Origin of the sequence: Streptomyces sp. TSRI0107, from assembly GCF_001905845.1 — a bacterium.
Taxonomy (GTDB): Bacteria; Actinomycetota; Actinomycetes; order Streptomycetales; family Streptomycetaceae; genus Streptomyces.
Genome location: NZ_LIVZ01000012.1, coordinates 56973 through 112929, shown reverse-complemented (window position 1 = coordinate 112929; position 55957 = coordinate 56973). Strand labels below are relative to the sequence as shown.

Genomic DNA, 55957 nt, shown 5'->3' with positions numbered 1-55957 from the left:
CGTGACCTGAACACCTTCTACTCGGCTCTGCTCGGCGGCCGGCTGACCTCCGCGGCGCGGCTGGCCGAGATGACGAAGTGGGCGAAGGTCGGCGACTCGCAGGCGTACGGGCTGGGGCTGCGGCGGCGGGACCTGTCGTGCGGGGTGTCGGTGTACGGGCACACCGGAGCGGTGCAGGGCTACTACACGTACGCGTTCACCACCGAGGACGGCAGCCGCAGCCTCACCGCGCTCGCCAACACCTCCAACAACGGCACCGTCCTCAACACCATGCTGGGGACCCTGGAGTCGGCGTTCTGCGGCACGAAGGGGAAGGCGCGCGGCGGGTCCGGCGAGTCCGTGGAGCGGTACGAGGACGTCGCCCCGCAGGTCGCCGTCGGGGAGCCCGCCGGAAGCTGAGTGGCACTGCCGGGCGCGGGAACCTTCCGTGTCCCGGCGGTCGTTGTCCGGTCCGAGAACCCTTTGACAGCAGGGCGGCGCCATGAGCGAGTTGGTCCCCGGTGGCAATCTGCCCCTGCCGGGCGGCCCGCTGACCCTGCGGGTGCCCGGGCCGTTCGACGTCTCCGCGCTGATCACCGACGACGGCGGCAGGGTCGGCGGCGACGGCGACTTCGTCTTCTACAACCAGCCGTCGGCGCCGGGCGCCCGGCTGCGCGGCGACACGCTCACCCTGGACCCGCCGCGGCTGCGCGCCGGAGCGACCCGGGTCACCGTCGTCGTCAGCCCCGCCGAGCCGGGCACCGACCTGGGCCGCCTGCCCGCCCCGGCCCTGCGGGTCACGGACACCGGCGGCCGTCAGCTGGCCCGTTTCACCCCGGCGCGTCCGGACCGGGAGACGGTGCTGCTGCTCGCCGAGGTCTACCGGCGCGGGCCGGGCTGGAAGCTGCGCGCCCTCGGGCAGGGGTACGCGGACGGGCTCGCCGGGCTGGTCCGTGACTTCGGGGTGGACGTGGTCGACGACGCGCCGCCCGCGCGAGTGCCGGCGGCGGTCGTCCCTCCCCGGCCGGCCGCCGAGCCGGACGACGACGGTTTCCTCGGCCTGGTCAACTCCGCCCGTGCGCGGGCTGGTTCCCCGCCGGTCGCCCTGGACGGCCGGCTGGCCGGCGCGGCCCGCGAGCACGCGGCGGCGATGGCGGCGGCCGGACGGCTCGGGACGGAGGGCCGGGACGGCGTCTCCCTCTACCGGCGCGTCACGGCCGCCGGATACGTGTATGTCACGGTCGGCGAGCACCTGGTCTCCGGGCCCCGCACGCCCGCCGACTTCGTCGCGTACTGCCTGCGCAACGACGGCCCCCGCCGCACCCTCCACGACCCCGCGTTCAGCCACGCCGCCGTCGGTTCGGCGCGCGGCGGCCGGTCGGGCGACGTCTACTGGACGGCGCTGTGGGCGCGCCCGCTCACCCCCGGCGATCTGGCGCGGACCACCGCCGAGGTCGTCGGCCTCACCAACCGGGAGCGCGCCCGTGCCGGCCTGCGCCCCCTGGCCGGGGACCCCGCGCTGACCGCGGCGGCGCAGGCGCACAGCGCGGACATGGTGGCCCGGGACTTCTACTCCCACACCTCGCCCGACGGCAGCCGCCCCTGGGACCGGGCCGCCGCGGCCGGCGCCGACCGGCGTTCGATCGGCGAGAACATCGCCTGCGGCCAGCGCTCCCCCGCCGAGGTGGTGACCGGCTGGATGAACAGCCCCGGGCACCGCGCCAACATCCTCAGGCGCGAATTCACGCACATCGGCGTCGGCTTCGCGGGCGGCGGGCGCTCGGGGACGTACTGGACGCAGGTGTTCGGTGGCTGAGGTGGCTGAGGTGGCCGAAGGCGCTGGACCCCGACGAGCAGGCTTGGCGGAGGGTCCTCCTCCGGCCCAGGATGCCCGCATGAAGGGTGACCTCTTTTCCAGCGAGCACATGGTGCGGCCCGCCTCCGGGCCGGGCATGACCGTCGAGAACGCCAAGTGCGTCCGGTACACCGTCGACGGCGAGATGCTGGCCCGTCAGGGCGCGATGATCGCCTACCGCGGCGACCTCGCCTTCGAACGCAAGGGCCAGGGGGTCGGCGGCATGCTCAAGCGCGCGGTCACCGGCGAGGGACTGCCGCTGATGACGGTGCGCGGGCGGGGCGAGGCGTGGTTCGCGCACGAGGCGCAGAACTGTTTCGTCGTCGAGGTCGGCCCCGGTGACGAGTTCACCGTGAACGGCCGCAACGTCCTGTGCTTCGACGCCACCCTCGCCTACCGCATCGCCACCGTGAAGGGCGCGGGCATCGCGGGCGGCGGCCTGTTCAACAGCGTCTTCACCGGCCAGGGCCGGCTGGGGCTGGTCTGCGAGGGCAATCCCCTGGTGATCCCCGTGACGCCCCGGCTTCCCGTCCACGTCGACACCGACGCGGTCGTCGGCTGGACCGCGGGCCTCGCGACCTCCCTGCACCGGTCCCAGACCATCGGTTCGATGCTGCGCGGCGGTTCCGGGGAGGCGGTCCAGCTGAAGCTGGAGGGTGAGGGCCACGTGGTGGTGCGGCCCAGTGAGGCGACCGCCGGCCGGCCGCAGCAGCACTGAGCGGGGCGTCCCCGGCGGGATCGTGTTGACCACCGGCCTCCCGGCGGGTGAGGGTCGACGCGGCGCGGATCACCGGACCGCCGCGCCGGAAGGATGAGTGAGTTCCTTGATCGGCATCTCGGACATCGAAGCCGCCGCCGGGCGGATCGCCGGCCATGTCGTCCGTACCCCCACCGTGTCGAGCCCCGGTCTGTCGGCGCTGCTCGGCGTCCCGGTCACCACCAAGCTGGAACTCCTCCAGCGCACCGGTTCGTTCAAGGCCCGCGGGGCGACGGCGAGGCTGCTGTCGCTGAGCGAGGCCGAGCGGGCGGCCGGGGTGGTCGCGGTCAGCGGCGGCAACCACGGCATCGCGCTCGCGGTCATGGCCGCCGCCCTGGACGTGAAGGCGACGGTCGTCATGCCGCGCTCGGCGCCCGCGCGGTCGGTCGACATCGCCCGGGAGGCCGGTGCGTCGGTGCGGCTGACCGACGGGATGGCCGAGGCGTTCCGCCTCGTTGAGGTGCTGCGCGACGAGGGGCTGACCCTTGTGCACCCGTTCGACGATCCGTTGGTCATCGCCGGACAGGGAACCGTGGGTTTGGAGTTCGCCGAGGACGCGGGCGAGCTGACCGACGTGCTGGTCAGCATCGGCGGGGGCGGGCTGATCGCCGGAGTGGCGGCGGCGCTGCGCGCCCGTCGCCCGGCGGTGCGGATCTGGGGCGTGGAGACCGAGGGCGCCGAGGCGATGTCCGCGGCGCTCGCGGCCGGCGGTCCGGTGCCCGTGGAGCTGTCGTCGATCGTGTCCACGCTCAGCGCCCCGTCGGTGTCCCCGCTGACGTACGAGCATGTGTCCGCGCTGGTCGACGAGGTGCTGGTGGTGCCCGACCGGGAGGCCGTGCGGGGCTGCCAGGAGCTCGCCGAGCACGCCAAGCTGTGGACGGAGCCGGCCGCCGGCTGTCTGCTGCCCGCGGCCCGGCGAGTCCTGGAGCGGGTCGGGGACGAGGCGCGGCTCGGGCTGGTGGTGTGCGGGGGCAACGCGCCGACCGGTGACCCGCGGTCCTGGGCGGAGCGGTTCGGACTGAGCTGACGTGCCCGGCACCGGCCGGCACTGACGCAACGTCAAAAATAGCCCGGAGCGCGGAATACGCGCCCGCGTGTTGAACGCCCGCCGTCGCGGCCCTCGTACCACTGGGAAAGGGTGAGAACCGGGCGGTCAGCGAGGGATGACATGGGCGAGGCGTACGTCGGCGCACACGAGGCGGTCGCGGGGAGATACCGGCTCCTCGACGTCGTCCACCGTGAGACGAACCGCGTCTGCTGGTACGGGGAGGACGTCGAGGCCGGGCGTCCCTGCCTGGTGACGGAGATCCGGCTGCCGGAGGGCGCGGGCGAGGAGGGCACGCGGCGGCTCGTCGGCCGGGTGGTGCGCACCTCCGAGACGGTCGAGCGGCTGTGCCCCGGCCAGGTGGCCCCGGTGCTCGACGCGGTCGTGGAGGCGGGCGTGCTGTGGACCGTCACCGACTGGGTCGGAGGCACCCCGCTCGGCGAACTCCTCACCGAGCGCGGCCCCGTGCACTACGTGCGGGCGGCGCGGATCGGGCTGGAGCTGCTGGACGTCCTGGAGGCGGCGCACGGCGCGGGCATCACGCACGGCGAGCTGAGCCCCGGCCAGGTCGTCGTGCCGGAGCGGGGCCCGGTCGTGGTCGCCGGTTTCGGCCTGGCCGGGACGACCCTCGCGCCACGGCTGACGGCACCGTCGTACGCCTCCCCCGAGCAGGCCCGGGACGAGCGGATCGGCCCGGCGGCGGACCTGTGGGCGCTGGGCGCCATCCTGTACACCCTGGTGGAGGGACGCCCCCCGTTCCGTGACCGGGACCGGCCGGAGGTGACCCTGCGGGGCGTGGACCGGCTGCCGCTGCGCACCCCGATGCGGGCCGGGCCGCTCGGCCGGGTGGTTCAGGGGCTGCTGCGCAAGGACTCCCGGGAGCGGCTGACGCGCCCGGTGGTCCGCGAGGCGCTCACCCGGGTACTGCACGAGGACACCGCCGACGCCCGGCCGGCCGCGCCGCCGCCCCGGCTGCGCCGCGCCTACACCGCCGTCTGCCATGCGGCGCCGGGCTGGAGCGGCCGTGCCCTGGCCGTCGGGACCGCGCTCGCGGTGGTCACCATCGCCGTGGCCGTCCTCGCCACGACGAGCCTGCCGGCGGGCGGCGACTCCACCGCCGCCTCGGACGCCCCCTCCCGGTCCCCCGCGCCGGGCGGTCCCGCCACCGGCGCCGACGGTTCCCCGGACACCGGCCCGACCGCGACGGAACCGGGCCGGACCGCGCCGGCACCGCCCGATCCGACGCGCACGTCCACGCCGGACCCCTCCGGCCTCCCCCGCGGCTTCCGCACGTACACGTCCCCGGAAGGTTTCTCCGTCGCCCTCCCCGAGGGCTGGCGTCCGCTGCGCACCACCCGCGACTCCGGTCTGGCGTACCGCGTCATCCTCGGCGCGGAGGGCGACGAGCGGGAGCTCGCGGTGACCTACAGCGAGCGGCTGGGGCCGGACCCGGTCGCCGTGTGGCGGGACGACGTGGAGCCGGGGCTGCGGGACGCGGGCGGATACCGCCGGCTCGGGGAGATCCGGGCCACCACGTACCAGGGCCGCGCGGCCGCCGACATGGAGTGGGTCACCGCCGTCGACGGAACGCAGTCGCGCACCCTCGGGCGGGGTTTCCTGCTCGGCGGCGGCCAGGGCTACTCGCTGCGCTGGACGACCCCGGCCGCCGTCTTCGACGAGCCCGCGAACCGGCGGGCCCTGGACACCGTCCTGCGTACCTTCCGGGCGCCGTCAGGCTGACCGCGGGCGCGGGGCGCGCCGGTTGCGCAGCGGGCCGGAGTGCAGCGGCTGGGTGTGCCAGCGGGCCGTGAAGGCGCGGTCCGGGAGGGAACAGGTGATCAGCAGGTGGTGCGGGGTCTCCGTGAACACCACGTCCAGCGTCAGCGTCCCGGCGTCCGTCCAGCCGCCGCTCACCGCGGCGGGGACGGGCTCGTCGACGGCGGTCCAGCCGTCCGGGCCGTGGAGGGGCAGCACGAGGTCGTGCCCGTCCTCGGTGAGGGTAGCCGTCCAGCCGTCCGGGCCGTCGCCGACCGCGACCGCCGACAGTCCCGGCTGGTCCGCGCAGACACCGCCGGCCGGGACGAACGGGGCGGCGGCCCAGTCGTCGGCCCGCCCGGGAGGGGCGGCCCGGCCCGGGACCGGGGGCAGCGCCAGCCCGGCCAGCCGCTCGCGCAGGGCGGCCTCGGCGTCCTCGCGACCGGTCAGCGGTCCGGGGTGGAGGGCGGGCAGCAGATGCTCCCAGACCAGGTTCAGCAGCTCCTGCATCCGCTCGGTCGCGGCGGTCGTCACGATCACCGTGTCGTGCTCGGGCAGGACCAGGCAGAACTGGCCGTACGCGCCGTCGCCGCGGTAGCCGTGCCGGGACATCCAGAACTGCAGTCCGTAGCCCTGGTCCCAGTCCTCGCGCTCGGTGTCGCCCATGCCGCCGGCGGTCGGGATGTGGGCGCGGGCGGCGTCGGCGACCCAGCCCTCGGGCAGCAGCCGCTCGCCCTGCCAGACGCCGTCGCGCAGATACAGCTCGCCGAGCCGGGCGACGGCGTCGGTCGTGGCGTGCAGTCCGCTGAAACCGATCTCGCGACCGGTGCGGTCGCGCGCCCAGGACACCTCCCCGATGCCGAGCGGGTCCAGCAGCCGCGGCCGCAGGTAGTCGGTGAGCGACTGTCCGGTGACGCGCTGGACGATCGCCGCGAGGGTGTAGGTGGTGGGCTGGTTGTAGGCGAAGACGGTGCCGGGGTCGCGGTCCGGGGGCAGCAGCAGGAAGCCGCGTACCAGGTCGGCGCGGTCGAGGGCGCGGGCCGCGTCGAGGGTCTCGGCGAGATGGCCGCTGGACATCGTCGCCACGTGCCGGACCAGCATCGCCCGGCTGCGCGGGTCGGTGACGTCGGCGTCGGACTCCGGGAAGTACGAGATCACCGGAGCGTCGAGGTCGAGCAGTCCCTCGGCGGTGGCGAACGCGGCGGCCGTCCCCGTGAAGCTCTTGCTCAGCGAGTACAGCAGCTGGGGGCGGTCCGGGGTGTACGGCGCCCACCAGCCGGCGGTCACGACATGTCCGTGCCGCAGGATCATCAGGCTGTGCGGCTCGATCTCGGGGGCGGCGTCCAGCGCGTCGAGGAGGGCGAGGACACCGGAGGCGTCCACGCCCTGGGCGGCGGGCGGGCTGCTGGGGAGGGGTCGCACCTTCATACGGTCATCCTGCCCCGGTGATCACCCGGGTAGCGAGGGGTTTCACGCAGGTCGCAGGGGCGCCGTTTTCACCGCTCCGAGCCGGGGACTCGCCCGTTATGGCGCAAATCGGATACACGATGATGACCGAGCAGGCCGGCCCTCGTGACCTCGTCGACCATGTGGCACGGGCCGAGGAGGTCGGCTTCGACTTCTCGGTGACCTCGGACCACTACTTCCCGTGGCTGCGCGCGCAGGGCCACTCCCCGTACGCGTGGAGCGTGCTGGGCGCGGCGGCGCAGGCGACCTCCCGCATCCCGCTCATGACGTACGTGACCTGCCCGACCTTCCGCTACCACCCGGCGGTGGTGGCGCAGAAGGCGGCGACGATGCAGCTGCTGTCGGAGGGCCGGTTCCGGCTCGGTCTGGGGTCGGGCGAGAACCTCAACGAGCATGTGGTGGGCGGCGGCTGGCCTCCGGTGGAGGTGCGGCACGAGATGCTGGAGGAGGCCGTCGAGATCATCCGGGCACTGTTCGAGGGCGGGCACGTCAGCCGTCGCGGCACCCACTTCGACGTGGAGTCGGCCCGGCTGTGGGATCTGCCGGACGAGCCGCCGCCGATCGGCATCGCCGTCTCCGGCGACCGCTCCTGCGAGCTGGCCGGCCGCCTGGCCGACCTGGTCATCGCCACCGAGCCCAAGCCGGGACTGCTGGAGGCCTTCGACCGGCACGGCGGCACGGGCAAGCCGCGCGTGGGCCAGCTGCCGGTCTGCTACGACACCGACCGGGACGCGGCCATCAAGCGGGCGCACGCCCAGTTCCGCTGGTTCGGCAACGGCTGGAAGGTCAACTCCGAGCTGCCGCACCCCGACTCCTTCGAGTCGGCGACGCAGTTCGTCACGCCGGACGACGTGGCCGCGTCGATCCCGTGCGGCGACGACCCGGACGCCTTCGTCGAGGCCGTACGGCCTTACGCGGAGGCCGGTTTCACCGAGATCGCGCTGGTGCAGATCGGCGGGGAGTCGCAGCCCGAGTTCCTGGACTGGTCGGGGAAGACGCTGCTGCCGGCGCTGCACGACGCGCTGGACTGAGCGGGCCGGGGGTGCGGATAGGATTCCGGTTTGTCGTTTTCGCAGTCCGCGCCCCGCCCAGGAGAGTCACCGTTGAGCCCAGCGATCGCCCCGGTCGAGTCCCCCACCGTGTCCGCCGACGGGTCCGAGCTCGTCGCGCGGGACGCGCGTGAGTTCGGCGCCTACGCGCGTACCGGCGGATGGGCCTTCGGGCTGAAGGTGGCGCGCAGCGTGCGGCCCGGCGGGCAGGCCGCGGAGGGCACGCCGAAGGTGTCCGCGAAGGAGTTCGCGGAGCTGGCCGGCTGCTCCCCGGAACGGGTCATGCGCTACTACCGGGCCTGGGACCGGGCCGCCGACGACGGCCTCGTGCCGCACTTCGAGGCGCTCACGCCGGGCCAGGAGGTCGAGCTGCCGGACGCCGACGTGTGGCTGAGCTACTACGTCGCCCGTTCCAGCGCCGCCTCCGAGCGCGGCACCGCCATCGCCGAGGCCGCCGAGGCCGAGGGCATCCGCCCGACCAAGGCGCTCGAGGTCGCCGAGAACCCCACCGCGCTGCGCGCCGCGATCCTCGCCGACCCGTCCACCGCCCGGGCGGCCCGCCGGGCCCTGCTCGACCGGGTGCGGGAGGACCCCGAGCTCCAGGCGGAGCTGGCCCGGGACGTGGTCCGCACCGACGACCTGAAGAAGGCCGTGGCCACCGAGAGCCGGTCGGCCGACCGCATCGGCTACGTCCGGCAGATCGCCGAGTCCGGAGTGATCCGCACCCCGGCCGGGCAGACCGTCGACGCGCCCGCCGAGCTGCGCCGGGAGGCCGAGCGGCATCTGTCGCTGATCGACGAGCTGGAGGAGGACGAGGACGCCGGCGAGTGGGCCACCGAGGCCTACGACACCCTGCGGTCCCTCGTCGTCGAGACCGTGGAGGCCGACCCCGAGCTGCGCGTGCGGGAGCGGCGGACGAAGTTCTACAGCAGTCTGCAGAAGGCCACGAAGGCGTTCGAGGAACTGACCTTCGACGACGCCCGGGACTTCTACGAGGACGACATGGTCCAGCGGCTGGAGGAACTGCAGCGGGCCATCGGCGGCTGCCTCACGGCGCTGCGCGGGGCGCGGGAGAATCACCCGGAGAGCTGAGCATCTTGTGCGGAACGGGGGTACTGGAAGGCTTTACGTCCGTTCTCCCCGGAGGCCTTCTGGTGAACAGCTTCGTGCACAGGACCCTGGTCATGCAGCTCCAGGCCGGCACCTCGGACCGTTTCCCGGTTCTCGCCCACCTGAGGTACGACGCCGAGGACCCGTTCGCCGTGACCATGGTGTTCAGCCACGACGGCCGGGTGCTCGCCCGGTGGCGGCTGGACCGCGAGATGCTGGCCGACGGGCTGTGCCGGCCGGTCGGGGTGGGTGACGTCCGGATGCGTCCGGCGTCGACGGACCGCTGGGAGGAGCTGCGGCTGGACTTCTTCGGCGACCCCCGGGCCGACGGCGGGCACCATCACGCGACGGTGTTCGCCTGGGCCCCGGCGGTCGCGGCCTTCCTGCGTGACAGTCACGCCGTGGTGGCGCCCGGCCGGGAGCGGATCCGGGTGGACGACTTCCTGGCCGAGGTCATCGCCGAGGGCTGAGCGGCGGCTCCCCGCGGCTGGTGTACCGGTGCCGGGTCCACAGGGGTATCCCGAACCAGCACAGCAGGTACCACAGCAGGACACCGGTGACCAGCCACGGGACGAAGTCGTCGTGGGTCGCCACCCGCAGTATCAGCAGCAGCGAGGCGGTCGTGGTGGCCAGCAGCAGGATCAGGCCGACGATGGTCATCCGGGAGGCCCAGCTGACCGCCTGCGGCTTGATCCGCCGGCCGGAGACCAGCCGGTGCAGGGAGACCGGTCCGATCAGGGCGCCGGTCGCGGCGGCCCCGAGGACGACCGTGACGATGTAGATGGTGCGGTCGGTGTCGGGCAGTTCGCGGTACACCGGGGTGAAGACGACGGTGAGCAGGAAACCGAACAGGATCTGGACGCCCATCTGGGCCACGCGCACTTCCTGGATGAGCTCGACCCACATCCGGTCGGCTCTCTCCTCCTCCGTCTCGTTGCGCCCTCTGGCCCTCTTCGCGCTGTCTTCGCCGGCCGTCACGACTCCGCCTCCCCTTGGGAACGATCCACTGTCCTTCCCCTCCGGGTTCCCCCTCGGCGGCAGAAGTGTCCCCGCCGAGGGGTTTCGGTGCGGCGACGGCTGCCGGCGTCCTACCAGCGGCCCTCGACCTGGTCCTTGATCCGCCGGTCGTACAGGTCCCGGATCGCGTCGAGGGTGGCGTCGGGGAGCGGCGGCAGGTGTGCGGCGGCCGTGTTGGCGCGGGCCTGCTCCGGCGAGCGGGCGCCGGGGATCACCGTGGTCACGCCGGGCTGCTGGGCGATCCAGCGCAGGGCGAGCTGGGCGGGGGTGTATCCCTCGGGGGCGAGCGCGGCGAACTCGGCGGCGGCCTCGACGCCGGTGGCGAAGTCGACGCCGGAGAAGGTCTCCCCCTGGTCGAAGGACTCGCCGTGCCGGTTGTAGGTGCGGTGGTCGTTCTCGGGGAAGACCGTGTCCTTGGTGTACTTGCCGGACAGCAGGCCGGAGGCGAGCGGCACCCGGGCGATGACGCCCACGCCGGCCTCGCGCGCGGCCGGGAGGACCTGGCGCAGCGGTTTCATGCGGAACGGGTTGAGGATGATCTGCACACTGGCCACGCCGGGCCGGGCGATCGCGGTCAGTGCCTCCTCGCAGGTCTCCACGCTGACGCCGTAGGCCGCGACGCGCTCCTCCGCCACGAGGGTGTCCAGGGCGTCGAACACCTCGTCCGAGGAGTAGACGGGGGTCGGCGGGCAGTGCAGCTGCACCAGGTCGATCCGGTCGACGCCGAGGTTGCGCCGGGACCGGTCGTTCCAGGCGCGGAAGTTGTCGAGTACGTAGTTCTCGGGGATCTGGTCGACGCGGCGGCCCATCTTGGTCGCGACGAGGACGTGCAGATCGGGACGGCCGCTCAGGAACGCGGCGATGGTCTGTTCGCTGCGGCCGTCGCCGTACACGTCGGCGGTGTCGAAGAAGGTCACCCCCGACTCGGCCGCAGCCTCCAGCACCGTGAGGGCTTCCTTGTCGTCGACGTCGCCCCAGTCGGCGCCGAGCTGCCAGGTCCCCAGGCCGATGACGGACGCCCGCTGACCCCATCTGTCGAATACACGCTCTTCCATGGCGTCAGTCTGTCACCCGCCCGTCCCTGCCCGGAGCCGACGCCTCCGGTCCCGGTTCCGCGGTTCTGTCACCCACACGTGTGATGCGTGGCGAGCGGTCACCGGGCGCCGGGCGAGCGGCCCCTAGCGTGAGCGCGTGACCGATCCCTGGAGCCGGCGCGGCTTCCTGCGCACCACGGCCGCACTGGCCGCCGCCCCCGCCCTGGCCGTCGCCGATCCGGCGGCCGCCGCCGAGGAGTTGCCGGGTTTCCCGGCGGAAGTGCCCCTGTACCGCACCGGATACCGCAACTGGACGGGCGAGATCACCGCCACGGGGCTGTGGGCGTGCGCCCCGGCCCGGGCGGAGCAGGTGGCCGAGGTCGTCAACTGGGCCTGGCGCGCGGGCCGGCGGGTCCGCGCCCGGGGTGCCTCGCACGGCTGGTCGCCGCTGACGATCCCGGAGGGGACGCCTCCCGACGCCCCCGTCCTGCTCGTCGACACCGCTCCGCACCTCACCGGCCTGGCCCTGGAGTCTCCTTCCTCGGTCCGCGCCGGGACGGGCGTCACGCTGGAGGCGCTGCTCACGTTCCTGGAGGAGCACGGGCTCGGCCTCACCGCGGCCCCGGCGCCCGGGGTGCTGACCCTCGGCGGAGCCCTCGCGATCGACGCGCACGGCACCGCCGTACCGGCCGACGGCGAGGCGCGCCGTGACGGGCACACCTTCGGCTCGCTCAGCAACCTCGTGCTGTCGCTGACGGCGGTCGTGTGGGACGAGGCCGGCGGGGCGTACCGGCTGCGTACGTTCCGGCGGGACGAGGCGGACTGCGCGGCGCTCCTCGCCCACCTGGGCCGCGGCTTCGTCACCGAGGTGGTGCTGCGGGTCGGCGCCGACACCCGGCTGCGCTGTGTCAGCCGGACGGACATCCCGGCCGGGGAGCTGTTCGCGGCGCCCGGCCGGGGCGGGCGGACGCTGGCGAGCTTCCTGGACCGGTCGGGGCGGGCGGAGGCGATCTGGTTCGCCTTCACCGAGCATCCGTGGCTGAAGGTGTGGAGCGTGGCGCCGACCCGCCCGGCCGGGTCGCGGGAGGTTACCGGGCCGTACAACTACCCGTTCTCCGACAGCCTTCCGACGCCGGTGGCCGATCTAGTGGGGCGGCTGGTCGCGGGGGCGGCCTGGTATCTGGCGCCGGCGCTCGGCGTAGCCCAGTACGAGGCGGCCGTGCTGGGGCTGGCGGCGACCGGGTCGGCGGACATCTGGGGGCCGTCGAAGAACACGCTGCTGTATCTGCGGCCCACCACCCTGCGGGTGCACACCGACGGCTACGCGGTCGTCACCGAGCGGGCCCGGGTGCAGGAGGTCGTCGCCGGGTTCACGGCGTACTACCGCGGGCTGCTGACGGCGTACGCCGCCCGCGGCCGCTTCCCGGTCAACGGCTCGGTGGAGATCCGGGTGACCGGTCTGGACGATCCGGCCGACGCCGGCGTGGACGGCGCCCGCGCCCCGCTGCTGTCGGCGCTGCGGCCGGTGGCGGGGCGGCCCGAGTGGGACACGGCGGTGTGGCTGAACGTGCTGACCCTGCCGGGAACCCCGTCCGCGGAGGAGTTCCTGCGGGAGCTGGAGCGGTACGTGCTGGGCACGTACGACGGCGGCGGCACCGGGCTGGCCCGGGTGGAGTGGTCCAAGGGCTGGGGCTACACCGGGCGGGCCGCGTGGAGCGATCCGGAGGTCGTGGAGCGGGCCGTGCCCGCCTCGTTCGGGGACGGGGCGTGGACGCGGGCGGCCGGGATCCTCGACCGGCTCGACCCGCACCACGTGTTCGGCAACGCCTTCCTCGACCGGCTGCTGCCCTGAGGGCTCAGCCGCGCGAGGCCGGCGCGCGGGCGACCTTGCCGTCCGGCGGCTACGCCGTTTCACGCCACTTTCCCGGCGTGAGCCAGGCCACGGGTGGCGCGCGCCCGCGCGAAAGATCACGGATCACCCGGCGGCCACGGCAAGGAATTACCCGTTCCGGGGTCACGCGGGGCACTCTCACGGCAAGATCATCTTTGTTCAATACTGCACGACATGTAGGCAATTGTCCGGATCGGAGCCAACCCCTCTCGGCGGATTTCTCCCGCTTGTGACCGGGCCGATAGGCATACGGGGTCGTCAACCACACGCACCCCGGAGGTCCGTATGCCGGAACTCAGCCGTCGCCGCGCGCTCACCGCCGCGGCCGCCCTCACCGCCGCCGCCGGCGGCGCCACGGCGCTCGGCGCCGCACCCCAGGCGATCGCCGCCGACCACGGCGACCACGGCGCCCCGCAGTCCTTCGACGAGGTCTACAAGGGCCGCCGGATACAGGGCAGGCCGGCCGGCGGGGGCCATCAGCACCACGGCGGCGGCTACGCCGTGTTCATCGACGGGGTGGAACTGCACGTGATGCGCAACGCCGACGGCAGCTGGATCAGCGTCGTCAGCCACTACGACCCGGTGCCCACCCCGCGGGCCGCCGCACGCGCCGCGGTCGACGAGCTCCAGGGCGCCCGCCTGCTGCCGTTCCCCGCCAACTGAACCACCCCGCAAGCCCTTTGGAGCACGCAAGATGACCGTCCGGAAGAACCAGGCGACGCTGACCGCCGACGAGAAGCGGCGCTTCGTCGCCGCCGTCCTGGAGCTCAAGCGCAGCGGCCGCTACGACGACTTCGTCACCACGCACAACCAGTTCATAGTCTCCGACACCGACAACGGCGAGCGCACCGGCCACCGTTCGCCGTCCTTCCTGCCCTGGCACCGCAGATACCTGCTGGAGTTCGAACGGGCCCTGCAGTCCGTGGACGCCTCCGTGGCGCTGCCGTACTGGGACTGGTCCACCGACCGCACCGTGCGGGCCTCGCTGTGGGCGCCGGACTTCCTCGGCGGCACCGGGCGCAGCACGGACGGCCGGGTGATGGACGGGCCGTTCGCCGCGTCCGCCGGCAACTGGTCGATCAACGTCCGCGTCGACGGACGGACCTACCTGCGGCGTTCGCTCGCCACCTCGGTGCGGGAACTGCCGACCCGGGCCGAGGTGGAGTCGGTGCTGGCCATCCCGACGTACGACATGGCGCCCTGGAACAGCGGCTCGGACGGCTTCCGCAACCACCTGGAAGGGTGGCGCGGCGTCAACCTGCACAACCGGGTGCACGTCTGGGTCGGCGGGCAGATGGCCACCGGGATGTCCCCCAACGACCCGGTGTTCTGGCTGCACCACGCCTACGTCGACAAGCTGTGGGCCGAGTGGCAGCGACGCCACCCGGACTCCGGCTACCTGCCCGCCGCGGGCACGCCGAACGTGGTCGACCTCGGCGAGAAGATGAAGCCGTGGAACGACACCGCCCCCGCCGACCTGCTCGACCACACCGCCCACTACACCTTCGACACCGACTGAGGGCATCGCCGCCGAGGTCACGGGTACTCGCGCCGGACCTGTCCGACGAACGACGAAGGAGTGATGCGCGCATGTCGCAGGTCGAGGAATCCATCGAGGTCGCCGTCCCCGTGCACACCGCCTACAACCAGTGGACCCAGTTCGAGACCTTCCCCGAGTTCATGAGCGGGGTGGAGCGCATCGAGCAGCGCACCGACACGCTCACCCACTGGGTGACCAAGGTCGACGGGGTCCGGCGGGAGTTCGACGCGGAGATCACCGAGCAGCTCCCGGACGAGCGGGTCGCCTGGACGACCGTCGCCGGGGACGCCCGGCAGGCCGGCGTGGTGACCTTCCACCGCCTCGACGACGACCACACCAAGGTGATGCTGCAGATGGAGTTCCATCCGGACGGCGTCGCCGAGACCGTCGGTGACAAGCTGGGCTTCGTGAAGCGGCAGACCAAGGGCGACCTGGAGCGCTTCAAGCGGTTCATCGAGGAGCGCGGCCAGGAGAGCGGCGGCTGGCGCGGCGTGGTGTGAGCGTGCCGCGCCTCACCCGGCGGCCGCGGTGCGGCACTCCGGGTGGCCCCAGCCCTGCGCGTTCTTCGCGATGGGCTCACCGGCCGCGTAGGAACGGCCGCACAGGCAGCGGCCGGGGAACTTCGCCTTGATCGTGCGCGAGGAGCCGCCGCTCTTCTTCCGGGCCGCCGGGGAGCGGCGGCCCGGCGCCTTGGCGGGCGGGGCGTCCGGGGCCGACGGCGGCTCCGGGGAGCCCAGGCCGCTGCCGGCCGGCTGCTGGACGGAGGCGGCCTGGCTGGCGGCGCGGTCGGCGAAGTCGTTGAGCGGGTCGCCGTCGACCTGGTGGGCGGGGACGTAGCGGAACTCGACCGAGCGGCCGTCCAGCAGTTCGTCGATCCGGACGACCAGGTCCTGGTTGGCGACCGGCTTCCCGGCGGAGGTCTTCCAGCCGTTGCGCTTCCAGCCGGGCAGCCAGGTGGTGACGGCCTTCATCGCGTACTGCGAGTCCATCCGGATCTCCAGCGGCACGGCCGGGTCGGTGGCCGCCAGCAGCCGCTCCAGGGCGGTCAGCTCCGCGACGTTGTTGGTGGCCCGGCCCAGCGGGCCCGCCTCCCATCGGTCCGGCGTCTCCGTCTCGTCGGCGACGACCCAGGCCCAGCCGGCCGGTCCGGGGTTTCCCTTCGAAGCCCCGTCGCACGCGGCCACCACTCGTTCACGCATGTGCCCGATGATGCCATGGACGGGCCGGGACGCCGGTCCCGGGAGTCCTCAGGAGACGTCGGTGAGCTCCGGCATGTCGCCCTCGGTGGTCTGGGTGTCGATCACCGAGAAGTTCGCGCCCTGCGGGTCGGTGAGCGCGGCGAACCGCCCGAAGGGGCTGCTCATCGGCCCGAACCGGAGGACGGCGCCGAGCTTGGTGGCCTTGGCGACGGCCTCGTCGCAGTCGGCGACGCTGAAGTAGACGTTGATGTACGGCGGCACCTCGGGCGGGAAGTCGTCGGTCATCCGCATCCGGCCCAGCACCGGGGCGTCGCCCACGTTGAAGATCCGGAAGTCGACGCCGTCGTCCTCCATCTGCCGGGCCGTGTACGGGAACACCGCCGGGAAGAACGCGTCGGACTTCTCCGGCTCGCGGGTGAAGACCTCCGCCCAGCAGAACGCGCCCGGCTGGTCCATGGGCGCCTGGAAGCCCTCGTGGCTGCCGGCCTGCCACACGCCGAAGACCACGCCTGAGGGGTCACGGGCCAGGCACATGGTGCCGTAGTCGCCCACGGTCATCGGCTCCATCAGCAGCTCGCCGCCGTTGTCGCGGATCTTGGCGGCGGTCGCGGCGGCGTCGGGAGAGGCGAGATACAGACACCACTGCGACTGCTCGTCCTGCCCCTCCTGCCCCGGCGTCGGCGGGACGATCGCGGCGACCGCCTTGCCGTCGCGGTAGGCCTCCGTATAGTTGCCGTGCTCCGACGACGACTCGCCGAAGGTCCAGCCGAGGACCTCGCCGTAGAAGCTCTTGGCCCCTTCGAGGTCGGTGAACATCGCGTCGGCCCAGCAGGGGTGGCCCTCAGGTTTCACGGCCATGATCGCGGCCCTCTTCCGGTTCTCGGTGGATGGTCCGGTCTTTCACGCTAGCCATCAGGGGGCGGCCCCGCGCGCCGGACACACCCGTGAGCCCCAGGGGGCTGCCGTGCGCCGTGTGCGCCCAGGGCACGAGCCGTACACACGCCTCGCGCCACACCTCCCGAGAAGCAGGCCGCCTCAACCGGGGGTTTGCGCCTCCGGGGTGCGCAAGCCGACCCCTTCACGCCGTACCCGTCACCGGCGGCCGCTGTTTGGCTTGATCCCGCGCACGACCGCGTGCCACCTCCGGCCGTTCCGCTCACGCCTGTGCATCCCAGGAGGGAATGTGTCCACGCCCGACAGCGCCACCGGTCCCGCCACCGACGAGCCCGTCCCCGAACCCACCAGCCTCAGCACCCTGGCCGCCCGCCAGCTCACGACGACCACCAAGTCCGAACCGCAGATGCAGGCCATCACCTCGCGGTGGCTGCTGAAGACGCTGCCGTGGGTGGACGTCAAGGGCGGCGCCTACCGGGTCAACCGGCGTCTGCAGCTGCGCCTCGGCCGGGGGCGGGTGCAGTTCGAGCAGAACGGCGCCGACGACGTCCGGGTCATCCCGGAGACGCTGACCGAACTGCCGGTCCTGCGCGGCTACTCCGACACCGAGGTCCTCAGGGGGATCGCCACCCGCTTCCAGGTGCGCGAGGTCCGGGCCGGCGAGGTCCTGTTCGAGGCCGGGCAGCCGGTCACCGAGGCCTATCTCGTCGCGCACGGCCGGTTCACCCGCTACACGACCGGCAAGTACGGCGGGGAGGAGGTCATCGACGTCGTCACCGACGGCGAGGGGCTGGGCGACGAGGCCGTCGGCCGGGACGACCCGCTCTGGCTCAGCTCGGTGCGCGCCGACACCGCGGGCACCGTGCTCGCGCTGCCCTGGGACACCCTGGAGGAGTTCGCGGACCGCGCCCCCTCCCTCGCCGCGCATCTGTCGGCCTACGCCGAGCGGCAGAGCAGGCCGATGAACCGCAAGGGCGAGGCCGACGTCCCGGTGCAGGCCGGCCACGTCGGCGAACCCGTGCTGCCGGGCGGCTTCGTCGACTACGAACTCACCCCGCGCGAGTACGAGTTGTCGCTCACCCAGACCGTGCTGCGGGTGCACACCCGGGTCGCCGACCTCTACAACGACCCGATGAACCAGACCGAGCAGCAGCTGCGGCTCACCATCGAGGAGATCCGCGAACGCCAGGAGTGGGAACTGGTCAACAACCGGGAGTTCGGACTGCTGCACAGCGCCGACTACGGGCAGCGGATCAGCACCTTCTCCGGGCCGCCGACCCCGGACGACATGGACGAGCTGCTGTCGATGCGCCGCAAGACCCGCCTGTTCCTCGCCCACCCCAAGGCGATCGCTGCGTTCTTCCGGCAGTGCAACCGGCGCGGTCTGGTGCCCGGCACGGTGAACGTCGACGGGCACGAGGTGCCCGCCTGGCGGGGTGTGCCGATCTTCCCGTGCGGCAAGATCCCGGTCAGTGAGCGGCACACCAGCAGCATCATCGCGCTGCGCACCGGCGAGGCCGACCAGGGCGTGATCGGGCTGTACCAGACGGGCATCCCGGAGGAGTACCAGCCCGGTCTGAACGTGCGGTTCATGGGCATCGACAGCACCGCGATCATGAGCTACCTGGTGACCGCCTACTACTCGCTCGCCATCCTGGTGCCCGACGCCGCGGGCATCCTGGAGAACGTGCAGATCGGGCGGATGCCGGAATGAGCGGATCGCCGCCCGTGACCGGCCCCTCCCCGTTCCGGCCGCCCGGCCCGCCCAGCCTGGCCGCGACCCTGCGGGCCCGGCGGACCGGGGCGATCCCGGGACTGCGCCACCGGCCCGCCGTGCCCGCCGACCCCGAGAAGGCGGCGGAGGTGGACCGCAGGCTGGAGGCCTGGGCCCGGGAGCTGGAGCTGTTCCCGCCGGAGTGGACGGGGGACTTCACCGGGTTCCAGTTCGGGCGGGCGGTGGCGCTCCAGCATCCCGGGGCGCTCGACCTGGACCGCCTCACCGCGGCCGGGAAGCTGCTGCTCGCCGAGAACATCGTGGACGACTGCTACTGCGAGGACCGGGGCGGCTCCCCGCGCGGCCTCGGCGGGCGGCTGGTGCTGGCCCAGTCGGCGCTCGACCCGTATCACGGCACCCCGGAGCTGGAGGCGCGGTGGCGGCACGGCATGGAGGCCGACGGTTCGCTCCGCTCGTACCACTGGGCCCTGAAGGACTACGCCGCGTTCGCCACGCCCAGCCAGGTGTCCCGGTTCGTGCACGACGTCGCCCGGCTGCACCTCGGCTATCTCGGGGAGGCCGCCTGGGCGGAGACCCGGTATGTGCCGCGAGTGTGGGAGTACCTGGTGATGCGGCAGTTCAACAACTTCCGTCCCTGTCTGTCGATCGTGGACGCCGTGGACGGCTACGAACTGCCCGAGGCGCTGTACGCCCGCCCCGAGGTCCAGCGGGTGACCGCGCTCGCCTGCAACGCCACCACCCTCGTCAACGACCTGTACTCCTTCACCAAGGAGCTGGCCAACGACCCGGACCATCTGAACCTGCCGCAGGTCATCGCCCGCAACGAGCGGTGCGGGCTGAAGGCCGCCTATCTGGAGGCGGTCGAGATCCACAACCGGATCATGGACGCCTTCGAGGAGGAGTCCGCCGCGCTCTCCGCCGGCAACCCGCTGCTGGCCCGCTATCTGGCCGGGCTCGCGGCCTGGGTGTCCGGCAACCACGAGTGGCACGCCACCAACACCCACCGCTACCACCTGCCCGACTACTGGTAACACCCGCACGACCGCGCCCTGAGGAGTCACCGTTGACCATCGCGCCCCACACCCGCACCACGACGGCGGTGCCGACCCAGTCCACGTACCAGAACCGCGTCGCGGAGTACTGGAACGCCGAGGAGAACCCGGTCAACCTGGAACTCGGCAAGATCGACGACCTCTACCACCATCACTACGGCGTCGGCCAGGCCGACCGCTCGGTGCTCGACGAGCCCGACCCGGACCGGCGCCGTGCCCGGGTGACGGCCGAACTGCACCGGCTGGAGCACGCCCAGGCCGAACTCCTCGCCGCCCATCTCGGCCCCCTCTCCCCCACCGACCGGGTCTTCGACGCCGGCTGCGGGCGCGGCGGTGGCAGCGTGGTCGCGCATCTGCGGTACGGCTGCCACGCCGACGGCGTCACCATCTCAGCCAAGCAGGCCGAGTTCGCCGGCGCGCAGGCCCGCAAGCGGGGCATCGACGACAAGGTGCGCTACCACCACCGCAACATGCTCGACACCGGCTTCCCGTCGGGCGCGTTCGCGGCCTCGTGGAACAACGAGTCCACGATGTACGTCGAGCTGGACCTGCTGTTCGCCGAGCACGCCCGGCTGCTGCGCCGCGGCGGCCGCTACGTGGTGATCACCGGCTGCTACAACGACACCTACGGCCAGGCCTCGCGGGAGGTGTCGCTGATCAACGCGCACTACATCTGCGACATCCATCCGCGCTCGGCGTACTTCCGCGCCCTCGCCCGCAACCGGCTCGTCCCCGTGCACGTCGAGGACCTCACCGAGGCCGCCATCCCGTACTGGGAGCTGCGCAAGGAGGCCGACCATCTGGTCACCGGCATCGAGGACACCTTCCTGACCGCCTACCGCAACGGCAGTTTCCAGTACCTGCTGATCGCGGCCGACCGCGTCTGACGCGGGTCTTCCCCCCGCCGCCGGGCTGTGCTTGCCTGGTGAGCTCTGTCGGTGGCGGGGCGGGAGCGGCCTGATGCGCGGACGGTGGGTGGCGGGGTGGACGCTGGCCGGTGCGATGCTGCTCGGCGGGTGCGGCGACCCGACCGGGGACCCGACCGGGGACCCGCCGCGACCGCCGGCGGCACCGGTCGCGCCCGGGACGTCCGTCACCCCCGAGGCGTCGGCCCCCACCCGGCAGCAGGCGCCCGCCGCCCCCGCGCGGCCACCGGTCGTGCTGTATCTCGGCGACTCCCTGGCGATGGAGAACCAGCGGGTCCTCGGCCGGGAGCTGCGCCGGGACCTGCGGGCCGACTACACCAGCGCCCCGTACTCGGGCACCACCCTGTGCGACTACCTGGAGGGCACCGGCGAGCGGTCCCTGGTGCCGGACGCCGACAAGGCGGCGGCGCTGGTCCGGTCGGTGCGGCCGGACGTCGTGGTGCTGCAGTTCTGGGGGAACGCCTGGGGTTACACGCCGTGCATGGACGGGATCACCTACGGCGCCGCCCCGCAGCGCTATCTGGAGCGGTACACCGCCGACGCCCGGCGGCTGGCGGGGCAGATCACGGGCGCCGGGGGCCAGTCGCCGCCGGCGATCGTGTGGGTGCTCCAGGGCCCGGATCCGATCACCCCGGAGCGGGTGCGGAAGGTGAACGCCGTCTACGAGGAGCTGGCGGCCGCCTCGGGCGAGCCGGTGGCCGACGCGGGCCGGGCGGTGAGCCCCGCCTCCGGCCGCTACACCTGGGCCCGGTTCCTGCCGTGCACCGCCTGGGAGCGGGCGCACTCCGGCTACTGCACCGAGCCGGGCCGCGACCGGACCGCCCTGCACCGGGACGACGACCACCTGCACTTCTGTCTCGCCCCGACGACGTCCACCCCGAAGCCGTGCCCGGTCCGCTCCCCGGGTGTGCTGCGCATCGCCCGGGAGATCACCAGGGTGGTCGGCGCGGCGGCCCGGGGCGGCGGCTGAGGCGTCACTCGCCCGCGTACGCCCGGTCCAGGGCGGCGATGTCGAGCTTGCCCATCGCCATCATCGTCTTGGTGACGCGGGCCGCCTTCTCGGGGTCCGGGTCGCCGATCATCGCGGTGAGCCGCTCCGGGACGACCTGCCAGGACACGCCGTACCTGTCCTTGAGCCAGCCGCACGGGCCGGGCTCGCCGCCGTCCTCGGTCAGCTTGGTCCAGTAGTGGTCGACCTCCTCCTGGTCGGCGCAGAGGATCTGGAAGGAGATCGCCTCGTTGAACTTGAACTCGGGTCCGCCGTTGAGCGCGACGAACTTCTGGCCGTTGGCGGTGAACTCGACGGTCAGCACGGTCCCGGCGGGGCGGAAGCCGCCCTCCGGGTACCGGGTGACCTCGCCGACGCCGGAGTTCTTGAAGACCGAGACGTAGAAATGGGCGGCTTCCTCGGCCTGGCCGTCGAACCAGAGACACGTGGTGAATCCGTCGGTGGTCATGGGCACCTCCTGGGTAGGGAACGCGGTCAGGAGTGTCGACCGGCGTCCGCCGGGAAACTCATCGGTCCGGCCGGGACGAAATCCGTACGGCCGTGCCACCGCACGCGTCTAGCATCCCGGGCATGATCACGTCCTCGCCTGCCGATGCCCCGCGCCCCTTCCGTCTCGCCGTCCCGGACGGCGACCTCGCCGACCTCCACGACCGCCTCGACCGCACCCGCTGGCCGGACCAGCTGCCCGGGGTGGGCTGGGCGTACGGCGTGCCGGCGGACTATCTGCGGGAGCTGGTCCGGTACTGGCGGCACGAGTACGACTGGCGGGCCGCCGAGGCGCGGCTCAACGAGTGGCCGCAGTTCACGACCACGATCGACGGGGCGAACGTCCATTTCGCGCACATCCGTTCCCCCGAGCCGGACGCGACCCCGCTGATCCTCACGCACGGCTGGCCCGGCTCGATCGTCGAGTTCCTCGACGTGGTCGGCCCGCTGACCGATCCGGCGGCGCACGGCGGGGACCCGGCCGACGCGTTCCACGTGGTGCTGCCGAGCATCCCCGGCTTCGGGCTGTCCGGGCCGACGACGGAACCCGGCTGGGAGGCCGGGCGGGTCGCCGACGCCTGGGCCGAGCTGATGCGCCGGCTCGGCTACGAGCGGTTCGGCGCGCAGGGCGGCGACTGGGGCGCGGCGATCTCCCGCGAGCTGGGCCGCGCCCGTCCCGACCGGGTCGTCGGCGTCCATCTGAACCTGCTGCCCGGCGCGCAGGCGGTCACCGAGCCGACCGAGGAGGAGCTGGCGGCGCTCGGCCCCGAGGAGCGGGAGCGCACGCTGACCTCCTGGCGCCGGTGGGACGCGTGGTCGCGCGAGGGCACCGGGTACGCCGTGCTCCAGGCGACCCGGCCGCAGACCCTGGCGTACGCGCTGACCGACTCGCCCGTCGGTCAACTCGCCTGGATCACGGAGAAGTTCCGGGAGTGGACGGACTCCGAGGAGCTGCCGGAGGAGGCCGTGGACCGGGACCGGCTGCTGACCAACGTGATGCTGTACTGGCTGACGGGGACGGCCGGTTCGTCGGCCCGCGTCTACTACGAGCGGGCGCACGCCACCGGCCGCGCCGCCGCCCCCGCCGAGCCGTCCACGGCGCCGACCGCGGTCGCCCTCTTCCCGGCCGAACTCCAGCTCCCGCTGCGGCACAAGGCCGACCGCACCGAGAACATCGTGCGCTGGACGGAGTTCGACCGGGGCGGGCACTTCGCCGCGATGGAGGAGCCGGACCTGCTGGTGGCGGACGTACGGGCGTTCTTCCGGCAGCTGCGCGAGACGGGCTGAGCGCCGCTCTGCCCACGGCGAATCTGCCGCGGGCAGAGAAATCACCGGCGGCCCGCGTCCGGGGGCAAGGGTGGAGTCGACGGCGTTCCGTACGACGACAAGGAGAACCGATGACTCAACTCACCGTGCTCACCCCGCGGGCCGAGGAGAGCGACACCCCTCGGACGCGGTTCGACGACCACCTCGCCGCGCAGCTGCTCGGGCAGCGGATCGTGCTGCTGGGCACCCAGGTCGACGAGGTGTCCGCGAACCGGGTGTGCAGCCAGCTGCTGATCCTGTCCGCGGAGGACCCGCGGACCGACATCAGCCTGTTCGTCAACAGCCCCGGCGGCTCGGTGCACGCGGGCCTCGCCATCTACGACACGATGCGGCTCATCCCCAACGACGTGTCCACGCTCACGATGGGGTTCGCGGCCAGCATGGGGCAGTTCCTGCTGAGCGTCGGCGCGCCCGGCAAGCGGTACGCGCTGCCGAACGCGCGGATCATGATGCACCAGCCGTCCGCGGGCATCGGCGGCACCACCGCGGACATCGAGATCCAGGCGGACAACCTGGAGTTCACCAAGCGGACCATCGAGCGGATCACCGCCGAGCACACCGGGCAGAGCCCGGAGACCATCTCCCGGGACGGCGACCGCGACCGCTGGTTCACGGCCGAGGAGGCCCGGGAGTACGGCATGGTCGACCGGGTCGTGGAGTCCTTCACGGACGTCCTCCCGGCGGCGACGCGGCGACGGACGGGGCTGTAGTCATGGGGAGTTACACGATTCCGCACGTGGTCGAGCGGACCCCGCAGGGCGAGCGGTCGTACGACGTGTTCAGCCGGCTGCTGTCGGAGCGGATCATCTTTCTCGGCACCGAGATCGACGACGGCGTCGCCAACGTCGTCATCGCGCAACTCCTCCATCTGGAGTCGGCGGCACCGGAGAACGAGATCTCGGTGTACATCAACTCGCCCGGCGGCTCGTACACCTCGCTGATGGCGATCTACGACACCATGACCTTCGTACGGGCGCCGATCTCCACGTTCTGCGTCGGCCAGGCGGCGTCCACGGCGGCCGTGCTGCTGGCCGGCGGGGACGCCGGGCGGCGGTTCGTGCTGGACCACGCGCGGGTGCTGCTCGGGCAGCCCGCCAGCGGCGGGCGGCAGGGCACGGTCTCCGATCTCGCCCTCCAGGCCAAGGAGATGGTCCGGATCCGGTCACAGGTGGAGGAGGTGCTGGCCCGCCACACCGGCCACGACATCGCCACACTGCGCGCGGACATGGACCGGGACAAGGTGTTCACCGCGCGGGAGGCGGTGGCGTACGGGCTGGCCGACGAGGTGCTGAGCCGGCGCCTCGTGACGGTCTGAGACGCCGGCCGTGCACCGGTCTCAGGCGGCCAGGCAGAGCCCGTCGTACGACGAGCCCGCGGGCCGGCGCCCGGTCGTGGAGTGCCGGGACGTGACCCGGACCAGCTCCCGCTGGGCCAGTCCCAGCAGGTCGCCGAGGCCGAGTCCCAGGGCGTGGGCGGCGGCCGCCAGGACCTCCGAGGAGGCCTCCTTGCGGCCCCGTTCCACCTCCGAGAGATACGGCATGGAGATCCGGGCCGCGTCGGCGACGTCCTTCAGCGTCCGCTCCTGCGCGAGGCGTTCCCGCCGCAGGACGTCACCGACGAGGTCCCGCCACAGCGGCTCCTTGGCGGCCGGCTCGCGCGGCGGCGCGGGCCGGGCGGGCGCGGGTGACGCGGTGCCGGCTGCCGGCCGCGCGGGGCGGGCGGTGCGGGGGCGGAGAGGGATGACACGGGCTTCGTTCGGCGCTTGGTTGGTCACCTCCTCAGCCTAGGAGCGGGGACCGGGACGGGAAGGGTCCGGCGTTCCGCCCTCGGTGGAATCGGACGAAACGCCCGGGGGAACCGCCGCGTGCCGTCCGCGTGCGGCGGACGCGGCGCCATGGGAAGGTGCCTCCGGGAGGAGGCCCGCACCGATCGTTTCTCGCCGCTCCGGCACATGGAGTGCATGCTCCGCCACTTGCCGGGTACCCGCACCGATGCGTCTCCGTGACGCCAGGACAACTCAACGCCAGCACGACACCCGAAAGAGGCATTCGTCGCACCATGACTTCCGTGGGAGAGGCAATGGACACCGCCACCGCCGTGACCGGGTCTGACGCACCGCTCGTCGAGGAGAGCGCGCGCGCCGGGACGACGTCCGAGCCGGAGCCGGCGGTAGTGGACCCGCGGTCCGTGGCTCCTCGGGACGCCCGTGAGTTGTCCCGCCAGTTCTTCCGCCGGCTGGCGGAGCTGGAGGAGGGCACGCACGAGTACCAGTACGCGCGCAACACGCTCATCGAGATGAACATCTCGCTGGTGCGCTTCGCGGCCGGCCGGTTCCGGGGCCGCGGGGACGACATGGAGGACATCGTCCAGACCGGGATGATCGGCCTGATCAAGGCGATCGACCGGTTCGACCTGTCCCGCGAGGTCGAGTTCACCTCGTTCGCGCTGCCGTACATCGTGGGTGAGATCAAGCGGTTCTTCCGGGACACCACCTGGGCGGTGCACGTCCCGCGCCGGCTCCAGGAACTGCGGGTGGAGCTGGCCAAGGCGCGCGAGGAACTGGCCAGCCGGCTGGACCGCGAGCCGACGGTGGCGGAGCTGGCCACGCTGATGAACATCTCCGAGGACCAGGTCATCGAGGGCCAGATCGCCGCCAACGGCTACAACTCCTCGTCGCTGGACGCCGCCCTCACCGGGGACGGCCCCGAGGACGGCGAGGCGGTGCTGGCCGACTTCATCGGCGTCGAGGAGCACGGGCTGCGGCTCGTCGAGGACTTCCAGTCGCTGGCGCCGCTCATGGCCGAGCTGGACGAGCGCGACCGGCGGATCCTGCACATGCGGTTCGTGGAGGAGGCCACCCAGGCCGAGATCGGTGAACAGCTCGGCTGCTCGCAGATGCATGTGTCGCGGCTGCTGAAGCGGATCATCGTACGGCTGCGGGAAGGCATGCTCGGCGAACTGGACCGCGTGTGAAGGCTTGACGCCGGGACCCGGCCCCGCTCGCGGGGCCGGCTCACCCGTAGGTGTAGCGCGATTCACCCGTCCGCCAGCGCGACGACCGCCCACACCCGCTTGCCGACCGGCACCCGCTCGACGGCGACGCGGTCGGCCAGCGCGTGGACGATCTCCAGGCCGTGTCTGCCGATGCGTTCCGGGTCCCGGGGGAAGCGCCGGGGCAGGGCGTCGCTGCTGTCGTAGACGGAGACCGTCACGGACCCGTCGGTGCCCGAGAGGTCGAGGATGTAGGGCCCCTCGCTGTGCCGGTCCGCGTTGGTGACCAGTTCGCTGACCACCAGCAGCAGGGCCTCCTCGGCGCGCGCGCCGATCGCCGCGCACCACTCGGTCCTGAGCTGGTTCACGAACTGCGCGGCGAACTCCCGCGCCTCCGCGATGCATCCGGGTTCACCGGTGTAGTGCGCCGTCCGCCGAAGCGGTTCCACGGGCACGTCGATACTCGTTGGTACGACCGTGCCGTCCCGGTGCTCGATCATGCTGTCTCTCTCCCACGCCGGCCTGGCCGGATACTGCTGCACCAGTCCTCGTACCCCGAGTCGCGCGGCACAGTCCCCGGTGCAGTGGGCGTCACACCGAGGGGACGGAGGTGCCCGGTACCGGCAGGCTCGTCGGCGGCGTCGACTGGGTGATCGAGTCCGGGACGTCCGGCACGGAGGTGGAGGCCGGAGGGGACTGCGGAGGTTCGGACGTGGAGGTGTCGGGGGACGTGGGCGGGCTGGGCGGTGGCGGGGTCGGCGACGAGTCCGGACGCGGCGAGCTCTCGGACGACGGCTTCTCACCCGTGGGCGAGCCGGTGTCCGGCGACGGCGGCCGCGGGGAGATGTCCGTCGGCGTGGGCGGGATTTTCGGCGGCTTGGTCGGTACGTCCCGGTCGCCGTCGTCGCCGCGGGCGCGGGCGACCCAGCCGCCGTTCTCGATGTCGCGGAGCACGAAGGTCTTCACGGGCTCGGCGGCGGGCAGGATCACGATGACCTTCGCGGGGTCGAACGACGGCCAGGAGTCGCCGATCCGCTCGTAGCCGGTGTGCTGCTGGAGCGGGTTGGTCAGCGGGTTGCCGCAGGCGCAGCGCACGCGCGGCAGCCCGCGGTCGTTGACGAGGACCGCCGTGCCGGACTGGAGGATCGCCTGGTACGGGTCGGCCTCGCCGTCGCGGTAGCCGTGGTTGGTGACGCGGGTGTCCATGCGCAGCAGCACCGGTGTGAGGCCGCGGAGATAGGCGGGGACGTCGTCCGGGTCCAGCTTCAACGCGGCGGCGAACGCCCGGTTCCGGTCCGGGTTCTCCCGCAGGTAGGTGATCTGCAGCTCGACGTCGCAGGCGGCCACGTCGCGGGTGCCGCCGTAGACGCCGGGCGTGCCGCCGTTGTAGCCCCGCACCCTGTTCTCACCGGCGGTCACGGTCTCCGACGGGGTGAGCGCGGTGGTCGGCGGCGTCGTCGGGGTGGCCGGCGAGGTGCTGGTCCCCTGTGCCGTCGAGTCGGTGAAGGGGTCGGGGCCCCGGCTGTTCGCGGCCTGGAGGAAGACCTCGCGGCTGCCGCCGGTGCCGCTGTCGCCGCGGGTGAGCAGGACGCCGACGGTGGCGAGCGCGGCCACGACCACGGCGATCGTCGCGACCCGCGGTACGGACTTCCACCAGGGCCGGCCGGGTTCGCGGGGTTCGTGGTCCGGCGCCGGGCCCCGGCCCGGAGGTGGGGGCGGGGGCGGGGGCGGCGGACCGGAGGGTGGCTGTGCGCGGCCGGACAGGGGGCCGGACGGCGGCCCGGTGGGGCGACCGGAGTTCGGCGGTTCGACGCTCACGAGCTGTGCTCCCGTCGTGGAGTGCCGGCGGCCCGGAGTCTTGCGTTCGGCCGCTTTTCGTGCCCCTTGTGACCATTGTGTGCTCCGGTGCGCCACGGCCCGCAAGCCGACGCGGACGGCTCTCCCGGCGGGCGAGGGCGCCGTGTGCTGATTAGCGTGGCCATGTGAGCCTGCGTATCTCCGTCGGCCAGGCCGTCGCCCTCCGCGGGTGGGTTCGGGCGCTGGCCGTGACCCTCGCCGGGGCGCTCGCCATGGCCGTCGTCGCAGCGCTGGGCCTGTGGGCGGCCGGGGCCACCGACGTGCCCGACGGCGCCTATCCCAAGGTGGTCGCGGCGACGGTGGTGACCGCCGTCGGCGGCAGTGTCGAGTTGTCCGGGAGCGCCGGTGAACTGGCGGGTGTCGAGGGCGGCCTGACGGTGATTCCGCTGTCCGTGACGCTCGTCGGCGCGCTGGTGTTCGCCGCCGGCTTCCTGTGGCCGCTGCGGCACCGGGCCGTCGCCGGGGCCGGGGAACTGCTGGGCTGGGCGGCGCGGATCGCCGTGCTGTGGCTGCTGGCCCTGCTCGGGCTGGCCCTCGCGGCCCGGCACACCTTCACCATCTCCCTCGGCGAGGGCGCGATCAGCGACATCGGCGAGCTGTTCGGCATCGAACCGAAGGTGGGCTTCACCACCGATGTGCCGGTGACCCTGGTGTTCGGGTTGCTGTGGCTGGCCGGGGTGCTGGTGCTGGCGCTGCTGGTGTCGCGCGGGGCGCCGCTGCCGGGGCGGCTGCTGCGGTTCCAGCAGTCGGTGCGTCCGGCGGCGTACGCGATGGTCGTGCTGCTGCTGGCGTACGTGGTGCTGGGCATCTTGATCGGCCTGGTCGTCGCGGTGACGCGGGGGCACGCGGCGGAGACGCTGGCGGTGATCCTGCTGGGGGTGCCGAACCTGACGTGGCTGGCGCTCACCATCGGACTGGGCGCCACCTGGGACGGCCATGTGGAGGGGCCGTTCGGGCTGCCGATGCCGAACGTGCTGGACCAGGTGATGCGCTCCGCGGACGTCAGCACCGTCAACCTGGGCACGCTGTCCGAACACGACGGCCGGGTGTGGTGGCTGGTGGTGGTGGACGCGGTGCTGCTGATCGCGGCCGCGTTCGTGATGGCGGCCCGCTCCCCCGCGCGGGTGCGCGCCTGGCAGCACGCGCTGCACATGGCGGTCGCGCTCGCCCTCACCGTTCTCATGATCTGCCTGGTCTGCCGGATCGACGCCGCCTTCGGCCTGTCGGTGCTGGGCATCGGCGACCTGGGCGGCGAGCTCTCCGGTGAGCTGTTCCTGCATCCGCGCCTGTGGGGCGCGCTGGGACTCGCCCTGCTGTGGGGGCTGGTCACCGGTTTCCTCGGCGCGCTCCTCGCCCGCCGGGTGCACCGGCACGGCGAGGTCCCGGACGACGTCTAGCCCGGCTGTGCCCTGGGCGTCCGGTCAACGACGTCTAACCCGGCGTCCGGTCGCGGTGTCCGAACACCGGGTCGGCCCAGGCGGGCGGCAGCTTGGGCCTGCGGCCCGGCTGGGCGGCCTCGGGTGCGGAGTCCGGTGCGGGCCGTGCTTCCACGGCGGTGGCCGGGCGCCTGGCCTCGGGGCGGCCGCTGAGCGCGCCGCGCAAGGCGGCGACGAAGGAGAGGCAGGAGTCGTACCGGTCGTCGGGGCTCTTGGCGAGGGCGCGGGCGAACACGGTGTCGACGCTGGACGGGAGGTCGGGGCGGGACTCGGTGAGCGGGGGCGGTTCGTCGTGCTGGTGGGCCCAGAGCAGGGCCATGTCGTCGTCGCGCAGGAACGGCGGGCGGCCCGCCAGGGTCTCGTAGGCGACGCAGGCGAAGCCGTAGACGTCGCAGCGGCCGTCGACGGGGCGTCCGGAGATCTGCTCGGGGGCGACGTAGTCGAGGGTGCCGACGAACTGGCCGACCGTGGTGAAGCCGGTCAGCGACAGCGACTTCTTGGTGAGGCCGAAGTCGGTGAGGTAGGCGTGCTCCGGGTGCTCGCTGTCGGTGCCGCGGGCGATCAGGATGTTGCCGGGTTTGACGTCCCGGTGGACCAGCCCGTGCTCGTGGGCGGCGTCCAGCGCGGAGGCCACCTGGACGGCGATGCGGGCGGCGGTCGGCGACGGCAGCGGGCCCTCCCGGTCGAGCAGGTGCCGCAGATCGCTGCCCTCGACGTAGCGCATGGCGATGTACAGCACGCCGTCCGTCTCGCCCGCCTCGAAGATCGGCACGATGTGCGGGTGGTCGATCGCGGCGGCCACCCGGGACTCGTGGGTGAAGCGTTTGCGGAAGGTGTCGTTGCGGGCGAGTTCGGGGGCGAGCAGCTTCAGCGCGACGGTGCGGTCCAGCCGCAGGTCCCGCGCCCGGTAGACGACGGCCATGCCGCCGCGGCCGATCTCGCGCTCGATGCGGTATCCCGCGACCTGCCGGCCGATCAGCTCGGCGGGGCGTCCGGAGAACGCGGTGGTGTCGCGCGCCATCACCGTTCACCGTCGCGGGTGACCAGGCGGGTGCGGACGTACCCCGGGTCGTCCTCCGAGGACCGCGGGGACTGCCGGGCCTGCGGGCCCTCGTCCACCGCGTAGGTGTCCAGGTGGGTGCCGTCGCAGTACGCCCAGCGCTCCCGCTCGCCGTCGTACAGCCACATCGACTCGCCGTCGACGACCACGCCGATCCGCAGGCCGCGGGTGCGGTCCCGGAACGACTCGGCGTCCAGGTCGCCGGCCGTCAGTTCGTCGACGGCGGCCCGGTAGCGGGCGACGGCCTGTTCGGCGCGGGCCAGCAGCGGGCGGGGGTCGGCGCCGGGGCTGAGCCGGCGCTGCTCGGTGGGCGGGTCCTGCGGTACGGCGACCAGCCGGCGGCCGTCGACCCAGGCGGACCAGCCGTTGGCGCACCGGATCCGGCCCCAGTCGCCGCGCCGCTCGGTGAGCTGGACCGGCAGCAGCGGGTCGAGGGGCACGGTGGGCCGGTCGAAGTCGGGGGTCTCCCAGGCGGCCATGCCGTGCCCGGGGACCACGTGTGTGGGCCGGAAGCCGGGGGCGGTCATCGTCGGCGCCTACTTCCGCATCACGGCGGGTTCGCGGCGCCGCAGCAGACGGGACACCACCCAGCCGAAGATGAGCGACAGGACGAGCAGCATGCCCATGTTGCGCAGCCACACGTCCGCCGTGTGGGCGAAGAGCGGGTCGCTGCTCAGATCGCCGGGCGAGAGCCGCCCGAGGTCGAGGGTGCCGGCCATCGCGGCGAACCCCCAGCGGGACGGCACCAGCCAGGCCAGCTGCTCCAGCACGAGCACGCCGTCGACGTGGAGCATGGCGCCGCAGAAGACGACCTGGACGATGGCGAGCAGCACCAGCAGCGGCATGGTCACCTCCTCCTTGCGGACGAGCGCGGAGACCAGCAGGCCGAGCATCATCGCGCTGAAGGCGAGCAGCGCGACGGCGATGGTGATCTCGATCAGGGGTGGCATGAGCACGCCGTCGCCGCCGGGCACGTTGAGGTCCACGCCGACCAGCGCGACCAGCGTCAGCACCACCGCCTGGAGCACGGTGACCGTGCCGAGCACGACCACCTTGGACATCAGGTACGCCGATCTGGACAGGCCCACTGCGCGCTCCCGCTGGTAGATCACCCGCTCCTTGACGAGTTCGCGCACCGCGTTCGCGGCGCCCGTGAGGACCGCGCCGACGCACAGGATGAGCAGGGTGTTCATGGCGGACTTACGGGTCAGCTCGCCGCCCGCGAGGGCCCGTGCCATCGCGCCCATCACGAACGGCAGCGCGATCATGATGGCGAGGAAGGTGCGGTCGGCGGCGAGCGCGGCGGTGTAGCGGCGGATGAGGGTGCCGAGCTGGGCAGCCCAGCCGCGGGGCCTGGGTGGCGGGCCCATGATGACGGGGCTCTGGCGGGGCAGCTGGGGCTGGGTGCCGGCTTCGGTGACGTACCGCCGGTGGAAGGGCGAGTCGCGGTACTCCCCCGCCCAGTCCCGGTCGCGGTCCTGTTCGAACGCCTCGAAGGCCTCCGGCCACTGCTCGAAGCCGAAGAAGGCGAGCGCGTCGCCGGGCGGGCCGTAGTAGGCGACCCTGCCGCCGGGGGCGAGGACGAGGAGGCGGTCGCAGACGTCCAGGCTGAGCACGCTGTGGGTGACGACGATGACGGTCCGGCCGTCGTCGGCGAGGCCGCGCAGCATGTGCATCACCGAGCGGTCCATGCCGGGGTCGAGGCCGGAGGTCGGCTCGTCGAGGAAGAGCAGTGAGGGCCTGGTGAGCAGCTCCAGCGCCACGCTGACCCGTTTGCGCTGCCCGCCGGACAGGCTGTGCACGGGCTGCCCGGCCCGCTCCTGGAGGCCGAGTTCGCGGATCACCTCCTCGACCCGGGCCCGGCGTTCGGCCTTGGCGGTGTCCTGCGGGAAGCGCAGTTCGGCGGCGTAGGTCAGGGCGGCGCGGACGGTCAGCTGGGTGTGCAGGATGTCGTCCTGCGGGACGAGTCCGATGCGCTGCCGCAGTTCGGCGTAGTCGTGGTACAGGTCGCGGCCGTCGTAGAGGACGGTGCCGTGGTCGGCGGGCCGCTGGCCGGTGAGCGCGTTCATCAGGGTGGACTTGCCGGCGCCGCTCGGGCCGACCACGGCGAGCAGGCACTTCTCGCCCACCGGGAAGGACACGTGGTCCAGGAGGAGCTTGCGGCCCCGGTCGACGGCGACGGTGAGTTCCTGGACGTCGAGGGAGATCTCGCCGGTGTCGACGTACTGCTGGAGTTCGTCGCCGACGAGGCAGAAGTCGGAGTGGCCGATGCCCACGATGTCGCCGGGGCCGATGTCGGCCGCCCCGTCGACCAGCACGCCGTTGAGGTAGGTGCCGTTGTGGCTCTCGAGGTCGGCGATCTCGTACGTGCCGTCGGCGTGGATGCGCAGCTCGGCGTGGTGCCGGGAGACGATCAGGTCGTCGACGACCAGGTCGTTGTCGGCGGCACGGCCGATGCGGAAGGTGCGGGTGGGCAGCGGCCGTACGGAGGTGGGGTGCCGGAAGGTGCCGGTGAGGGCGGGCCGGGAGACCCCCGAGGGGCGTTCGGGCTCGGCGACGGTGAGGCCGGTGAGGATGGCGCGGGGCCCGTCGTCGGGGTTGCCGAAGTGGATGACGGTGCCGGGTCCGACGTTCCGGTCGTGCACGCGGCGCCCGTCGGCATAGGTGCCGTTGGTGCTGTGTTCGTCGTGCAGCGTCCAGTGGTCGGCGTCGGCGTGGAGCACCGCGTGGTGCCAGGAGACCCGGTCGTCGTCGAGGACGATGTCGCTGAGGGGGTCACGGCCTACGTGGTAGTCCCGAGCCGGGATCATCACCGTGACGCCCGTCTCGGTCTCCAGGACGAGTTCGGGTGCCGTGGAGTCGGCCTGCCGCTCCGCCATGCCAGCGATTCTACCGATTAGCCCACTCGTGTGCTTATCGTCCGCTTTTGCCCGGTATCCGGTCAGGCCACCGGCATCACCAGCGCCGGGATGGTCCGCTGCATCCGCAGGGCGTCGACGGACTCCGCCAGCAGCTCGTACTCGGTGGTGTCGTCCTGGACGGCGATCCGCACCAGCCGCCCGGCCGCCAACTCGTCGGCCATCAGCTCCTGCCGGTCCGCGTCGGCACACCAGGAGCGCAGCACGGCGGGCACGTCGGTCACGCTCTCGCCCACCGGTATCAGCGCGTTCGGCGGGTAGAGCTCACCGCCGGGCTGGGGGTCGAGCCGTTCGGCGATCCAGGTGGCGCGGTCCCGCAGCCACCACAGCGCGAGGGCCAGGGTGGGCGCCCGGTAGGTGCCCAACGGCACTCCGATGCGCTGCCCGTCGCAGGCGCCGTAGGCGGTGACATGGCACAGGAATTCGTCGTGCACGTTCTCCTCCCCCGCGCGGTGAACTGGCCCTGGCGTCGAGTATCTTCACTCTTGAACCACTGTCACCATGGCTTTCCGGCCAGTCTCCTGGCATATTCCGCCGCGTCGATTGGCCGGAATACGACGGCCCGCCGAGTTTCACGGCGGAAAAGGTGGACGTGGAATTGCCCGCGGGCCTGGACACAGGCCCGGACCAGGCAGCGGGGCCTCTCGGGTGCGGCCGGGGTCTGGCCGGAAAAGGGGCGCTAATTTCCGCACCCACGTATTGATCGAAAAGCCGGATGCCCGGAGACGGCGGCCGTCCCCGGGCATCGAAAAGATCCTTTACGCCGTGACGACCGCGTCGATACGGGCCAGCTCCTCCGCGTCGAAGTCGAGATTGCGGATTGCGGCGACGCTGTCCTCCAGCTGCCGCGGGCTGCTCGCGCCGACCAGCGCGGAGGTGACCCGGCCGCCGCGCAGCACCCAGGCGAGGGCCATCTGGGCGAGGGACTGGCCACGGGACTTGGCAATCTCGTCCAGCGCCCGCAGCTTGCCGACCAGCTCCTCGGTCAGCGCGTCCGAGTTCAGGAACGGGCTGTCGCTCGCGGCCCGCGAGTCCTCCGGGATGCCGTCGAGGTAGCGGGCGGTGAGCACGCCCTGCTCCAGCGGGGAGTAGGCGATGGAACCCACCGCCAGCTCGTCCAGCGCGTCCAGCAGGCCGTCCTCGGGGCGCCGGTCGAGCATCGAGTAGCGCGGCTGGTGGATCAGCAGCGGGGTGCCCAGCTCGCCGAGGATCCGGGCGGCCTCCCGGGTCTGCTCCGGGGAGTAGTTGGAGACGCCGACGTACAGCGCCTTGCCCTGCTGCACGGCGGAGTGCAGGGCCCCCATCGTCTCCTCCAGCGGAGTCTCCGGGTCCGGCCGGTGCGAGTAGAAGATGTCGACGTAGTCCAGGCCCATCCGCTTCAGGCTCTGGTCCAGCGACGACATCAGGTACTTCCGGGAGCCCCACTCGCCGTACGGGCCGGGCCACATCAGGTAGCCGGCCTTGGTGGAGATCACCAGCTCGTCGCGGTACGGCGCGAAGTCCGCCCTCAGTGCCTCGCCCAGCGCGGACTCGGCGGCGCCGGGCGGCGGGCCGTAGTTGTTGGCCAGGTCGAAGTGGGTGACACCGAGGTCGAAGGCGCGGCGCAGGATGGCGCGCTGGGTCTCGACCGGCCGGTCGGGGCCGAAGTTGTGCCACAGGCCGAGCGACAGCGCGGGGAGCTTCAGGCCGCTGCGGCCGGTGCGCCGGTAGGGCATGTCGGCGTAGCGGTCGGGGTGTGCGGTGTACAACGCGACTCCAGAGGGGTTGGCACACGGATGGCGGCTCCGGGACCGGAACCGTCCCCCCAACTCTGTCGTGACCTGCGGCCAGTGGTCCAACAGAAGAATCCGATGGAATTCAGCGACTACGCTTCTCGGTCATGGAACTGCGCCAGCTCAGGCACTTCCTCGCGGTCGCCGAGGACCAGCACTTCACCCGCGCGGCCGAACGGCTCATGGTGTCCCAGTCGGGCCTGTCGGCCTCCATCCGGGCGCTGGAGCGGGAGCTGCAGACCCCGCTGTTCGTGCGGACCACCCGCCGGGTGACGCTCACCGAGGCGGGCCGGGCGCTGCGCGTCGAGGCGGAACGCGTCCTCGCGCAGGTGCGGGCGGCGCACGAGGCGGTGGCCGCGGTGCAGGGCGTGCTGCGCGGCACGCTGGCGCTGGGCACCGAGCAGTGCATCGCCGGGGTGCCGGTGGCGGGGCTGCTCGCCGCGTTCCGGCGGCGCCATCCGGACGTGGAGGTCCGGCTGCGGCAGGCGGGCTCGGCGGCGCTGACCGAGGAGGTGGCCGCGGGGCGGCTGGACCTGGCGTTCGCGGTGGGGACGCCCGCGGACACCGAGCAGTTGCGGTCCGTGCGGCTGACCGGCGAGCCGATGACCGTGCTGTGCCATCCGAGCCATCCGCTGGCGGCGGCCGGGGCGGCCGTCACGCCGCAGGACGTCGGCGGGGAGGTGTTCGTCGACTTCCACCCGGACTGGGGGCCGCGCCGCACCACCGACGCCGCGTTCGCCGCCGCGGGCGTACGGCGGACCGTGGCGCTGGAGGTGAACGACGTGCACAGCCTGCTCGACCTGCTGGACGAGGACCTGGGCATCGCGGTCGTCCCGCACCACTTCCGGCACAAGCGCCCGTCGCTCACCGCGCTGCCGCTGAAGGGCACCGGCGAGGCCGCGTACGAGACGGTGGCCCTGCTGCCGCCGCCGGAGGCGACCAGTCCGGCCGCCCGGGCGCTGATGGCGCTGCTGGAGACGAGGGGCGCGTGAGCGGCGTCCGCGCGATGGTGGACGTATGCACGCGAAGGACATCCTCATCGACGGCTACGGCCGCATCCGGGAAGAAGTCCATGCCGCCGTCGAGGGCCTGACGGCCGACGAGCTGAACGCCCGGCCCGGCCCCGACGCCAACTCCGTCACCTGGCTGGTCTGGCATCTCACCCGGGTCCAGGACGATCACATCGCGGACGCCGCCGAGCTGGAACAGGTGTGGCTGACGCAGGACTGGGAGAAGCGCTTCGGCCTCGGGCTGCCGCGCCGGGACACCGGCTACGGGCACAGCTCCGCGAAGGTCGCCAAGGTCCGGGTGGACTCCCCCGGCCTGCTGACCGGGTACTACGACGCCGTGCACGAGCAGACGCTGTCCTTCGTGCGCGGGCTGACCGCCAAGGACCTCGAGCGCATCGTGGACGAGCGCTGGGATCCGCCGGTCAGCCTCGGCGTACGGCTGGTGAGCGTCCTGTCCGACGACCTTCAGCACGTCGGACAGGCCGCCTATGCGCGCGGGCTGGTTCAGAGCGCGGCGGCGTAGCCCGGCAGCACGACGTCGTCGATGAGGGCCTTGCGCTCGTCGAACGGGATGAACGCGCTCTTGACGGCGTTCACGGTCACCGTGCGCAGGTCCTCGACGGTCCAGCCCGCCTGCTCGACCAGCAGCGACATCTCGCGGGTCATGGTCGTCCCCGACACCAGACGGTTGTCGGTGTTGAGGGTGACCCGGAAGCCGAGGTCCTTGAGCGCGGTGATCGGGTGCTCGGCGATCGAGGTGGCGGCGCCGGTCTGCAGGTTGGAGGTGGGGCACATCTCCAGGGCGATCCGGCGGTCGCGGACCCAGCCGGCCAGCCGGCCGAGCTTGCCGTCGACGATGTCCTCGGTGATGCGCACGCCGTGGCCGATGCGCTGGGCCCCGCACACCTGGAGGGCCTGGTGGATGCTGGGCAGGCCGTGGGCCTCGCCGGCGTGGATGGTGAACGGCACGCTCTCGTGGCGCAGGTGGTCGAAGGCGGCGAGGTGGTCGGCGGGCGGGAAGCCGTCCTCGGCGCCGGCGATGTCGAAGCCGACGACGCCCGCGTCGCGGTAGGCGACGGCCAGGTCGGCGGTCTCCTTGGTGCGGTCGAACATCCGCATGCCGCACAGCAGGGTGCCGACGCGGACCGGGGTGCCGGCGGCCGCGGCCTTCGCCATCCCCGCCGCGAGGCCCTCCTGGACGGTCTCGACGACCTCGGCGAGCGTCAGACCGCCCTTGAGCATCAGCTCGGGGGCGTAGCGGACCTCGCCGTAGACGACGCCGTCCTCGGCCAGGTCGAGGACGTACTCCTCGGCGGTGCGCAGCAGGCCCTCGCGGGTCTGCATCACGGCGAGGGTGTGCTCGAAGGTGGCGATGTAGCGGACCAGGTCACCGGAGTTCGCGGCCTCGAAGTACCAGGCGGCCAGCTCGTCGGGGTCGTTCGTGGGCAGGCTGTGGCCGGCCTCCCGGGCCAGCTCCACGACGGTGGCGGGGCGCAGGCCGCCGTCGAGGTGGTCGTGCAGGACGGCCTTCGGGAGGCGGCGGAGGACGTCGGCGTCTATGCGCGTAGATGACATGTCTGGTGGTTCCTCGGCGGGTCGGTGAGTGGAGTTCGGGGTGAGTCAGGAGGCGGCTGGCTGGAGCAGGTCCCAGCGGTTGCCGTACAGGTCCTGGAAGACGGCGACCGTGCCGTACGGCTCGTGCCGGGGTTCCTCCAGGAAGGTCACGCCCGCGGCGCGCATCCGGGCGTGGTCGCGGGCGAAGTCGTCGGTGTGCAGGAAGAAGCCGACCCGCCCGCCGGTCTGGTCGCCGATCCGGCCGCGCTGGGCCTCGCCCTTGGCGCGGGCCAGCAGCAGGGCGGTGCCGGCACCTTCGGCCGCGGGCTCGACGACGACCCAGCGGGAGCCGTCCGGACGCGGGGCGTCCTCGGCGAGCCGGAATCCCAGTGCCTCGGTGTAGAAGCGGATCGCCTCGTCGTAGTCGTCGACGACGAGGGTGACCAGGGCGATGCGTCTCATCGAAGCCTTTCGGGAGGTGTGATTGACCGGAGAGGTTATACGTAAAACTTGGCGGATGCCAGTCCCGGGTGCCGCTCGGACAGCCGCCACCCGACGCCCCGCGGGCGCGGCAGTGTGCCGGGGGCGGGCCCCGACCTAGGCCCTGTCGTTTGGATCATCCCGGCGTCGCAGGATCTGGCACGCACATCTGCCGCGTTGTCGTCAGTCGCCGACGCGCCGCGTCGACTCCCTCCTCCGCCTTGCAGCTGCACGCACCAGACCCCGCTCGACCCGGCCAGGACGCACCGTCCCTCACAACCGGGCTGATCCAAACGACAGAGCCTAGGCCGAAAGCCCCGTACGGCACTCCGCCCCCGGTCCGACGTGGCGCCCGCGCCCTGCCGCTACCGTCGCCGCATGAAGATCACCAAGGCCCCGCGCACCCCCGCGCGACGCAAGCAGGACGTCCTGGACCGGCTGGAGCGGGAGCAGGACGTGTGGGTGGCGTCGGCGAGCGGTGACGGGACGCCGTGGCTGGTCGCGCTCTGGTTCCTGTGGGACGGGGAGACGGTGTGGCTGGCCACCCGGACGACCAACCCGACGGGCCGCAACCTGCGCGACGGCCGGCGGGTCCGGCTCGCGTTCGGGGACACGCAGGACGTGGTGCTGATCGACGGGGACGTGGAGACGTTCACGCGGGACGAGATGGCGGCCGCGACCGTGCGGGCCTACGTCGACAAGTACGGGTGGGATCCCGGCCGGGACGCGCCGTCGTACGCGTACTTCCGCGTCCGCCCGCGGGACGTGCAGGCCCTGCGCGGGGAGCACGAGATGGCGGGGCGGTATGTGATGCGGGACGGGGTGTGGACGGTCTGACGGCACGCGCGGGTGAACGGCCCGGCACCGCGCAGGTGTTGACGGCGAAAAGGTCTGCGACCCGGGCGTACCTCCGCACGACATTCTTTTCCCGCACGGTGGTTACCTGAGAGTAATTCCCGGTGGTTTGATGTGCGGCGCCACTCAGCCCCCTCACCCACAGGGAGACCCAGTGCCGTTCCCCACCGCGCGCCGCACCCCGGCCGCAGCCGTGCTCGCCCTCGCCCTCGCCACCGCCGGGCTCGCGGGCACGGCACCCACCGCCACGGCCGCCGAGCAGGCGCCGCCGGTGCGGGTCCTGTCGTACAACGTGTTCCTGTTCAGCAAGTCCCTCTACCCGAACTGGGGTCAGGACCACCGCGCCGCCGAGATCGCGAAGGCGCCGTTCTTCCACGGCAACGACGTGGTGGTGCTCCAGGAGGCGTTCGACAACTCCTCCTCGGACGCGCTGAAGCGGGCCGCCGCGGGGGCCTACCCGTACCAGACGCCGGTGGTCGGCCGCTCCAAGGACGGCTGGGACGCGACGGGCGGCGCCTATTCGGCGACGACGCCGGAGGACGGCGGGGTCACCGTGCTCAGCAGGTGGCCGATCCTGCGCAAGGAGCAGTACGTCTTCGAGGACGCGTGCGGGGCGGACTGGTGGTCCAACAAGGGCTTCGCGTACGTGGTGCTGAACGTGAACGGGGCCAGGGTGCACGTCGTGGGCACCCACGCCCAGTCGACCGACCCGGGCTGCGACGCCGGCGAGGCGGCCGCGACGCGCAGCCGGCAGTTCAAGGCGATCGACGCGTTCCTGGACGCGAAGAACATCCCGGCCAGCGAGCAGGTGCTGGTCGCCGGTGACCTGAACGTGGACTCGCACAGCGCCGAGTACGCCTCGATGCTCGCCGACGGCGGCCTGGCCGGCGCCGAGGCCCGCACCGGGCACCCGTACTCCTTCGACACCGAGGACAACTCCATCGCCCGCGACCGCTACCCCGACGACCCGCGCGAGGACCTCGACTACGTCCTGCACCGCGCGGGCCACGCACGTCCGGCGGTGTGGAAGAACGACGTGGTGAAGGAGACGTCGGCGCCCTGGACGGTGTCCAGTTGGGGCACGTCGTACACGTACACCAACCTGTCGGACCACTACCCGGTGACCGGCCACGCGGGCTGAGCGGCGGGGTCGTCGTGAGCGCGTCCTCGTCGAGCAGCAGGATCATGGGACATGCCATGATCGGCACGCAGTGTGCCCCGACGACGAGGATGCGCTTCCCATGCCTGTGCCCGCCGACCCGACGGTTCTCCGTCCGATGCCCGAGCAGCCGCGGGTGGTGCTGCTCAAGCCGCTGGTGAAGTCCCCGCTGATCGAGGTCGGAGAGTACTCCTACTACGACGACCCGGACGACCCGACCGCGTTCGAGACGCGCAACGTGCTCTACCACTACGGGCCGGAGAAGCTGGTCATCGGCAAGTTCTGCGCTCTGGGAACGGGCGTGCGGTTCATCATGAACGGCGCCAACCACCGGATGGACGGCCCCTCGACCTTCCCCTTCCCCACCATGGGCGGCTCGTGGGCCGAGCACTTCGACCTGTTGACCGGCCTGCCCAACCGCGGGGACACCGTCGTCGGCAACGACGTCTGGTTCGGCCACGGCACCACGGTGATGCCCGGTGTCCGGATCGGGCACGGCGCGATCATCGCCTCCGGTGCCGTGGTGACCGGCGACGTACCCGACTACGGCATCGTCGGCGGCAACCCGGCCCGCCTCATCCGCACCCGCTACGGCGCCGAGGACGTCGCCCGGCTGCTGGCGGTGGCCTGGTGGGACTGGCCGGCGGAGCACATCACCGAGCACGTGCGGGCGATCATGTCGGGCAGCATCGCCGATCTGGAGGCCGCCGCGCCGGGCAGGGCGGCCGGATCCGCCCCGTGACGTGCGGACCTCGGGCCCGGGGGCGCGGCGTGTGCGGCGGGGCCGGTAGGGGAACTCGGCGTGGCATGGTCGGGGACACGGACGACGACATCGCGGTGCGACGGCGAGGTTCGAGCGGTCACCGGGCGTCCGGGCACACGGCCGACGTACGGATCGAGGCATGGGGCGCCGATCGGGAGAGCTGCCTGCTGGAGGCCGTACGGGGCATGGTCGAGTGCTTCGTGGACGTGACCGGTGCGCATGCTACCTCCGTGGCACGGGTACGGCTGCCCGACGAGGGCGACGAGGAACTGCTGGCGGCCCTGCTGGACGAAGTGGTCTACCGGCTGGAGGTGCGCGGCGAGATCCCGGTGGACGTGGCCGCCGCCCCCGCCGACGGGGCGCTGGAGGTGCGGTTCGCCATGGCGGAGCTGAAGAGCGTGGAGATCACCGGGGCCGTGCCGAAGGCCGTCGCCTGGCACGAGCTGCGCATCCGGCCCGACGCGTACGGCTGGTCGTGCGCGGTGACGATCGACGTGTGAGCGGCGGGTCCGCCGGAGCAGCGCGAGGTTCTCAGCCCTTCACCACGCCCAACGGCACGAGCCGCGCCACGGTCCGGCACAGTCCCGCGCCCTCGCTGGCGGCGACCACCGCGCCGACGTCCTTGTACGCCTCCGGGGTCTCCTCGGACAGGCCCCGCCACGAGCGGGGGCGGACCGCGATGCCCGCGCGTTCCAGGCGGGCCCGCAGCTCTCTGCCGGTGACCGTGCGGGCGGCCTCGTGGCGGCTCATCCGGCGCCCGGCGCCATGGCAGGTGGAGGCGAAGGCGTCGCCGCCGGTGACCCCGGCGAGGACGTAGGAGGCCGTGCCCATGGTGCCGGGGATCAGCACCGGCTGGCCCGACTCGCGCAGATCGGCGGGCAGCTCGGGGTGGCCGGGCGGGAAGGCGCGGGTGGCGCCCTTGCGGTGCACGCACAGCGGGCGGGGCCGCCCGTCGACGTGGTGGGTCTCCAGTTTGGCCAGGTTGTGGGAGACGTCGTACACCAGGGAGAGGTGGGCGCCCGAGGCGCGGCGGAAGACCTTGCGGGCCGCGTACGAGAGCAACTGGCGGTTGGCGCGGCCGTAGTTGGCGGCGGCGGCCATCGCGCCGAGGTAGGCGCGGCCCTCCGGGGAGTCCACCGGGGTGCAGGCGAGTTGCCGGTCGGGGACGGTGATGCGGTAGCGGGCCATGGCGCGGTCCATCGCCCGGACGTGGTCGGTGCAGATCTGGTGGCCGAGGCCGCGCGATCCGCAGTGGATCATCACGCACACCTGTCCGGCGGTGATCCCGAAGGCCGCGGCGACCGTCTCGTCGTAGACCTCGGAGACCTCCTGCACCTCCAGGAAGTGGTTGGCGGAGCCGAGGCTGCCGACCTGGCCCAGGCCGCGTTCGCGGGCCCGCTCGCCGACCTCGCGCACCTCGGCGTCGTCGACCGCCCCGCCGTCCTCGCAGCGGAGCAGGTCGCGTTCCTCGCCGTACCCGTGGCCGACGGCGTAGCGGGCGCCGCCTTCGAGGATGCGGTCGAGTTCGCCGGGGCCGGGCCGCCACACCCCGCCGGGTCCGGCGCCGCGCGGGATCGCGCGGTCCAGTCCGTCCATGATCGCGCCGAGCGCCGGGGTGAGTTCGGTGCGGTCGCGGTCGGCGGCGAGCAGCCGCACCCCGCAGGAGATGTCGAAGCCGACGCCGCCCGGGGAGATCACCCCGCCCTCCTCGACGGCGGTCGCGGCGACGCCGCCGATGGGGAAGCCGTAGCCCCAGTGGATGTCGGGCATCGCGTAGGAGGCGCTGACGATCCCGGGCAGGGTGGCCACGTTGGCGACCTGTGCCAGGGACTGCCGGGCGTCGGCGAGCAGGTCGCGGGAGGCGAAGACCACGCCGGGCACCCGCATGGCGCCGTGCGGGTCGAGGCGGAAGCGGTGGGGGGTTTCCTCGACGAGTTCCATGGCTGGTTCCTCGCGGTCCGGGGTGCCGGGGGCGCGCCGGGTCACCGCCCCTTGCGGAGGAAGCGGCGCAGCCGGGTGAGCGGCCAGGTGTTGATCACGTCGTCCTTGGTGAGCCAGCCGCGCTGGGCGGTGCCCACGCCGTAGCGCAGGTTGTCCAGGTGGGGCACGGCGTGGGCGTCGCTGTCGACGGCGAACTTAACCCCGTGCCGCCGGGCCCGCAGGATGTCCTCGTCGCGCAGGTCGAGCCGGTCGGGGTGGGCGTTGATCTCGAGGGCGGTGCCGGTTCGGGCGCAGGCGGCGAAGACGGCGTCGAGGTCGGCGTCGATGCCGGGCCGCTTGCCGATGATCCGGGTGGTGGGGTGGCCGATGACGTTGACGTACGGGTTCTCGCAGGCCCGTACGACGCGGCGGGTCAGCGCCTCGCGGTCCTGGTTGAAGTGGGAGTGCACGGAGGCCACGCACAGGTCGAACCCGGCCAGGAAGCCGGCGGGCCAGTCGACTTCGCCGTCGGGTCCGATGTTCAGCTCGGCGCCGTGCAGCAGCCGCATCCCGCCCTGCTTTCCGGTGGCCTCGCGCCGGCCGTGCCGGTCGTAGGCGCCGTCCAGTTCGCGCATCTGCTCGCGCTGGGCGAGCATCCGCTCGTCGGTCATGCGCTGCATGGCCATGTCGGGGCCGTGGTCGGTGACGGCGTAGTAGGCGTAGCCGCGCGCGGCCGCCGCGGCGACCATCTCCTCCAGCGGGGCGAGGCCGTCGGTGAGGTCGGTGTGGGTGTGCAGGTCGCCCCGGACGTCCCGCTCGGTCACCAGCTCGGGGAGTTCGCCGTTCAGTCCGGCCTCGATCTCGCCGCGGTCCTCGCGCAGGGTGGGCGGGATCCACGGCAGGCCGAGCCGGTCGTACACGTCCTCCTCCGTCTCGGAGACGATCTTCTCGCCGCTCTCGGCGTCGAACAGCCCGTACTCGGAGAGTTTCAGGCCCTGGTGCACGGCCAGCTCGCGGGTGCGGATGTTGTGCGCCTTGGAGCCGGTGAAGTACTGCAGGGCCGCTCCCCAGGAGTCCGGCGGGACCACCCGCAGGTCGACGGCGAGCCCCTTCGCGGTGCGCACGGAGGTCTTGGTACGGCCCCGGGCGATGACCTCGGTGACGTACGGCAGCTCGGTGAACGCCCGGGTCACCGGTGCCGAGTCCTCGGCGGCGACCAGCACGTCGATGTCGCGGATGGTCTCGCGTACCCGGCGCAGGGAGCCCGCGTAGGCGCAGCGGCGGCAGCCGGTGGCGCCGGAGAGCTCGCCGACGATCGTCTCGGCGGCGTCCATGGCGATGTCGATGAGGACCCGGCCGCCCGCGGACTGGAGGAGGCCGATGCCGTGGAGGATGTTCTCCTCGGTCCGGGGGCCGAAGCCCTTCAGGTCGCGCAGGCGTTCGGCGTGGATGGCGTCGACGAGTTCGTCTACGGAGGCGATGCCCAGCTCCTCGTAGAGCACATGGGCCTTCCTCGGGCCGAGGGTGGGGATGGCCGTGAGGCGGCGCACGCCGGCGGGGATCTTCGCCCGCAGCTCCTCGACGGCGGGGACGGCGCCGGTGCGGAAGTACTCGACCACCTTCTCCGCGACCGACCGGCCGACGCCGGGGATCTCCTGGAGCCCCTTCACGTCGAGGCCGGACACATCGGCGTGGTGGCCGCCGATCGCCCGGGCGGCCTTCTCGTAGGCGCGTGCCTTGAACGCGTCCCCTCCGGTGATCGAGATCAGGTCCGCGTACTCGGAGAACAGCGCGGCGACCTCGTCGTTGGAACGAGCCACGCTTCCAGGGTAGGCGCGGCGGCGGCACTCATGCCGTCATCGCCATGTCGGCGGCGTCCCGGTAGCGCAGCACCACGCCGATGCCGTCCGTCAGGGGCACCCGGTCGGACGGCGGCACGATCAGCTCGGCTCCGGTGCGCACGGCGGCGGCGAGCAGCGCCGCGTCGGCCGGTTCCTCGTGGACGGAGAGCGTGCCGTACGCCTCCAGCTCCGCCGCCGACACGGCGATCTGCGTCGGATCGGAGCCCGTCCAGAGCCGGTCGGGCAGCCGCAGCGCGTCGGTGAGCAGCACCGCCCGCGCCTGCCGGCGCTGCAGGGCGGTGACGGCGGCGGCGACGCCCTCGGACTTCGGCCGGTGCCGGGCGCGTTGGGCGAAGAAGGTGTCCAGCTGGTGCTGGTCCGCCGACCTGAGCCGGCCGCGCAGCAGCCGGGCGAGGTGCGGGTGGGGCGTCTCGGGGCGCAGGGTCCCGGGCTCCTCGTCGACGGTGGTCAGCTTGTTCTGGAGGTGGATGGGCAGCCGGTTGACGAGCACACCGGACAGCCAGGGATCGCCCGCGTCACGGCAGACCAGGACCACCTCCGCCGCATGCCGGTCCGCCAGCTCGGTCAGCTCCCGGGCGAGGCGCGGGGCGGCCCGCTGCCAGTCCCCCACGGGGACCCGGCGGCTCAGTCGCGGCCCCGGCCGGACACGGCCGACGGGCCAGTGCGCGGTCTCGCAGGTGAGGAGGATGTGGGGGGTGGGGTCGGGGGCGCCGGGGGCGGTGTCGGCGTCGGGCTCCTCGTGAGGCGCGTATGTGTCGTACGTGCCGTACGTGCCGTACGTGCCGTCGTATCCGTCGAGTTCGTCCAGACCGTCGTACTCGTCGTGTCCGTCGTCGGGTGGGGGTTCCTCCTCCGGCGGCGGCTCCCGGCGCGTGATCGTGATCGCGGCGTACGGGATGTCCGGCGCGTGCCGGACGGCGAGCGGGAGGGCGTCGGGCAGGTCGTCGAAGCGGGCTCGGTCCTCGTCGGGCGGGTCGGGCAGGTCCGCCGCCAGGACGAGGTGTCCGTGCGCGGCGAACAGGGCCTGCCCCGGCGCGTCCGTCGTCCCCACGGCCGTCTCCAGTGCGGAGACGGTGGCCTGGTCGGCGCCCTGGGCGAGCAGGGTGTCGAGCACGGCGCCTGGGGCGCGCGAGCTGTCGAGGTAGGCGGTGGCCCAGGGGCCGGGGGTGGCGAAGAGCGGGTCGAGGAACGAGAGCTTCATGGTCGGCTCGGGGTGGTGGTGCCGTACGGTGTTCCGCGCCCGGACGAGTACCCCCACCCCCTGGCGCCATGCGACGCCCCTCGGCGGCGCCGGCCTGCCCCCGTCCCCCGGCCGGATCAGCTCAGCGGCTTCTCCAGCACCGCCTTGCGGTGGCTGAAGGTCTCGATGGAGTAGCGGCCGTGGTAGCTGCCCATGCCGCTCTCCCCCACCCCGCCGAACGGCAGGTCGGAGACGGTGAGATGGGCGAGGGGCAGACCGTGTCCGAGGCCGCCGGAGGAGGTCTCGGCGGCGATGCGGGCCCGGGTGTCTTCGGACTCCGAGAAGACGTACAGGGCGAGCGGCTTGTCACGGTCGTTGACGAAGGCGATCGCGTCGTCGAGCCCCGGCACGGTGACGATGGGCAGGATCGGCCCGAAGATCTCCTCCCCCATGACCGGCGACTCGGGGTCGACGTCGGCGAGGACGGTCGGCGCGATGTACTTGGCCGTACGGTCGCGGGCGCCGCCCACGACGACGCGGCCCGAGTCGAGCAGGCCGGCGAGCCGGTCGAAGTGGCGCTCGTTGACGATGCGGCCGTACTCGGGGGACGCGGACGGGTCGGTGCCGAAGAGGGCCTCGACCGAGCGGGCCAGCGCCGGTTCGAGGGCGGCGGCGGTCGCCGGGTCGGTGAGGACGTAGTCGGGGGCGACGCAGGTCTGGCCGGCGTTGAGGAACTTGCCGCGGACGAGACGGTCGGCGACGACGTCGAGGTCGGTGTCGCGGTCGACGAACGCCGGGGACTTGCCGCCGAGTTCCAGGGTGACCGGGGTGAGGTGCTCGGCGGCGGCGCGCATGACGATCCGGCCCACGGTGCCGTTGCCGGTGTAGAAGATGTGGTCGAAGCGCTCGGCGAGCAGCGCGGTGGTCTCCGGCACGCCGCCCTCGACGACCGCGACCGCCTCGGTGTCCAGGTAGGCGGTGACGAGGCGGGCCAGCACGGCGGAGGTGGCGGGCGCCAGCTCACTGGGCTTGGCGACGACGGCGTTGCCCGCGGCGAGGGCGCCGATCATGGGGGTGAGCAGGAGCTGCGCCGGATAGTTCCAAGGGGCGATCACCAGGACGACGCCGAGCGGGTCGTACTGCGTCCAGGCGCGGGCGTCGGCGCCGAGGTACGCGGGGACCGGGGCAGGCTCGGGGTGCAGCCAGCCGTCGAGGTGGTCCAGGGTGTGGTCGATCTCCCGGACGGTGAAGTCGATCTCCGTGCGGTACGCCTCGGTGCTGCTCTTGCCCAGGTCGGCGTGGAGGGCGGCGGCCAGCTCGGGGCCGTTCTCCGTGATCATGTCCCGCAGCCGGCGCAGCTGGGCGGTGCGCCATTCGACGGGCTTGGTACGGCCACTGCGGAAGGTCCGCCGAAGACGGGCGACGGTGTCGGCGGGCTTCTCGAACCGCTCGGACGGTTCGGACAGCTCGGACAGCTCGGACAGCTCGGACAGCTCGGACAGCTCGGACAGCTCGGACTGCTCGGGGCTGGGGTGGTTCACGGTGCCTCGCTGGGATGGACGCGGGCTGGTGGGCCCGGGGTGATGGTCAATGTCGATGTATACGCCAACCTTTCAGGTACCAAAATACATTCCGGCGGGAGCGGGTGACGAGGCCGGACACCAGGAGCGCCGGCGACGCGCCCGCCGCGGCAGCGCCTGACCCGGCAACGGTCAGGAGGCGTCGGACATTGGAGGGAACTCGGCTCCGGAAGCCCGAGCCGTGATCTCCCCCTGATTCCCATTGTGCTGGTCTATGTCCCGGTATCACCGGCACGCGCACGCGGCCGATCAGCGGAAGGGACATGTTCATGAGCCGAAGAAGGATCGGGACGGCGGACCGGAGCGGCAAGTGGCGGCTGCGGGCATGGTCCGCGCTCGGTGTGACGGGCCTCGTCGCAGGGCTCGCCTCCGGCATGCCGGCGTCGGCGGCGGACGATCCGCACGGAAAGCCCGCGGCACGACCCGTCGCGTGCCGCGGGCAGGTCTACGTCTCGTTCGGGACGCCGACCAACGTGTTCGCCAAAGCCGTCAGCAGCCGTGGAGCGGTCGAGTTCAAGCCGCTGTCGGCGCAGACGACCCTCTACAACGCCCTCGGACTGAACCCCCGCGACGGGTTCGTCTACGCGACCACGTTCGGCAGCGGGGGCAACATCCTGCTCCGGTTCGGCCGCGACGGAATCTCGCACCCGCTCGGCCCCATCGCCGGCCTGCCGCCCGCCCTCTACATCTCGGGCACGTTCGACGACGCCGGAAACTACTACGTCCTGGCCGACGACACCGGCGAGATCTACCGGATCGACGTCAGAAGCCGTTCCGTGACGGGAGTCGTCGACGTCCCGGAGCTGGCCGACCCGGAGCTCGACATCTTCGACATCGCCTTCCGCGACGGCTTCCTCTGGGGCTCGACCGACTCGGGCGCCATCACCCGGATCGACATCGCCGAGGAGAGCGTGGACTTCTTCCCCGGTGTCCTTCCGGGAGGCTCGGACTTCGGGGGCGTCTTCGTCCACGGCAACGGCGATCTCGGTCTCTTCCGCAACGCCGGGCAGCTCTTCCGGGTGCGCGTGCGGGACGCTGCCGGGTCCGACCCGCGTTTCACCGTCGTGTCGACGCAGACCGCGCCCGCGACGACGAACTTCGACGCCACCTCCTGCTTCCCGAAGTCGTCCGGCCACTGAGCGCGTCGGGACCGGGACGCCTCCCGGTCCCTTGTGTACAGGCTTGTGTACGGGCTCGGACCCGGAAGGCCTACGCGACGTTCTCCCGCGGCACGCACGCGTAGGTCACCCGGGACGGGCCCGTGCATCTCTTGTCGGACGACGACTGAACGCCCCGCGCCGCTCCCGCCGGTCGGCTCAGCTCACCGTGCGCCCGGCCGCGCCCCCGCGTCCCCGCCGTCCCGGCTCCGGGCGAGCCGTCCCGGCCACCAGGCGCGTGGCCCGATGTCCCGTACCAGCGCGGGCACCAGCAGGGACCGTACGACGAGGGTGTCGAGCAGCACGCCGAAGGCGACGATGAACGCGATCTGCGTGAGGAACGCCAGCGGGATCACCCCGAGGGCGGCGAAGGTCGCGGCGAGCACCACGCCGGCGGAGGTGATCACCCCGCCGGTGCTCACCAGGCCCCGCAGCACGCCCTGGCGGACGCCGTGCCGCAGGGACTCCTCGCGGACCCGGTCCATCAGGAAGATGTTGTAGTCGACGCCGAGGGCCACCAGGAAGACGAACCCGTACAGCGGCACGGACGGGTCGGTGCCGGTGAAGCCGAGCACGTGCTCGAAGACGAGCGCGGAGACTCCGAGGGTGGCGAGGAAGTTGAGCGCCACGGTCGCCACCAGCAGGGCCGGCATCAGCAGGGAGCGGAGCAGCACCGTGAGGATGACGAAGATGATCGCCAGCACCACGGGGACGATGAGGGACCGGTCCCGCTCGGCGGTCCGCAGGGTGTCGTACTGCTGCGCGGTGTAACCGCCGACCTCGGCGTCCGCGCCGGGCACCGCGTGCAGTGCCGTGCGCAGCCGGGCGACGGTGTCCTTGGCGGCGTCGCTGTCGGCGGCGGCCCGGAGCGTCACGTCGACGCGGACGCGGCCGTCGACGACGAGGGGCGCGCCGCCGGGGCGTCCGCTCTCGGTGGCTCCGGCCGCGGCGGCGACGCCCTCGGTGTCGCGTGCGGCGGCCAGGACCCGGGGCAGCCGGTCGGCGTCCGCGATGACCACGGTGGGGTTGCCGGAGCCGCCGGGGAAGTGCCGGCCGAGCGTGGCCTGGGCGGCGACGGAGGGCGCGTCGTTCACGAACGTCTCGTCGAGCGGTACGCCCTTGGAGGTGAGGGCGGGCGCGAACGCGGCGCAGGCGAGCAGGCCCGCGAGCGACAGCGCCCAGATCCGGCGCGGGGCCCGGTCGACCAGGGCCGCGACGCGCTGCCAGATCCCGGTGCCGCTGTTCGGGTCCTGTGCGGGGCGCGGCTTGGCGGGCCAGAAGGCGGCGCGGCCGAGCAGGGCGAGGACGGCGGGCAGGAAGGTGAGGGAGCTGAGGACGGCGCAGCCGATGCCGATGGCGCCGACCGGGCCGAGTGCCCGGTTGTTGGTGAGGTCGCTGATCAGCAGGGCGAGCAGGCCGAGGGCGACGGTGGCGGCGCTCGCCACGACGGCGCCCCAGGAGCGGCGTACGGCGGCGATGACGGCCGCGTACCGGTCGGCGCGGGCGGCCAGCTCCTCGCGGTAGCGGGCGGTGACGAGCAGCGCGTAGTCGGTGGCCGCGCCGATGACGAGGATCGAGAGGATGCCCTGCACCTGTCCGTCGACGCGCAGCACGTCGCGGTCGGCCAGCGCGTAGACGACGGCGCAGGCGAGTCCGAGCGCGAACACCGAGCCCAGGATGATCACCAGGGGCAGGAGCACGCTGCGGTAGACGAGCAGCAGGATGACGAGGACGGCGGCGAGCGCCACGCCGAGCAGCATCCCGTCGATGCCGGCGAAGGCGTCGGACAGGTCCGCCTGGGTCGCGGCGGGTCCGGCCAGCTGGACGGTGGTGCCGGGGACGCGCTCGGCGGCGGCACGGATGCGTTCGAGGGTGCCGGGGAGTTCGTCGGCGAGGTCGGGGCGCAGCGGCACGACACCGCGGAGGGCCTTGCCGTCGTCGGAGAGCAGGGCCGGGGAGACCTGGCCGGCGACGCCGGGCGCGTCGGCGAGTCCGGTGAGCGCGTCCGCGGCGGCTTCGCGCCGGTCCGCCAGGGGCGCGTTCCCGTCGTCGGTCCAGACGACGACGGCGGGCAGTGTCTCCTGCTGCCGGAAGGCGCGCTGTTCCGCGATGACCTCGGTGGATTCGGCGCTGCGCGGCAGGAAGGCGGCCTGGTCGTTGGTCGCGACCTCGCCGAGCCGGCCGGCGAAGGGGCCGAGGGTGCCGCCGATGCCGAGCCATACGGCGAGCAGCAGCAGGGGGACGAGCAGTCGGGCACGTCGGGGGCTGGGTGACATGTTCTCCGGGCTCCGCATGGGTGGACGGGCGCATGACGGTAGCTCAATAGAAAAGAATCTTAATCATTGAGCTATCCATGGCCCGTGATCGTAGACCACCTGACCTCTTCGTGGTGGAGGCGGGCCCCGGATGCGGCGGCTCGCCGGATGACTGACCGTGCGGCTCGCCCGTTCAGCGACCGTGCGGCTTGATCCCGGACAGTTCCTCGTTCAACGCGGCGAGGAAACGCAGTACCACGGCCAGTTCGTCCTGGTCGAAGCGGTCGGTGGCGGCCCGCGTCGCCTCCGCCAGCGGGCGGAAGTACACGCGGGCGGCCGGGCGGGCGTCGGCCGCGTAGTGCAGGTGGACCACCCGGCGGTCGGCGCTCTCCCGGACCCGGCGGATGTGACCGGCGCGTTCGAGCCGGTCCACGCATGCCGTCACGGCACCGGAGGTCAGGCCCAGGTGCTCCCGCAGCCGCCCCGGGGTCATCGGCTCCTCGGCGTCGAGGATCGCGGCGAGCGCGTGGACGTCCGTGGCGTGCAGCCCGTGGTCCCCGGCGAAGCCCTGCATCAGGCGGTTGAGTTCGCCGTTCAGCCGCCGCAGGTGGACGGCGAAGGAGGACAGGTCGGACCCCGCGGGGGGTTCCGGGCGGCTCGTCGGCTGCTCCCGGTCTTCTGCTGTGGCCACACGATCAGCCTATAGAAGGCGCGCCGGCCTCGGACGTCCCGGCCCCGGGCGCCCCGGCCCCGGAGTCCGCCGTTCGGGGCACACCGCGTCCGAAATCGCCCCCGGCGGGAAGTCTTGGGCAGCGGCCCGGCGTGGAACCCGTCGGGGGCGATCGCGCATTCCGAGGGAGCGAGCTCCGATGAACGCTGACGACACGCCCGGCGAGCCCCCGCGCTGCCTGGTGACCGGTGCCACGGGTTACATCGGCGGCCGGCTGGTGCCGGAGCTGCTGGCGGCCGGGTACCGGGTGCGCTGTGTGGCCCGTACGCCCGGCAAGCTGCGCGACCATCCCTGGGCGGCCGACGTGGAGATCGTGCGCGGGGACGTCACGGACGACGCCTCGATGGCCGCCGCCCTGCGCGAGGTGGACGTGGCGTACTACCTGGTGCACGCGCTGGGCTCGGGCAAGCGCTTCGAGGAGACCGACCGGCGGGCGGCGCACGTCTTCGCCCGGCAGGCCCGCGCCGCGGGTGTGCGGCGCCTGGTCTACCTGGGCGGACTCACCCCGGCGGGCGTGCCCGAACGGGAGCTGTCGCCGCACCTGCGGTCACGGGCGGAGGTGGGCCGCATCCTGCTGGGGTCCGGCGTCCCCACGACCGTGCTGCGCGCGGCGGTGATCCTCGGCTCCGGCTCGGCCTCCTTCGAGATGCTGCGGTATCTGACCGAACGGCTGCCGGTGATGGTCACGCCGAGCTGGGTGCGCACCCGGATCCAGCCGATCGCCGTCCGGGACGTCCTGCGGGCCCTCGTCGGCAGCGCGGACATGCCCGCGGAGGTGAACCGGGCGTTCGACATCGGCGGCCCGGAGGTGCTGACGTACCGGGACATGATGCTGCGGTACGCGCGGGTGGCCGGTCTGCCGCGCCGGCTGGTCGTGCCCGTCCCGGTGCTCAGCCCCGGGCTGTCGAGTCAGTGGGTGGGCCTGGTGACGCCGGTGCCCGCGTCCCTGGCCCGGCCGCTCGCCGAGTCGCTGCGCCACGAGGTGGTCTGCCGCGAGCACGACATCGCCGCGTACGTCCCGGATCCGCCGGGCCATCCGCTCGGCTTCGACGAGGCGGTGCGGCTGGCGCTGCAACGGGTGAAGGACGCCCAGGTCACCACCCGCTGGTCCAGCGCCTCCGTCCCCGGCGCCCCCAGCGATCCGCTGCCCACCGACCCGGGCTGGGCGGGGGGCAGCCTGTACACGGACGAGCGGGAGATCACGGTGAACGCGTCGCCGCAGGCGCTGTGGCGGGTCATCGAGGGGATCGGCGGGGAGAACGGCTGGTACTCCTTCCCGCTCGCCTGGGCGGTGCGCGGCCGGCTGGACCGGCTGTTCGGCGGGGTCGGCCTGCGGCGCGGACGCCGGGACGCGCAGCGGCTGCGGGCCGGTGACTCGCTGGACTTCTGGCGGGTCGAGGAGATCGAACGCGGCCGGCTGCTGCGGCTGCGGGCGGAGATGCGGCTGCCGGGTCTGGCGTGGCTGGAGATGTACGCCGAGCAGAACGGTGACGGACGGACCCGGTACCGGCAGCGCGCCCTGTTCCACCCGCACGGTCTGCTCGGCCAGGCCTACTGGTGGGGTGTGTCCCCGTTCCACGCCCTGGTGTTCGGCGGCATGGCCCGCAACATCGCCCGCGCGGCGGCGCGGACCCCGGCGCCGGTGCCGCCGCCCTCGGGAGCCACGCCGTGAACGCGGACGTCTCGGTCGTCCTGTTCACCTGCGATCTGCGGCTGCACGACCATCCGCCGCTGCGGGCCGCCCTGGACGGCGCCCGCCGGGTGGTGCCGCTGTTCGTGCGCGACCACGCGGTGACCGCCGCCGGGTTCGACGTGCCGAACCGGCGGGCGTTCCTCGCCGACTGCCTGGCCGATCTGGACGCGGGCCTGCGCCGGCGCGGCGGGCGGCTCGTCGTCCGGTCGGGCGACGTGGTGCGGGAGGTGTGCCGGGTGGCCGCCGAGGCGGACGCCGCCGAGGTGCGTGTGGCAGCCGACGTCAGCGCCTTCGCCCACCGCCGCGAGGAGCGGCTGCGCCGGGCCCTGGAGGCGGACGGACGTCGGCTGCATGTGCACGACGCGGTGAGCTGGGCGGTCGCACCCGGCGCGGTGACGCCGTCCGGCTCCGATCACTTCGCGGTGTTCACCCCGTACTTCCGGCGCTGGTCGGAGCATCGGCTGCGCGATCCGCTCGCCGCGCCCCGGGCGGTACGGGTGCCCGACGAGGTCGGCTCGGAAGGCGTCCCCGCCCGCGACGAGGTCGCCGGACGGTCGCCCGGCCTGGCCGTCGGCGGGGAACAGGAGGGCCGGCGGCGGCTCACGGCATGGCTGCGCTCCGGGCTCGCCGAATACGCCGACCGGCACGACGACCTGGCCGGTGACGCCACCTCCCGGCTGTCCCCGCATCTGCACTTCGGCACCCTCTCCCCCGTCGAGCTGGTGCACCGGGCGCGCCGCGCGGGCGGTCCGGGCGCCGAGGCGTTCGTACGGCAGCTCGCCTGGCGCGACTTCCACCGCCAGGTGCTGGCGGCCCGGCCGGACGCGGCCGGCGCCGACTACCGTACGCGGCACGACCGCTGGCGTTCCGCAGGTGCCGCGCACGACGACATCGAGGCGTGGCGGGAGGGCCGTACCGGCTACCCGGTGATCGACGCGGCGATGCGCCAGCTGCGCCACGAGGGCTGGATGCACAACCGGGGGCGCCTGCTGACGGCGAGTTTCCTGACCAAGACGCTGTACGTCGACTGGCGGGTCGGCGCCCGCCACTTCCTGGACCTGCTGGTGGACGGCGATGTGGCCAACAACCAGCTGAACTGGCAGTGGGTGGCCGGAACCGGCACCGACACCCGCCCGAACCGGGTCCTCAACCCGGTCGCCCAGGGCAGGCGGCACGACCCCGACGGCGACTACGTCCGCCGCTGGGTGCCGGAACTGCGGGACGTGGCAGGGGCCGCGGTGCACGAGCCGTGGAATCTCGGGCGCGAGCGGGCCGCGCTCGGCTACCCGGACCCGGTCGTCGCCCTCGCGGACGGGCTGGCCCGCTTCCGGCGGGCCCGGGGGCGCGACTGACGGTCCGCCCCGTGGTGTCCGAGCGCCACGACAATGGCGTCATGACCACCACACCGCATCCGCTCGTCGCCCGTGCCCACCGGCTCGCGCGGGACCTCCTCGCCCCGCAGGCCGAACGCGTGGACCAGGAGGGCGTGCCCGCGAGTCATCTGGCCGCGGTCCGGGAGTCCGGGCTGCTCGGGGTGAGCGCGCCGGAGGAGTACGGCGGCGCGGGCGCCCCGGACGCGGTCGCCCGGGAGATCCAGGAGATCCTGGCCGGGGCGTGCGGCTCGACGTGGTTCGTGCAGACGCAGCACCACACGCCGGTCCGGCTCCTCGCCCGCACCGAACTTCCCGTGCGGGAGCGGCTGCTGCGCCCGCTGGCGACCGGTGAACTGCTGGCGGGCATCGCGTACGCCCATGTGCGGGCCTTTCCCCGGGTCCCGGTGCGGGCGACGGCCGAGCGGGGCGGCTGGCGGTTCGACGGCAGGGTGCCCTGGTACACCGGCTGGGGACTGAACGACGTGATGCTGCTGGCGGGTGTGACGGAGACGGCCGAGGTGGTGTTCGCGTTCACCGGCGCACGGGAGCAGCCGGGGCTGCGCGCCTCGCCGCCGATGCGGCTCGCGGCGCTGACCGCCGCCCGGACGGTGTCCCTGGACCTGGACGGACTGCGGGTGCCCGGCGAGTCGGTCGTGCTGCACACGCCTCGGGAGCGGTTCGCCGCGACGGACATCCCGCGCAGCGCGAACACCTCCCCGGCCGTCTTCGGGGTGGCGTACGCGGCCCTGCGGTTGCTGGACGACGCGGGCGGCGCCCGGGAGACGGCGGACGCGCTGCGCGCCCGGCTCGACGAGGTGCGCCGACGGGCGTACGCCCTCGCCGACCATCCGGTGCCGCACGAGCACGTCGAGGAACGGCTGGCGCTGCGGACCCGGGCGTACGACCTGCTGCGGGCTGCCACGACCGCCGCGGTGGTGGCCGGGGGCGGCCGGGCCATGAGCCTGGACAGCCCGGCCCAGCGGCTGGCCCGCGAGGGGATGTTCCTGCTGGTCCAGGGGCAGACGGCGCCGGTGCGCGAGGCACACTTGGCGGCGCTACACATAAAGACGAAATAAGCGCATTATGAACTTACACCGCGCTTATGGCATACCACACCAGACGCGGTCAGGCCTGCCAGTCAAAGGAGACGAGTCATGGCCAACGTTTCCCCCACCCGAGGTGACATGACCGGCCACCCCGATGTGCACGAGATGCGGGATCGGTAC

Annotated in this window: 54 protein-coding genes (2 of these 54 only partly in view); 32 read left to right on the top strand and 22 right to left on the bottom strand. The window is 73.0% G+C overall.

The genetic code is table 11. The features are described from left to right. From AMK31_RS29725 to AMK31_RS29705, 5 genes are all read left to right on the top strand, one after another. Nucleotides 1–399, top strand: the 3' portion of a protein-coding gene (locus AMK31_RS29725; RefSeq protein WP_073943780.1) for a serine hydrolase domain-containing protein. Its footprint begins 840 nt before the window's first position; 399 of the gene's 1239 nt are visible here — the last part of the coding sequence; its start codon lies beyond the left edge, outside the window; the stop codon is at nucleotides 397–399. A gap of 82 nt (nucleotides 400–481) precedes the next feature. Next, nucleotides 482–1795 (top strand): CAP domain-containing protein, encoded by a 1314-nt coding sequence (locus tag AMK31_RS29720; protein ID WP_073943779.1) that lies wholly within the window; start codon nucleotides 482–484, stop codon nucleotides 1793–1795. Between the two features lie 79 nt (nucleotides 1796–1874). After that, entirely contained in the window at nucleotides 1875–2552 is a 678-nt protein-coding gene (locus AMK31_RS29715) for an AIM24 family protein (RefSeq protein WP_073943778.1), read from the top strand. A gap of 106 nt (nucleotides 2553–2658) precedes the next feature. Further along, entirely contained in the window at nucleotides 2659–3618 is a 960-nt protein-coding gene (locus AMK31_RS29710; protein ID WP_073943777.1) for a threonine/serine dehydratase, read from the top strand. A gap of 141 nt (nucleotides 3619–3759) precedes the next feature. Further along, nucleotides 3760–5376 carry a protein kinase domain-containing protein gene (locus AMK31_RS29705; protein ID WP_073943776.1) on the top strand — a complete coding sequence of 539 codons (1617 nt, stop codon included), beginning with the start codon at nucleotides 3760–3762 and terminating at the stop codon, nucleotides 5374–5376. On the opposite strand, the gene AMK31_RS29700 is transcribed toward AMK31_RS29705, so the two are convergent. Next, nucleotides 5368–6819, bottom strand: coding sequence for a serine hydrolase domain-containing protein (locus AMK31_RS29700; protein WP_073943775.1), 1452 nt, complete (start codon nucleotides 6817–6819; stop codon nucleotides 5368–5370). The genes AMK31_RS29705 and AMK31_RS29700 overlap by 9 nt on opposite strands. A gap of 98 nt (nucleotides 6820–6917) precedes the next feature. Here AMK31_RS29700 and AMK31_RS29695 point away from each other — a divergent pair, with 98 nt between their 5' ends. The 3 genes from AMK31_RS29695 to AMK31_RS29685 all read left to right on the top strand — a co-directional run bounded on the left by AMK31_RS29695 (nucleotide 6918) and on the right by AMK31_RS29685 (nucleotide 9487). Next, nucleotides 6918–7889, top strand: a complete 972-nt coding sequence (locus tag AMK31_RS29695) for an LLM class F420-dependent oxidoreductase (protein ID WP_073943774.1) — start codon at nucleotides 6918–6920, stop codon at nucleotides 7887–7889. Between the two features lie 72 nt (nucleotides 7890–7961). Beyond that, on the top strand, nucleotides 7962–8999 hold the full coding sequence (locus AMK31_RS29690; protein WP_073943773.1) for a hypothetical protein: 1038 nt from the start codon (nucleotides 7962–7964) through the stop codon (nucleotides 8997–8999). A gap of 62 nt (nucleotides 9000–9061) precedes the next feature. Next, complete coding sequence (locus AMK31_RS29685; protein ID WP_073943772.1) at nucleotides 9062–9487, top strand: SsgA family sporulation/cell division regulator; 426 nt, start codon at nucleotides 9062–9064, stop codon at nucleotides 9485–9487. Here the strand turns inward: AMK31_RS29685 and AMK31_RS29680 are convergent. Both AMK31_RS29680 and AMK31_RS29675 read right to left on the bottom strand, forming a co-directional pair. Then, nucleotides 9471–9923, bottom strand: coding sequence for a DUF6328 family protein (locus AMK31_RS29680; protein WP_241842763.1), 453 nt, complete (start codon nucleotides 9921–9923; stop codon nucleotides 9471–9473). The two genes, AMK31_RS29685 and AMK31_RS29680, sit on opposite strands and share 17 nt — an antisense overlap. Nucleotides 9924–10105: 182 nt before the next feature. Next, nucleotides 10106–11089 (bottom strand): aldo/keto reductase, encoded by a 984-nt coding sequence (locus AMK31_RS29675; protein WP_073943770.1) that lies wholly within the window; start codon nucleotides 11087–11089, stop codon nucleotides 10106–10108. A gap of 136 nt (nucleotides 11090–11225) precedes the next feature. Between AMK31_RS29675 and AMK31_RS29670 the strand changes: the two genes are divergently transcribed. The 4 genes from AMK31_RS29670 (at nucleotide 11226) to AMK31_RS29655 (ending at nucleotide 14999) form a co-directional block, all read left to right on the top strand. Continuing rightward, on the top strand, nucleotides 11226–12920 hold the full coding sequence (locus AMK31_RS29670) for a cholesterol oxidase substrate-binding domain-containing protein (protein WP_073943769.1): 1695 nt from the start codon (nucleotides 11226–11228) through the stop codon (nucleotides 12918–12920). A gap of 324 nt (nucleotides 12921–13244) precedes the next feature. Beyond that, nucleotides 13245–13622 carry an apotyrosinase chaperone MelC1 gene (melC1, locus tag AMK31_RS29665; protein WP_073943768.1) on the top strand — a complete coding sequence of 126 codons (378 nt, stop codon included), beginning with the start codon at nucleotides 13245–13247 and terminating at the stop codon, nucleotides 13620–13622. Between the two features lie 31 nt (nucleotides 13623–13653). Continuing rightward, complete coding sequence (gene melC2 / locus AMK31_RS29660) at nucleotides 13654–14478, top strand: tyrosinase MelC2 (protein WP_073943767.1); 825 nt, start codon at nucleotides 13654–13656, stop codon at nucleotides 14476–14478. Nucleotides 14479–14549: 71 nt separating this feature from the next. Further along, nucleotides 14550–14999: an SRPBCC family protein gene (locus tag AMK31_RS29655; RefSeq protein WP_073943766.1), complete on the top strand. Its 450-nt coding sequence runs from the start codon at nucleotides 14550–14552 to the stop codon at nucleotides 14997–14999. A 12-nt stretch (nucleotides 15000–15011) separates the two neighbouring features. On the opposite strand, the gene AMK31_RS29650 is transcribed toward AMK31_RS29655, so the two are convergent. Further along, on the bottom strand, nucleotides 15012–15698 hold the full coding sequence (locus AMK31_RS29650; RefSeq protein ID WP_241842753.1) for a ribonuclease H family protein: 687 nt from the start codon (nucleotides 15696–15698) through the stop codon (nucleotides 15012–15014). Between the two features lie 48 nt (nucleotides 15699–15746). After that, nucleotides 15747–16556 carry a VOC family protein gene (locus tag AMK31_RS29645; protein ID WP_073943764.1) on the bottom strand — a complete coding sequence of 270 codons (810 nt, stop codon included), beginning with the start codon at nucleotides 16554–16556 and terminating at the stop codon, nucleotides 15747–15749. Nucleotides 16557–16881: 325 nt separating this feature from the next. Here AMK31_RS29645 and AMK31_RS29640 point away from each other — a divergent pair, with 325 nt between their 5' ends. The 4 genes from AMK31_RS29640 to AMK31_RS29625 all read left to right on the top strand — a co-directional run bounded on the left by AMK31_RS29640 (nucleotide 16882) and on the right by AMK31_RS29625 (nucleotide 21275). Then, the gene (locus AMK31_RS29640; RefSeq protein WP_073943763.1) at nucleotides 16882–18306 is read left to right on the top strand and encodes a family 2B encapsulin nanocompartment shell protein; all 1425 of its coding nucleotides are present in this window, start codon (nucleotides 16882–16884) and stop codon (nucleotides 18304–18306) included. Further along, nucleotides 18303–19358 (top strand): family 2 encapsulin nanocompartment cargo protein terpene cyclase, encoded by a 1056-nt coding sequence (locus AMK31_RS29635; protein WP_073943762.1) that lies wholly within the window; start codon nucleotides 18303–18305, stop codon nucleotides 19356–19358. Before AMK31_RS29640 ends, AMK31_RS29635 begins: the two co-directional genes overlap by 4 nt. A 32-nt stretch (nucleotides 19359–19390) precedes the next feature. Continuing rightward, nucleotides 19391–20266, top strand: a complete 876-nt coding sequence (locus tag AMK31_RS29630) for a geranyl diphosphate 2-C-methyltransferase (protein WP_073943761.1) — start codon at nucleotides 19391–19393, stop codon at nucleotides 20264–20266. A 73-nt stretch (nucleotides 20267–20339) separates the two neighbouring features. Then, entirely contained in the window at nucleotides 20340–21275 is a 936-nt protein-coding gene (locus tag AMK31_RS29625) for an SGNH/GDSL hydrolase family protein (RefSeq protein WP_073943760.1), read from the top strand. 4 nt (nucleotides 21276–21279) lie between these two features. On the opposite strand, the gene AMK31_RS29620 is transcribed toward AMK31_RS29625, so the two are convergent. Further along, complete coding sequence (locus tag AMK31_RS29620; RefSeq protein WP_073943759.1) at nucleotides 21280–21762, bottom strand: VOC family protein; 483 nt, start codon at nucleotides 21760–21762, stop codon at nucleotides 21280–21282. Between the two features lie 122 nt (nucleotides 21763–21884). On the opposite strand from AMK31_RS29620, the gene AMK31_RS29615 reads away from it, so the two are divergent. The 3 genes from AMK31_RS29615 (at nucleotide 21885) to AMK31_RS29605 (ending at nucleotide 24441) form a co-directional block, all read left to right on the top strand. Continuing rightward, complete coding sequence (locus AMK31_RS29615) at nucleotides 21885–23087, top strand: epoxide hydrolase family protein (RefSeq protein ID WP_079186983.1); 1203 nt, start codon at nucleotides 21885–21887, stop codon at nucleotides 23085–23087. Between the two features lie 110 nt (nucleotides 23088–23197). Then, entirely contained in the window at nucleotides 23198–23836 is a 639-nt protein-coding gene (locus AMK31_RS29610) for an ATP-dependent Clp protease proteolytic subunit (protein WP_073943758.1), read from the top strand. A 2-nt stretch (nucleotides 23837–23838) separates the two neighbouring features. Further along, nucleotides 23839–24441: a ClpP family protease gene (locus AMK31_RS29605; RefSeq protein WP_073943757.1), complete on the top strand. Its 603-nt coding sequence runs from the start codon at nucleotides 23839–23841 to the stop codon at nucleotides 24439–24441. Between the two features lie 21 nt (nucleotides 24442–24462). Here AMK31_RS29605 and AMK31_RS29600 read toward each other — a convergent pair whose 3' ends face one another. Then, nucleotides 24463–24900 (bottom strand): helix-turn-helix domain-containing protein, encoded by a 438-nt coding sequence (locus AMK31_RS29600; RefSeq protein ID WP_073943756.1) that lies wholly within the window; start codon nucleotides 24898–24900, stop codon nucleotides 24463–24465. Between the two features lie 305 nt (nucleotides 24901–25205). On the opposite strand from AMK31_RS29600, the gene AMK31_RS29595 reads away from it, so the two are divergent. After that, nucleotides 25206–26099 carry an RNA polymerase sigma factor SigF gene (locus AMK31_RS29595; protein WP_073943755.1) on the top strand — a complete coding sequence of 298 codons (894 nt, stop codon included), beginning with the start codon at nucleotides 25206–25208 and terminating at the stop codon, nucleotides 26097–26099. A 62-nt stretch (nucleotides 26100–26161) separates the two neighbouring features. Here AMK31_RS29595 and AMK31_RS29590 read toward each other — a convergent pair whose 3' ends face one another. Together AMK31_RS29590 and AMK31_RS29585 are read right to left on the bottom strand one after the other, a co-directional pair. Beyond that, nucleotides 26162–26617, bottom strand: coding sequence for an ATP-binding protein (locus AMK31_RS29590; protein ID WP_073943754.1), 456 nt, complete (start codon nucleotides 26615–26617; stop codon nucleotides 26162–26164). A gap of 91 nt (nucleotides 26618–26708) precedes the next feature. Continuing rightward, entirely contained in the window at nucleotides 26709–27935 is a 1227-nt protein-coding gene (locus AMK31_RS29585; protein WP_073943753.1) for a DUF6777 domain-containing protein, read from the bottom strand. A 164-nt stretch (nucleotides 27936–28099) separates the two neighbouring features. On the opposite strand from AMK31_RS29585, the gene AMK31_RS29580 reads away from it, so the two are divergent. Next, nucleotides 28100–29371, top strand: coding sequence for a streptophobe family protein (locus AMK31_RS29580; protein ID WP_073943752.1), 1272 nt, complete (start codon nucleotides 28100–28102; stop codon nucleotides 29369–29371). 34 nt (nucleotides 29372–29405) lie between these two features. On the opposite strand, the gene AMK31_RS29575 is transcribed toward AMK31_RS29580, so the two are convergent. The 5 genes from AMK31_RS29575 to mgrA all read right to left on the bottom strand — a co-directional run bounded on the left by AMK31_RS29575 (nucleotide 29406) and on the right by mgrA (nucleotide 35136). Continuing rightward, entirely contained in the window at nucleotides 29406–30431 is a 1026-nt protein-coding gene (locus AMK31_RS29575; RefSeq protein WP_073943751.1) for a serine/threonine-protein kinase, read from the bottom strand. After that, nucleotides 30431–30997, bottom strand: coding sequence for a hypothetical protein (locus tag AMK31_RS29570; RefSeq protein ID WP_073943750.1), 567 nt, complete (start codon nucleotides 30995–30997; stop codon nucleotides 30431–30433). The genes AMK31_RS29575 and AMK31_RS29570 overlap by 1 nt, the downstream gene beginning before the upstream one ends. A gap of 9 nt (nucleotides 30998–31006) precedes the next feature. Next, a complete protein-coding gene (locus AMK31_RS29565; protein WP_073943749.1) occupies nucleotides 31007–33349 on the bottom strand; it encodes an FHA domain-containing protein in 2343 nt (780 codons plus the stop codon). Between the two features lie 62 nt (nucleotides 33350–33411). Beyond that, the gene (locus tag AMK31_RS29560) at nucleotides 33412–33822 is read right to left on the bottom strand and encodes a hypothetical protein (RefSeq protein WP_073943748.1); all 411 of its coding nucleotides are present in this window, start codon (nucleotides 33820–33822) and stop codon (nucleotides 33412–33414) included. A gap of 324 nt (nucleotides 33823–34146) precedes the next feature. After that, entirely contained in the window at nucleotides 34147–35136 is a 990-nt protein-coding gene (gene mgrA / locus AMK31_RS29555; protein WP_073943747.1) for an L-glyceraldehyde 3-phosphate reductase, read from the bottom strand. Between the two features lie 131 nt (nucleotides 35137–35267). On the opposite strand from mgrA, the gene AMK31_RS29550 reads away from it, so the two are divergent. Together AMK31_RS29550 and AMK31_RS29545 are read left to right on the top strand one after the other, a co-directional pair. Beyond that, nucleotides 35268–36152 (top strand): LysR family transcriptional regulator, encoded by an 885-nt coding sequence (locus AMK31_RS29550; protein ID WP_073943746.1) that lies wholly within the window; start codon nucleotides 35268–35270, stop codon nucleotides 36150–36152. 25 nt (nucleotides 36153–36177) lie between these two features. Beyond that, nucleotides 36178–36693, top strand: coding sequence for a mycothiol transferase (locus AMK31_RS29545; protein WP_073943745.1), 516 nt, complete (start codon nucleotides 36178–36180; stop codon nucleotides 36691–36693). On the opposite strand, the gene AMK31_RS29540 is transcribed toward AMK31_RS29545, so the two are convergent. Then, nucleotides 36675–37745 carry an adenosine deaminase gene (locus tag AMK31_RS29540; protein WP_073943744.1) on the bottom strand — a complete coding sequence of 357 codons (1071 nt, stop codon included), beginning with the start codon at nucleotides 37743–37745 and terminating at the stop codon, nucleotides 36675–36677. The two genes, AMK31_RS29545 and AMK31_RS29540, sit on opposite strands and share 19 nt — an antisense overlap. Nucleotides 37746–37790: 45 nt before the next feature. Further along, entirely contained in the window at nucleotides 37791–38186 is a 396-nt protein-coding gene (locus AMK31_RS29535) for a VOC family protein (protein WP_073943743.1), read from the bottom strand. 396 nt (nucleotides 38187–38582) lie between these two features. Between AMK31_RS29535 and AMK31_RS29525 the strand changes: the two genes are divergently transcribed. The 4 genes from AMK31_RS29525 to AMK31_RS29510 all read left to right on the top strand — a co-directional run bounded on the left by AMK31_RS29525 (nucleotide 38583) and on the right by AMK31_RS29510 (nucleotide 41481). Then, nucleotides 38583–39041 (top strand): pyridoxamine 5'-phosphate oxidase family protein, encoded by a 459-nt coding sequence (locus AMK31_RS29525; RefSeq protein WP_073943741.1) that lies wholly within the window; start codon nucleotides 38583–38585, stop codon nucleotides 39039–39041. A gap of 172 nt (nucleotides 39042–39213) precedes the next feature. Further along, complete coding sequence (gene sph / locus AMK31_RS29520) at nucleotides 39214–40200, top strand: sphingomyelin phosphodiesterase (RefSeq protein ID WP_073943740.1); 987 nt, start codon at nucleotides 39214–39216, stop codon at nucleotides 40198–40200. Nucleotides 40201–40300: 100 nt separating this feature from the next. After that, complete coding sequence (locus AMK31_RS29515) at nucleotides 40301–40960, top strand: CatB-related O-acetyltransferase (RefSeq protein ID WP_079186979.1); 660 nt, start codon at nucleotides 40301–40303, stop codon at nucleotides 40958–40960. A 65-nt stretch (nucleotides 40961–41025) separates the two neighbouring features. Continuing rightward, nucleotides 41026–41481: an archease gene (locus AMK31_RS29510; RefSeq protein ID WP_073943739.1), complete on the top strand. Its 456-nt coding sequence runs from the start codon at nucleotides 41026–41028 to the stop codon at nucleotides 41479–41481. Between the two features lie 31 nt (nucleotides 41482–41512). Here the strand turns inward: AMK31_RS29510 and AMK31_RS29505 are convergent, their stop codons facing one another. From AMK31_RS29505 to AMK31_RS29490, 4 genes are read right to left on the bottom strand one after another with little or no spacing between them, the layout of a single operon-like run. Further along, a complete protein-coding gene (locus AMK31_RS29505; RefSeq protein ID WP_073943738.1) occupies nucleotides 41513–42922 on the bottom strand; it encodes an RtcB family protein in 1410 nt (469 codons plus the stop codon). 41 nt (nucleotides 42923–42963) lie between these two features. Continuing rightward, the gene (gene polX, locus AMK31_RS29500; protein WP_073943737.1) at nucleotides 42964–44721 is read right to left on the bottom strand and encodes a DNA polymerase/3'-5' exonuclease PolX; all 1758 of its coding nucleotides are present in this window, start codon (nucleotides 44719–44721) and stop codon (nucleotides 42964–42966) included. Between the two features lie 28 nt (nucleotides 44722–44749). Then, nucleotides 44750–46021, bottom strand: a complete 1272-nt coding sequence (locus AMK31_RS40765) for a baeRF2 domain-containing protein (protein WP_073943736.1) — start codon at nucleotides 46019–46021, stop codon at nucleotides 44750–44752. Between the two features lie 59 nt (nucleotides 46022–46080). Further along, nucleotides 46081–47409: an aldehyde dehydrogenase family protein gene (locus AMK31_RS29490; RefSeq protein ID WP_073943949.1), complete on the bottom strand. Its 1329-nt coding sequence runs from the start codon at nucleotides 47407–47409 to the stop codon at nucleotides 46081–46083. A gap of 383 nt (nucleotides 47410–47792) precedes the next feature. Between AMK31_RS29490 and AMK31_RS29485 the strand changes: the two genes are divergently transcribed. Continuing rightward, complete coding sequence (locus tag AMK31_RS29485; protein ID WP_143204266.1) at nucleotides 47793–48662, top strand: DUF6923 family protein; 870 nt, start codon at nucleotides 47793–47795, stop codon at nucleotides 48660–48662. A 182-nt stretch (nucleotides 48663–48844) separates the two neighbouring features. Here the strand turns inward: AMK31_RS29485 and AMK31_RS29480 are convergent, their stop codons facing one another. Both AMK31_RS29480 and AMK31_RS29475 read right to left on the bottom strand, forming a co-directional pair. Further along, nucleotides 48845–50956, bottom strand: coding sequence for an MMPL family transporter (locus AMK31_RS29480; protein ID WP_073943948.1), 2112 nt, complete (start codon nucleotides 50954–50956; stop codon nucleotides 48845–48847). Nucleotides 50957–51128: 172 nt separating this feature from the next. After that, nucleotides 51129–51626: a MarR family winged helix-turn-helix transcriptional regulator gene (locus tag AMK31_RS29475; protein ID WP_073943734.1), complete on the bottom strand. Its 498-nt coding sequence runs from the start codon at nucleotides 51624–51626 to the stop codon at nucleotides 51129–51131. Between the two features lie 178 nt (nucleotides 51627–51804). Between AMK31_RS29475 and AMK31_RS29470 the strand changes: the two genes are divergently transcribed. From AMK31_RS29470 to AMK31_RS29455, 4 genes are all read left to right on the top strand, one after another. Beyond that, nucleotides 51805–53337 (top strand): SDR family oxidoreductase, encoded by a 1533-nt coding sequence (locus tag AMK31_RS29470; protein ID WP_073943733.1) that lies wholly within the window; start codon nucleotides 51805–51807, stop codon nucleotides 53335–53337. Further along, nucleotides 53334–54710, top strand: a complete 1377-nt coding sequence (locus AMK31_RS29465; RefSeq protein ID WP_073943732.1) for a cryptochrome/photolyase family protein — start codon at nucleotides 53334–53336, stop codon at nucleotides 54708–54710. Before AMK31_RS29470 ends, AMK31_RS29465 begins: the two co-directional genes overlap by 4 nt. Before the next feature lie 41 nt (nucleotides 54711–54751). Then, nucleotides 54752–55807, top strand: coding sequence for an acyl-CoA dehydrogenase family protein (locus tag AMK31_RS29460; RefSeq protein ID WP_073943947.1), 1056 nt, complete (start codon nucleotides 54752–54754; stop codon nucleotides 55805–55807). Between the two features lie 78 nt (nucleotides 55808–55885). After that, nucleotides 55886–55957, top strand: partial view of an SPW repeat protein gene (locus AMK31_RS29455; RefSeq protein WP_073943731.1) — the 5' end (the start) only. The gene runs 369 nt beyond the window's last position; 72 of the gene's 441 nt are visible here — the first part of the coding sequence; its start codon is at nucleotides 55886–55888; its stop codon lies off the right edge, out of view.

Excerpts from the sequence above, each read along its gene's own strand:
- AMK31_RS29550 (WP_073943746.1), top strand. The coding sequence starts at position 35,268 with ATGGAACTGCGCCAGCTCAGGCACTTCCTCGCGGTCGCCGAGGACCAG.
- AMK31_RS29720 (WP_073943779.1), top strand. The coding sequence starts at position 482 with ATGAGCGAGTTGGTCCCCGGTGGCAATCTGCCCCTGCCGGGCGGCCCG.
- AMK31_RS29565 (WP_073943749.1), bottom strand. The coding sequence starts at position 33,349 with ATGGCGGAGCGGCAGGCCGACTCCACGGCACCCGAACTCGTCCTGGAG.
- AMK31_RS29460 (WP_073943947.1), top strand. The coding sequence starts at position 54,752 with ATGACCACCACACCGCATCCGCTCGTCGCCCGTGCCCACCGGCTCGCG.
- AMK31_RS29620 (WP_073943759.1), bottom strand. The coding sequence starts at position 21,762 with ATGACCACCGACGGATTCACCACGTGTCTCTGGTTCGACGGCCAGGCC.
- AMK31_RS29595 (WP_073943755.1), top strand. The coding sequence starts at position 25,206 with ATGGACACCGCCACCGCCGTGACCGGGTCTGACGCACCGCTCGTCGAG.
- melC2 (WP_073943767.1), top strand. The coding sequence starts at position 13,654 with ATGACCGTCCGGAAGAACCAGGCGACGCTGACCGCCGACGAGAAGCGG.
- AMK31_RS29715 (WP_073943778.1), top strand. The coding sequence starts at position 1,875 with ATGAAGGGTGACCTCTTTTCCAGCGAGCACATGGTGCGGCCCGCCTCC.
- AMK31_RS29705 (WP_073943776.1), top strand. The coding sequence starts at position 3,760 with ATGGGCGAGGCGTACGTCGGCGCACACGAGGCGGTCGCGGGGAGATAC.
- AMK31_RS29535 (WP_073943743.1), bottom strand. The coding sequence starts at position 38,186 with ATGAGACGCATCGCCCTGGTCACCCTCGTCGTCGACGACTACGACGAG.
- AMK31_RS29625 (WP_073943760.1), top strand. The coding sequence starts at position 20,340 with ATGCGCGGACGGTGGGTGGCGGGGTGGACGCTGGCCGGTGCGATGCTG.
- AMK31_RS29700 (WP_073943775.1), bottom strand. The coding sequence starts at position 6,819 with ATGAAGGTGCGACCCCTCCCCAGCAGCCCGCCCGCCGCCCAGGGCGTG.
- AMK31_RS29575 (WP_073943751.1), bottom strand. The coding sequence starts at position 30,431 with ATGGCGCGCGACACCACCGCGTTCTCCGGACGCCCCGCCGAGCTGATC.
- AMK31_RS29680 (WP_241842763.1), bottom strand. The coding sequence starts at position 9,923 with ATGTGGGTCGAGCTCATCCAGGAAGTGCGCGTGGCCCAGATGGGCGTC.
- AMK31_RS29610 (WP_073943758.1), top strand. The coding sequence starts at position 23,198 with ATGACTCAACTCACCGTGCTCACCCCGCGGGCCGAGGAGAGCGACACC.
- AMK31_RS29540 (WP_073943744.1), bottom strand. The coding sequence starts at position 37,745 with ATGTCATCTACGCGCATAGACGCCGACGTCCTCCGCCGCCTCCCGAAG.
- AMK31_RS29635 (WP_073943762.1), top strand. The coding sequence starts at position 18,303 with ATGAGCGGATCGCCGCCCGTGACCGGCCCCTCCCCGTTCCGGCCGCCC.
- AMK31_RS29590 (WP_073943754.1), bottom strand. The coding sequence starts at position 26,617 with ATGATCGAGCACCGGGACGGCACGGTCGTACCAACGAGTATCGACGTG.
- AMK31_RS29615 (WP_079186983.1), top strand. The coding sequence starts at position 21,885 with ATGATCACGTCCTCGCCTGCCGATGCCCCGCGCCCCTTCCGTCTCGCC.
- AMK31_RS29695 (WP_073943774.1), top strand. The coding sequence starts at position 6,918 with ATGGCGCAAATCGGATACACGATGATGACCGAGCAGGCCGGCCCTCGT.
- melC1 (WP_073943768.1), top strand. The coding sequence starts at position 13,245 with ATGCCGGAACTCAGCCGTCGCCGCGCGCTCACCGCCGCGGCCGCCCTC.
- AMK31_RS29485 (WP_143204266.1), top strand. The coding sequence starts at position 47,793 with ATGAGCCGAAGAAGGATCGGGACGGCGGACCGGAGCGGCAAGTGGCGG.
- AMK31_RS29650 (WP_241842753.1), bottom strand. The coding sequence starts at position 15,698 with ATGCGTGAACGAGTGGTGGCCGCGTGCGACGGGGCTTCGAAGGGAAAC.
- AMK31_RS29570 (WP_073943750.1), bottom strand. The coding sequence starts at position 30,997 with ATGACCGCCCCCGGCTTCCGGCCCACACACGTGGTCCCCGGGCACGGC.
- AMK31_RS29655 (WP_073943766.1), top strand. The coding sequence starts at position 14,550 with ATGTCGCAGGTCGAGGAATCCATCGAGGTCGCCGTCCCCGTGCACACC.
- AMK31_RS29515 (WP_079186979.1), top strand. The coding sequence starts at position 40,301 with ATGCCTGTGCCCGCCGACCCGACGGTTCTCCGTCCGATGCCCGAGCAG.
- AMK31_RS29675 (WP_073943770.1), bottom strand. The coding sequence starts at position 11,089 with ATGGAAGAGCGTGTATTCGACAGATGGGGTCAGCGGGCGTCCGTCATC.
- AMK31_RS29525 (WP_073943741.1), top strand. The coding sequence starts at position 38,583 with ATGAAGATCACCAAGGCCCCGCGCACCCCCGCGCGACGCAAGCAGGAC.
- AMK31_RS29505 (WP_073943738.1), bottom strand. The coding sequence starts at position 42,922 with ATGGAACTCGTCGAGGAAACCCCCCACCGCTTCCGCCTCGACCCGCAC.
- AMK31_RS29510 (WP_073943739.1), top strand. The coding sequence starts at position 41,026 with ATGGTCGGGGACACGGACGACGACATCGCGGTGCGACGGCGAGGTTCG.
- AMK31_RS29470 (WP_073943733.1), top strand. The coding sequence starts at position 51,805 with ATGAACGCTGACGACACGCCCGGCGAGCCCCCGCGCTGCCTGGTGACC.
- AMK31_RS29545 (WP_073943745.1), top strand. The coding sequence starts at position 36,178 with ATGCACGCGAAGGACATCCTCATCGACGGCTACGGCCGCATCCGGGAA.
- AMK31_RS29605 (WP_073943757.1), top strand. The coding sequence starts at position 23,839 with ATGGGGAGTTACACGATTCCGCACGTGGTCGAGCGGACCCCGCAGGGC.
- AMK31_RS29480 (WP_073943948.1), bottom strand. The coding sequence starts at position 50,956 with ATGTCACCCAGCCCCCGACGTGCCCGACTGCTCGTCCCCCTGCTGCTG.
- AMK31_RS29645 (WP_073943764.1), bottom strand. The coding sequence starts at position 16,556 with ATGGCCGTGAAACCTGAGGGCCACCCCTGCTGGGCCGACGCGATGTTC.